The sequence below is a fragment of the Cupriavidus sp. GW821-FHT07C08 genome, assembly GCF_059419025.1.
Map to the genome: position 1 here is coordinate 1 of NZ_JBWKQZ010000039.1, position 57,671 is coordinate 57,671.

The window sequence follows — 57,671 nt, forward strand, 5'->3', positions numbered from 1 at the left end:
AACCTCGATCAGCTCGCCATATCACGGCGCTGAAGTGTTCGGCGAGGCCTGCAGAACGAATTGTTCAGGGCCGACTACCCACCGTGCCAACAGCGTTCCTTGCGGTTCGCCTGCCGTCACCGGCAACATGATGGGCTTACCCTGTTCCGCATGAATCTCCGAGCGGGGCGGACCCTTCCTCTTCGCCGGCGGCTGGTTGTCCATGGTGGTCCAGTCTTCGAAGACCACTCCTCACCGCATACCGTTTTGGTTCAAGCCTGTCAGCGCGTTTGGCTTGTCAAAGATCACGACGTTTATCAGAAGTTCACATATGTTGGTCGTACCCGCTCATCCCTTGCTCCTCTCCGCCTTCGTGCTGGCAGATTCCGCTTCGCCTCGCGGCTGGGCGTACCGGTTATCCGGCGGCTACGTTGTCCCCAGAGCTTCACACCGAGCTGTTACCGGCTCCGCATGTCTGGGTAGGGAACGGTTGATGGAACAATCGGTTTCGTCAGGCCATACGTTCTCCTGTGAAACAGAAATTCAGGCGACTTGCAGGTCGCACGAAGACGTTCTTCGCGATATCCAAGCCAATGGTCAGGGCGGGCATTGTTACTCTTCCAAGAGTTGACCCTTCAGTGTGGCCCCGGAGGGGGCGGGAGTCCATACCATCAGCCCTTTTGTGCAGGCCGCTCAGCCTGCTGGCCCATATGGAATTCGCTGGCGAGGTCCTCATCTGATCATCGAGCGTTGCTGCTCACATTCCCTATCGGGTTTTCCTCGCCCCGGTCCAACCTGTTAGCCATCATGCGATCAATGCTTGCGCTCCTTGAGAAGAAGTCAGTTCAGGCGGATTGTCGGGGAAAGACGGTGCCGCCGTTTTCCGTGATCACCTTGGTGGCTTCTTGTTCGAGCGAGTGTCCGAAAGCATAGTCCGGCGTGAGGAAGAACCAGGATTTTCCGCCTTGGGCCATGACGGCAGAGCTGACGGTATTTGCCAGGGCCGTGGTGTTGTAGTGGTATTGAACGGTATAGGGCGTGCAGGCGTCGTTGGTGAACTGCGTCGCTCCCGGGCCCACGAGCAGGAACACGAATTTCTTCTCGGCCACCAGGCTGTTGATGGCCAGCATGGCGGCGGAGTTGGCGCCGCCGACGATCATGTCGATGCCTTGGCGGAAGCGATGTCGGCCTTGTTCTGGTGATCGGCGGACAGCACTTCAATGGGTTTGCCGTTGACTTTGCCACCGAAGTCCGCCACCGCCATGCGGATGGCTTCCAGTCCACCTGGGCCATCGTTGTCGGCCAAGGGTCCGGAAAGATCGGTGATGGAGCCGATGCGAACAACATCTCCTGAGATTTGGGCGGTGGCGGCACATGCGGTAATCAGTGCCGTGGCACCGAGAGCAAGTCGAAATGGCTGCAATGAAGAAGTCATGAGAATCTCCTGGTGGTCAATGGGATTCGAGTGAATCAAGCATCCGCGGGCAGCACCGTCCCGGTACAGGCACCAAAGCCGATGCGGTGGCCCGGGCCCTGAGCCCAGGCGGTCAGTTCCACCTCGTCGCCGTCTTCCAGATAGACGCGGGTGCCGCCTTGCTCGAGGTCGATGTGCTGTTGGCCGTTGCGCGTGGCTTCATACAGGCAGCCCTGCCCGCCGGGGCCGCTGGTGCTGACAGTCCCTGTGCCCAGCAGGTCTCCTGGCTGCAAGTTGCAGCCGGTACACGCATGGTGGGCGATCTGCTGGGCAAAGCTCCAGTACAGGTGCTTGAGATTGCTGCGGCAGACCACCGAGGCGGCATCGGCATCTTTCGGTTTGATGGATGCCTGCATGTGCACGTCAAAATTGCGCAGCCCCTGTTGATCCAGATAGGGAAGGGGTGGTGGCGATTGTTCAGGGCCCTCGATGCGGAATGGCTCCAGCGCGTCGAACGTTACGATCCAGGGCGAGATTGACGTGCGATGTCCCTTGGAGACGAAGACGCCAAGTGGCTGTGCTTCCCAGGCCTGGATGTCGCGCGTGCTCCAGTCGTTGAGCAGCACGACGCCGAAAGCATGTTTTTCGGTATTGTCGATCGCGATGGTGGTGCCGAGCGCGTTGCCAGCGCCGATAACAACGGCGGCCTCCAGCTCGAAGTCCAGCTTTTGGCTGGGCTGGTAGCGGGGCGCGCTCTCGCCCGGTGTCACCACTTGGCCCCAGGGGCGCTTGACGGGCGTTCCTCCCACCACAACCGAGCTGGCCCGGCCGTTGTAGGCCATGGGCAGATAGGTCCAGTTGGGCCAGAGCTTGCCGGCGCCGCTGCCGCCACCCAGGATGTCCACGCAGTTGAGCGAGTGCTCGCGCGAAAGCATGAAATCGCTGAACCCGCCCACGGCCACAGGCAGGTGCATGGTGGCCTCCGACATAGGAACAATGGCTTGCTGCCGCAGGGAGGTGTTGTCGCGCAAGACAGGATTGTTGTGTCGCAGCAGTTCGCTGACCTGCTGCCGAACCGCGGACGTTGTCGCCCGGCCCTGGCTGATGAAGGCATTCAAAGAGGACTGCTTGAACACGGCAGCATCTGCGGCGCAGATCAGGCCGGCCTCGGCCAGGATCTGCAGATCGACGATGCAGTCACCGATAGCCACGCCGGCGCGTGGTGCGCGGCTTTCCGTGCTGAAAATGCCGAAGGGGAGGTTCTGAATCGGGAAATGCGAGTCAGCGGCGACTGGCACGAACGAAGTCAATGCTGGGGCGTTGGGCGACGCCGGGCTATCGCCCGCGCGCGAGGGGAGGTGAGTGCTCATGGTGAAGCCAGGGGAGAGTTGGCGTGAAGGGGGTTGCGGTGCTCAGGCGGTTTTCACGTCGCCGGCACCACCGTAGGAGGTAAAGCCGCCGTCTACCGGAAGAATTGCGCCGGATACATACGAGGCAGCGTCGGACAGCAGGAACGCGGCGGCATTGGCGACCTCTTCGGGACGTCCCATGCGCGCCATGGGCGTGCGGCGTTCGATGCGATCCACATCGATCTTGTGGTCGTGCACGAGCTGGTCGATCATGGGCGTGGCGATATAGCCGGGCGCCAGCGCATTGACGCGCACGCCCTGGTGGCTCCACTCACAGGACAGATTTCGGGTCAGCATGGCCACACCGGCTTTCGCAGGACCGTAGGCATTGCGCCTCGGAATGCCATTGAGGCCATTGACCGATGCGATAGTCACGATGGAGCCGCTGCCGCGCTCCAGCATGGCGCCGCCTACCGTGCGGCACATGAGGAAAGAGCCGCGCAGGTTCACGTCGACGATGCGTTGCCAGATGTCGATGTCCATGTCGACTGCAGGCGTCACCTGGTCGCTGACACCAGCGCAGTGGAAGAGTCCGTCTAGCCCGCCCAGGCTCTGGCAGGCGCTGGCCACGGCTGTTTCGCAGGCCTGCTCGCTGGTGACATCGGCAACGGCAAAACCCTGGGCTCCCATGGCCCGGGCCTCGGCTGCAAGCGCATTTGCGTTCAGGTCGATCAAAAAGACCGACGCGCCCATTTCGATGAAGCGACGAGCGGACGCCAGGCCAATGCCGCTGGAGCCTCCAGTGACCAGAATGCGTTTACCAGCCAAGTCAATGCTGCGATTGTTGGTGATCTGAGTTTGAGGTGAGTGATTCATATATAGGGGCTGGGCTTACTTTTCTGCTTTGATATTCGCGTCGCGAATGACTTTTTCCAGACGGGTGCTTTCGGTGGCGACGAACTTGGCAAATCCAGCGCTGCCATTCAGTGACAACGGTGACAGGCCTTGTGCAGCCAGGCGCTTGGCGAGTTCCGAGTCTTCCAGGGCAGCCTTGGTGAAGCGGGAAAATGCTGCCACGATGTTTGGAGGGGTCCCGGGTGGCGCAAACAGCCCGGCCCAGGAGTCGGCAACCACGTCGAAGCCTTGCTCTTTGAGAGTGGGAATGTCCTTGGCACCGTCTGGGCGCTGCGTGGACAGCGTACCCAGCAGCACCACGTTGCTTCCCTGAGCCAGCGCGGCGTTCATCGGCACTACGGCGATATCCACCTGACCAGCCATTACGGCCTGCAAAGCGGGACCTCCACCTTGGTAGGGGACGCCCAGCATCTTGTCGATACCGGCACTAGCTTTGATCATTTCCATGGCAATTTGCCCATTGCTGCCTATGCCGTAGTGGGCATAAGTCATCTCGTGGGTGCGTGCAAATTGCAAAGCATCGCGAGCAGTTTTCTGCGCAAGGTTTTTGCGGCCGATCAGCATGACTGGTACGCGGGCGACGGCGTTGACGGGAATCATGGTCGCCACCGCCTTGGCGACCTGCGGATATAGGTGCTGATTGACAGCATGGGTGTCCGATGTTCCCAGCATCAGCGTGAGCCCGTCCGGCGAGGCGCCATGGACTGCGCGGGTTGCCAGGATTCCGTTGGCGCCGGGGCGGTTGTCCACGACGACCGCGAGTCCGGTTTGCTTGGTCACCGTATCCGCCAGCACGCGTGCTGCCGTGTCCGTGCCGCCACCGGGCGGGTAGGGCACGACGATCTTGATGGGGTGGCTTGGTTTCCAACCGTCTTGCGCCATCGCGGTGACAGGCAGACCGCAACTCAGTGCGCAGCCTGTGGCGGCGAGCAGCCATTGCAAACTCTTGCGCCGGGGTGCGGAAAAAGATGGCGTGACTTTCCGAATACCGCTTTGGGGAAGTGCAGAGTTCATTTGGCCAGCAGGTTTCTTCAGATAATTGATTGGTTGGACGACTAACCAAGTTTTGGCGAACTTTGCAGCAAGTATCAGTCAATGACTATTCACGTTAACGTGATAAGTATTAACCCTGATGTAATTGGTGGGCAGCTATTGGGTGCTGGCTTAAGTGCCGGCGATGGCTGCTGAGCCTAAAGGGCGGCGGCCTTGTTGATGATCGTGAAATCCTGCTGGAAAGACGCAGGCGGGGTGTCAACGGTCGCCAGGACGCCTGCCACCATGAAAGGCAGCAGATGGCTGCACGCATCGTCGCGATGGTCGGAGGAGCAGAGTCCACCAGACAACACCTCGATCCGGTTGTTTTCACTGAAAGTGTTGCACATGACACCGACCATGAAGTCGAAAGCCCATTGGATGCGTTTTTCCTCGCGACCGGGGAAGGTACGGCGTAACTCTTGCAGAAAAGCCTCCGCCAAGGGATTGAACAGCGTGCCTAGCAATCCCATCCAACGCTCGGTGGACATGATGCGAGCGGCCAGCTTGGCGTAGTTTTGCCATCCGGAGCCGCCGTGCATGCTCCAGTACAAGTAGGGCGAGAGATAGCAGCGCGCAATTTCCTCAACCGATAGTGGCTCATTGCCATGCAGGTGGCGGTAGTGGGCTAACAACTGCTGCCGGCTCTCGTTGACCACATTGGCCCTACGCGCAAGAACCTCGTGAAAGATGTGCTCCTTGGATTCGAAGTGGTAATGCGCCAGGGCCAGGCGGACCCCCGCCAGGTCGGTAATTTGCCGGATCGATGTTCCTTCGAAGCCTTGATCGGCAAAGAGTTGCTCTGCCGCGTCAAGGATTCGGACGGAGGTTTCGCGAGGGGGAAGAGTTTTCTCGGTTGAGGGCGTTTGCATTTATCCGCAGTGTGCTGAAGTTTGATAGGTTTGATTTGTGCTGAGAGCCTCTCAGGCTTCGCTGCAAGTATGCCATTCATGCAGCATGGGAGATCCGCTGTCTGCCTAGCTGGTAGCGGTGGGCGGTGCGCTATCGCGGTGGCGCCCTGGGGCACCCACTTGGCCGCGCGGCAAGCAACCTGCAGGTGCTATGGGCTCATGTCCTGAACCGTTTGCGGTAGCCTCCGGGGCTGGGGCCAAGCCGATTGCGGAAATGGCCGCGCAGTATGGCCGTGTCGCCAAACCCCACCTGCACCGCAATATCATCCACGTCGAGCAGGGTCTTGGCAGCAGCCAAGCGTTGCATCACCAGCCACTCGCCTGGCGGCATGCCCATCACATTGGTGACGTGCCGCTGAAAAGTGCGGGCGCTGGCGGAAACCTGCATGGCCATCCGGGCGATGGGCCAGTCTCCGCGCAGCTCGGCGCGCACGGCATCCAGGATGCGGAGCCAGCGAAGTGCTGGCGCGGCGGGAGACGGGCTCCTCGATGTACTGCGCCTGGCCGCCTTTGCGGTGAGGGGCATGACCAGGCGCCGGGCCACCTGATTGGCCACCCGCGAGCCGAGGTCTCGGCAGCGGGCCAAGCTGTTCAGGGTCGAACAAGGAAACCCAGCCCACGCCGAATCCTTCCGCGCGCGCAGCAAGCCAGAGGTTCTGGATGGCGCAGGCCACCGAAGCGAGATCCATGTCCGGCATGGTGCGCCGACCGAAGACATGCCGCTCACGTCCATCCATCAGCGCCGCCACCAGTACTTCCCCGTAGTCCAGGATGCCCTCCACCTTGAGTCGCATGAACTCGTCCTGGCGTTCGCCCCGGGCGACCGCAGTGCGCTGGCGTTCGGCACCAACCAGCGCGTGGACCTGCGTTCTCAAGCTACTGTCAGTGATGCGGAAGAAGCGCCAGGGTTGCATGAAGCCGACACTGGGGGCGAGATGCGCAGCGTGCAACAGGCGTTCCAGCAACGCAGGATCGAGCGGGTCCGGCCGAAAGTGGCGCATGTCGCGACGTTCCCGGATGACGTGATAGACGGCGGCAATTTCCCTGTCGGCGTAGCGAGATGGGTTCATGGTTTGAATAGCGGGGCGGTGGCGCTTGGGCGGGAGGGAAGGTCACAATGCAGGTAGCTTGCCACGATGGTGCCGTGACGATCGATGACTTTGCCCTGTGCGGTGTTGCGATGCGGGCTCATCCTAGGTCTTGCTGGTCCAACCGATGCGGTGCCGCTCTCGGGTGGCCTCATGCCGCGCATCCTCTTCGCTGTGCAGGTAGCCACTGGTGGTAGCGATCGAGGCATGGCCGAAGTTGTCGCGCACAAAACGCAGGTCGACTTGCTGGTCGGTCATGTGTGAGCCCGCGGTATGGCGCAGCCAGTGCGCCGAGGCGCTGGCCAGGACATCGGCCTGACCCTCCCACTCGGGCCCGCGCCCGCGCAGGCGCTCGGCCGCCATGGCGAACACTTCCTTCAGAATCAGATGCAGCGCGCCGCGCGACAGGGCCTTGTCGCGACCCGTCTCGCGGCCGATGACCGGCAGCACCAGCGGGCGCGTTTCCCCGGGCTGCGGGCTAGGCGGCAGTCCGTGGGCGCGGCGGTAGCGCGCCAGTTCGGCGATCAGCTCGTCCGAGGCCGGCACCAGCCGGGTCTTGTTGCCCTTGCCGGTCACCTCGAGCCACCAGCGCTCAGTGCCCTGGGCATCGCGCCGGCAGAAGAACGCCCCCATGGGAGTGCCTGTCACCTCGGCGGCCCGCAGCCCGCCCAGATACAACACCGTCAGCACCCAGCGGCAGCGCGCGGCGTGCAGGCGTTCTCGCGCGGTCTCGGTCGGCATGGCCGCGACGGTGTCCTTGACCGTCTCCCACAGGTCGTGGCTCAGGTAACGGGTGATGCGCGCTTGGGTGGGCGCGCGCCGGCGGCGGGCGAGGGCGAGCGGATTGCCGGCCAGGTAGCCCGCCTCGGTCAGCCAGGCGAACAGCGCGTTCAGGATAACCAGCGCCTGGCGCGCGCTGCGGGGCGACAGCGGCCCGGCAAACGGGCGCCAGGCGGGGTGGCCGCGCGCGAGTTTCTTCCTGCTGCCGGCCAGCACCCAGCGCGCGGCCGGTTGCGGGTCGGCGAGGAAACGCTCGTACGTGAGCAGATCCTCGTGCGTCAGCGAGGACAGTGGCTTGCCCAGCTGCAGCACGGCCCACAACAGCAGCCGCTCGGCTTCGCGCCGGTAGGTGGACAGCGTCGCTGCGCTGTCGGCATAGCGCGCCAGCCAGGCGGTGACGGCGGCCAGGTCGTCGGCCGCGGCGATGCGGGTGGCGTTGGCGGGGGCGCGGTTGCTGCCAGCCGCGCCGGACAGCGCCGGGGTCAGGCGCAAGTGCTCGAGCGGGGTGAGGGGTGGGGCGGGCGGGCCGTCCGAAGATTGGATCGGGAGCAGTTCCATGATGTATCGGCCGAATCACATGCTATTTGCGTCACTATACCACATTGCTAAACATAAGCGCAGTTATGTCTAAAGTTCTGCCAAGAAAATTGGATATATGTCGTATTACGTAGTAATATTTGTCATCACTTTTCCGTCTTTTTTCCCCATGGCCGCTGCCGACCTGGATCTGACCGACGCCACGCTGCAGGCCGCGATGGCCAACGACATTGCCGAACTGCGCAGCCGCTTCCCCGAAACCCGTGCGCTGTACCGCGAGGTCTGCGGCCTGCTGTTCTTCCGCTATGGCGTCACCCCCACCGCCAACAAGCTCTACAGCCTGGTGCGCAAGGGCAGCATGGGCACGCCGTCTGAGGTGCTGCAGGCGTTCTGGCAGGAACTGCGCGGGCGCACGCGCGTGACCATCGACCATCCCGACTTGCCGGAGGCGTTGAAGGACATCGCGGCCGGGGCGGTCCAGACCATCTGGCAGGCGGCCAACGAGGCCGCGTCCGCCGAGCTGGCCACGTTGCGCGCGGAGGCGCGTCACGCCGCGAGCGAAGCGGAAGCCGAGCGCGATGCGGCGCGCGCGGAGACGGCTGCCGCGCGCGAGGACGCCGCGGCGATCGCCGCCCAGCTGGCCGAGGCCCGGCAGGCGCACGACACGGTGCAGGCAGACCTGGCCACGGAGCGACAGGCGCACGCCGCCACACAGGCCCGGCTCGAGGCGGGGCGGACGGAACTCGAAGCGGGACGGCGCCAGCTGGACGCCTTGCGAACCCAATTCTCGGCGGAGCTGGAACGGGCGCGCGAGGCGGTGACGCTGGCGCAGGAACGCGCCGAAGCCAGCGAGCGGCGCAGCTTGCGCGAACTGGACCAGGAGCGCACCGCGCGCCAGAAGAGCGAGCGCACGGCCGAAGACCTGCGCGCCGAACTGGCGGCGGCACGCAGCGAAGCGCGCGATGCTGCCGTGGCGCAGGCGGAGGGCCGCGCCAAGCTCGAAGCGCAGGCCGCGGCGCTGGCCGATCGGCTCGCGGTAGCCGAGCAGGCGCAACGCAAGGCGGCGGGCGACCTGGAGGCCGTGCAGGCGGAACTCGCCGCGGCACTGCGCCGGGCCGAGCGCGGCGAAGCGGAAGCGGCGCTCGCGCGCCAGCTGCTGGCCACCTTGCGCGTCGCGCCGCGCGAACGCTACGGCGGTGGCGGTGGTGGAAGGCGGCGCAAGGGCGGCAGTTCGGCGGCGACCGCGCCGGAAGAGCAGGGCGACGGTCAGGGGGAAGCTCAGCAGGATGAGCTGGGCGAAGAACAGGGCGACGAGCCGGGGGCGGCGCTACCCAACAATCAGGACGAAGGCAACGACAGTAGTGACGGCAGCGATGACAGCAAAGACTGAGCGGGCGGACGCGATCCGCTGGATCCAGGCGCAGAGGGGCGACGACGGGCAATCCCCCAAGCTTGCATCACATAAACGCCGATGGGTAAGTTCGAACGACACGCAGGAGACAAGGTCTCACCGTCCATGGGATTAGGAAGCGTCTGCACGTGCAGTGACTTCAATGAAGGAGAACGAATTGGCCCCGAAGCAAGTGGTTGAACCCGTTGTCGCGAGCAATGCGACGGACGGGCTTGGTCAGATGGAGCTTCCCATCGCTGAGGCGATGCGCGACGCGGATCCCGTCATTGGTGAAGCCAGTGATGCATGCGTCGGTAGTGGCAGCGTTGACACTCAGGTCCGACGCTTGGACTTCTGGTCGACAAGCCGGGGTAGCGGCCCGACGGCGACCGTGTCATATCGGCGCCGGCGGCCTTACGCAGCCCCGGACGCTTCAACGGAAGACGTGGCACCGGAAGAATCGATGGAAGCCGCCGCCTCGGAAGCGTTGACTGAATCTGACGCGCCGGAAGCGCCCATTGAAGCCATGCCCTCGGAAGCGACCACGGAAGCCGTGGCCGAAGCTCCGGTTGAAGTCCTGGCCACGGACGAACCGACGGAAGCTGCCGCCCAGGACGAACTGACCGAAACGGCCGCCCCGGTAGCACCGCTTTACGCCCCAGCTCCGGAAGCTGCGCCTGAAGAGATGCAGGCCCCGAAGCGCGGTCGGAAGCCGAAAGCGCTCACCGAAACTGCCGCTGCGGAAGCTGCGCCGGAAGAGACGCGGGCCCCGAAGCGCGGTCGGAAGCCGAAAGCGCTCACCGAAACCGCCGCTCCGGAAGCTGCGCCGGAAGAGAGGCGGACCCCGAAGCGCGGTCGGAAGCCGAAAATCCTAGCTGAAGTTGCGGCTCCGGACGTCACGACTCAAGAGACCCCAACCCGGAAGCGCGGGCCGAAGCAGATAGCACTGCCTGGAGTGGAGGCTGCCCCGGAAGCGCCGACTCAGAAGACGCAAACCCGGAAGCCGCGACAGGAGCAAAAAGCGCCTACCGCAACCCAAAGCCCGTCCCAATCCTCACTGCTCGCTCAACTGGCATCTGTCAATGCGCAACTTGAGCAGTTGCGAGCCACGGAAGTGCCAAAGGTCGTGGAGGAGATTCGGCGGTGGATGCAGGAGTACGACCTCAGCATTGAGGACATTGCGGGCAAGCCCAGTGTTGAGCCCGCTGCCCGCGCTGTTCCGACCAAGACGAAGGCCGCGCCGCCTCCGAGGTACCGCAATCCCAAGACGGGCCAGACCTGGTCGGGGCGCGGTAGGGCTCCCGCGTGGATTGGCAAGAAGCCCGAGCGTTTCCTCATCGATCTCTTGCCTTCGTCCTGATTGCCAGGCAGCGCCGCCGCCCCCTGCTCGTTGCACAGCTCTTCCCCTTGGTCTTCCTACGCAGTGGCCGCCGAACTTCCGGCCTGCCGAGTTTGCTAGTCCGAAGGGGGGCGGACCGGCCGCGCCCGAGTGACGGCAGTGACGGCAGCGATGACAGCAACAACTGAGCGGGCGGACGCGATCCGCTGGATCCAGGCGCAGATGGACGACTTCGGGCTCACCTTGGAAGACCTCGACGCGGCGGGGTGCTTCGCGCCGCCGCCGCCTCCACCTCCACCGCCCGCACCACCTGCGCCGGTGGTCTACTACCGCAATGCGGAAGGGCTGACCTGGGACGGGCAGGGCGAGATGCCGTCGTGGCTCAAGCGGGCCGTCAATGCGGGGCAGATCGTCGAGTTTTTCCGGGTGGGATAGGCCCGCCGATGCATTCGGCCCTCAGACCAACGGCGATCTGACGAGGGCTCACTGACACAACCCACGACGCCCCATTTATGAAAGTACGCGTTTTTACCCTGTTGTGGCTCGCCGCCATGGCGAGCGGCGGCATGCTGCCACCCGCGCCGGCACACGCCGGCGTGTTCGACGATGAGCAGGCGCGCAAAACGGTCATCAGCCTGCGCGACCAGTTCAACAGCTTCCAGGCGACGGCGACCCAGCGCATTGAGCAGAATAGCCGCACCACACTCGACCTGCAGAACCAGCTCGAAGGCCTGGGCCAGGAAGTCGCGCGACTACGCGGCCAGAACGAAGTGCTGCAGAACACGGTGGCGACGCTGCAGAAGCAGCAGAAGGACTATTACGCCGACCTGGATGCGCGCCTGAAGAAATTCGAGCCGCAGCACGCTTCGGTCGAAGACCGCCAAGGCACGTCGCAGCCGGGCGAGAAGCCCGAATACGATGCCGCGCTCAAGCATTTCCAGACGGGCGATTTCAAGAGCGCCGGGAATGCGTTCTCGTCGTTTATCAAGAAGTATCCGCAGAGCCCCTACCTGCCGCTGGCGCAGTACTGGCTCGGCAACTCGCTCTACGCGCAGCGCGACTACAAGGGCTCCACCTGGGTGCTGCAGAAAATGATCCATGCCAACCCGACGCATCCCAAGGTGCTGGACGCCATGATCGCGGTGGCCAATAATCAGCTCGAATCCGACCAGAAGGCGGCCGCGCGCAAAACACTGGAACAGGTGGTGGCCAAGTATCCCGGTACCGAAGGCGCGCGTGCGGCGCACAACCGCTTGAAGACGCTGAAGTGAGTGGAGCGGCTTCCAGCCAGCCGCACCACACGCCGAAGTCCCGCCGGGGTCATCGTACTTTGTGTGCGAAATCTGGCGGTGGCCGCTCCGGATTCGGCTCGCGGTAAGGCTTTTACGCTGCAGCGCATAATTGCGAATCCGGGTCGGCCCTCTCTTCGCCTAGTCCGTGTTGCCCCCTCCAACGGAGGGGGCAGCCTCAGACGGCTCCCGTTAAAATCCCAGCTACAACAACAAACGGGGGTCAAAAGTGAAGTCGGTGTTTGTCGTGCTGTTTCTGTTTGTCGTCTACGCTGCCATCCTGTCGGCACTGAAGGCCAAAGGTGCCAACGGAACATCAGCAAAGGCTTTCAATTTCGCCCGCCGCGCCCCCTTCATGCGACAGGACGAAATACAGCTCTATGATCGCCTGACGGTCGCCCTGAAGGACTCGCATGTTTTTCCTCAGGTCGCCATGTCCGCATTCGTGCAGCACAAGGGCAAATCACAAACCGCACGCAACTTGTTCGCCCAGAAGTACGTCGACTATCTCGTGTGCGAGCGCGAGACGATGCGCCCGCTCTACGTGATCGAGCTCGATGGCGCCTCGCACGGCAGCGCCAGGGCGCAGAAACGCGATGGTCAGAAGAATGACGTGCTTGCGTCGGCCGGCATCCCCATCAAACGCTACACCTCGAAGGACGTGGAACTCGCCACGATCCTGAGTGATTACGCAAGTGTTGTCCCGCCTGCTCTACCTGGCGGCAGTGCTCGCGTCATATAACTCCGATGTTGACATGTCCCAACTCGGAATCCAGGACGCATTTGCCAGATACGGCGCCAAACTGCGGAACGTCCAATGGTCTGTTTCAGCGTGGGCGCCAGACGGCTCGCTTGTGGTTAGCCTGTGGGCTCTTCACTATCGGAAGGGACCGAACGGTACGGCCGAGTATGCAGATTCCTTTGATCGCTGGAGCGGTCCCGGTAATGCCGAGTTTCGCAACAATGTGGCGCGTGCCTACACGGAAGGGAGTGAGGTCAGGCTGGTCGTAGTGAACACAAGCGAAACCCAATACGTCCGGGATGGTCGAGACGGCAGCAAAATCCAAAAGGCCTTCAGTCCCCGGCAAGATCTGGTTGGCGTGGTCGCGGAAATCGATGGAGACCATTCTGTCTTTCGCTTCTCCCGGACCACAGCTGCTTGAGGTCAATGCGCCCATGCTGAAAATTCTCATGCTGGCGGTGCTAACCGTCACCACAAGCGCGGTTGGTCAGACTATCTACCAATGTCGCAACTCTACCGGCCACGTCACATTGCAGGACAGGCCTTGCCCGGATACTGCAACGACCGAACTGGCCAGGAAGTCCATTGGCCAACAGAATGCCGAGTACCGGTCAGAGCCAATATCGCTCATGGACCCAAAGTCGCAGCAACGGCTGACCTCAGGGATCGTCTGTCCATCATTGCGCCACGCCTACCAAACTGCCCTTGCCAACTCCCAGCGTGCAATGCTGAGCAACAACCCAACGCAGATCCAGCAAGCATCGGAAGCGGTCCAACACGCTGGCGCCCAAATCTCAAAATACCGGTGCGAATAGCCCCACACAGAACCGGACCGCCGAGATACGAGGTCTTCGCCGTCAACGACTGCGCCAGCTGCTGGCAGAGCTGCGGGTAGCGCCGAGCCTGAGCGAGACGGTGGTGCGCGGCGCCGCAAGGCCGGGAGCGGGGCGTTAGACGAAAAGCCGAGCGACAAGCCGGGCGAACAACTGGACGAAAGTCAGGGGGCGCCAACGGCCTCCCTCACCCCGGAAGATGGCAGTGTTAGCCGCGACGAGAACGACGACAGCCAACCATGCGCGGGCGGCGACGATCCGCTGGATCCAGACGAGCCGCCCCCACCACCGCCGCCAGCAGTCTGCTACCGCAACGCGGAAGGGCTGACCTGGGACGGGCAGGGCGAGATGCCGTCGTGGCTCAAGCGGGCGGTCAATGCGGGGCAGTCGGCGGAGTTTTTCCGGATCGGATAGCGCCGCCCCTGATCTCAGCTTCCGCGGCGGATAGCTCCGTGGCCGACTTCCCCTTGTGATAGCGGATTCCCCTTATCTTGGCATGCCGCCAGTTCCTTGCCGTGCTGCAAGGACTCACTATGCAGCAGGCGCACCTCCAGCATGTTCCGCACCCGCATCAGTACCTCGCCGAGATCGAATGGCTTGCTGACAAAGTCCTTCGCGCCAGCCTGCAGTGCGCGCAGTTTGTGACTGGGCTGGGCGGTGACAACGATCAACCGGCTGGACGACCTTGAGGTTCTCCATGACCTCGAACCCGTCCTCATAAGGGTTTCGGACCAATGGGTGTGGCGCAAGCACACTGGAGGCGGTGCTCAATGAGGTGATATATGTGTGAAGCTTTCTGCGCTTCGAGGGGCCGACGTGCGATACCTTTAAAATGATGTATTAAGCACTTATCCTGCTTGACTGTAGTAGGAATACCGACTTCGGTGACGCGGCAGCAACACAAAAGAGGCATTTGAAGCCTTGCTTCTGTATTTGTTCAGGAGTTTTTTGGGCTAATATCCTCCCCATTCAAGACTGGCGTTCACCTTCGTGGGTACTTTATGAAGATTAGTTTCGGTACAAAAAAAGTACAGAAAATGGGAAGAATCGCCCTGCCCGAAGCGTTGCTACGCAATGCCGGCATCCAAGAGGGTGATTCGGTGGATCTGTACTTCGACGCCACTACCAAGGCCATCATTGTCGAGCGCACGTCGTCAGCCGAAGGCGCTGAGGCCTCCCCCAGCGTTAAGCACGCTAAGAACAAGACCAAACCATGACTGTCGCTGATCGTTTTTCCGGACATGAGTCCTTTGTCTGCCGATACGGATGGCTTCCCAAAGCCTATCAGGCGGTCTCGAGCGATCCTGGTTTGTTGAAGGATGAAGAGCGAGCGATGCATACATTGGGCATCGGCCGCAACATGGTGAAGTCGCTGCAATTCTGGTGCGAGGCTACTGGAGTCCTTATGCCTGTGGCCAGTCAAGGGCACCAGCCCGGACCTATAGGGCGCAAATTACTGGATCCTGAATTCGGGTGGGACCAGCATCTGGAGTCCCTTGAGTCGCTGTGGTTGCTGCATTGGCGCTTAAGCACTGGTGCTGCATTGGCGGCTTGGTCAGAGGTATTTGGGGAGGGCCGGCTTGTGCGCTTCGATCGTCAGCGGCTTGTCGGGGCACTAACTCAACGCGCCGAAGGGGTGGCAAGGCCACTCGCTGCGAGCACGCTGGACCAGCACGCCTCAATCTTTCTCCAGAGCTACTACCAAGCTGAGCGCAGTGGTGACGACACGTCCTGGTGCCCGCTGCAGGACCTCGCGTTGCTGCGCGCCGCCAAAGAAGAGGACGGTCGCATTGTTTTCAACACCGATCTGCGTGCGCCAATCGGCCTGAGTCTGCGGGTGTTTGCTATCGCATTGGTGGAATTCGTGACCTCGGTTGATCAAGTCTCCTCATCTGTGGATTTCCTTCGTCTTCTCAAGGGCACGAAGAGCCCCGGCGTTGTCTTCAGGCTGGATGAACACCAGTTGCGCGCTTGCGTGGAGAACGTGGCACAGGGCCCCTTGTGCGAAGCCATGCGCTTCGTGGACACGTCGGACACGCAAAGCGTGGTGCTTTTCCGCGACCGAATCGATCCGTACTACCTGCTGGAGGCATTTGAGGAGGCTCCCATCCATGCTTAAACGAATCATTGATGGCTTGGAGCTGAATGCACGCCATACCCGCTCAATCTCGCTGAGCCGTGACCTCAAGGATGAAACGGTCATCTCCAGTTACCTGCCCACCCCGAATGCGATTCAAGCGCTCAAGCAGGTCGGTACGGCGCTAGCAGAGGGGCAGCCCCAGCGCGCGTGGAAAGTGATTGGTCCGTACGGAAGCGGGAAATCCGCACTGGGGATCGTGCTTGCCCAATTGGTCGCCGGTCGTGATGCGTATCCTGCGACCTGGAGAATGTTGCATAAGGCCTCTACTTCTGTCGCTGACCTATTCGCAGACCCCAGGCGTTTCGCGATCGCTATAGTGGGAGCACGGCTTTCGATCGGGTTGGCACTGGGAGCGGAGATCATTCGCGCCCTGGAGGGGTGGCCTCAAGGCAAGGGGGTGGCTGCACTAAAGCGTCATCTAAGCGAACCGGGCCTCTATAAGGGACGCCCCATCAATGCGGTTGTCGGGGAGCTAATGCGAGATTTCGCATCTGTCGCGCGCGCCCAGGGGTTCGCCGGTACGCTGCTTTTGGTCGATGAAGTGGGCAAGTTCATCGAACATGCTGCCATGCATCCGGAGGCGGGTGACCTGATTGCACTTCAGCAACTGGCTGAGGACGCGTGCCGGCATGTCGATGATTCGCTCGCGATGGTGGTGCTTCAGCACCAGCACTTCGCAAGCTACGCGGCGGGCATTGGCCGCTCTTTGGGTGACGAGTGGCACAAGGTTGCATCACGTTTCGAGGAGATTCCGTTCGATGAGCCTGTCGAGCGCTACGTACATTTCGCGGCCAATGCACTTGGCACTAAACCGGCGTTGTACCGAAATCCCAAGCTCGTAGATGCCGCGCGGATGCTCTTTGGCTCAGCACTCGAGCAATCCATCCTACGCGCGCCAACCTCTGCAGACCGTGGTCTGTTCCAGCACGCCGAGAAGCTCTATCCCCTCCATCCGCTGACGCTCGCTTCGCTTGCCGTCATTTCTAAACGTTACGGCCAGAGCGAACGTTCCTTTCATGCCTTCCTCAATAGTAGCGAGCCGGCGGGGCTTCGGGACTTCGCGGAAGTCACGCCCGTAGACGAATACCCCTGGTATCGGTTGCCTCAGGTGTTCGACTATCTGGCCTCGGGTCATGGGCTACGTTTTCGAGAACTAGCTGCCGAGCGCCGTTGGGCCTTCGCACTCACCAGCATTGAGCGACAAGCGAAGGACGTGGACGTTTTGTCGGTGCTCAAGACTATCGCTGTGCTGGAGCTGGTGCAGGTCCCGCTTGCCCTACGTATTACTCCGGCTTTGGTGGCATTTGCGCTTGGTGAAGCTGAAGTATCCAAGACGCGAGCGCTGCTTGACCGCCTAGTCGATCAAGGGCTGTTGATCTGTCGGCATAGCCGCTCAGAATACGCTTTCGCCGTGTCGGAAGCCGTCAATATCGAGGCGCTCTACGACCATGCGGCACAAGCTGGTGATGACGAACTCGCCGTGCGCGGCGCTTCGCACGCACTGGGGAAACGGGTGGTTGTGGCCAACAAGCACTATGACCAGCGAGGAACGATCCGCACCCTGGCCATTGACGTTGGAACTGTCGCAGCGTGGCCCCAAACTAACACTAGCAGAAGCGCTGCTGACAGGCATGTTGACGGCTGGCTTCGCCTGATCTTGGTCACGGAAGGCTCGCCCGAGGAACGACAGGCACAGGATCGCGTGGGCAGTGGTGATGACCCCCTCAGCTTGCACTGTTGCCTGTCGTTGTCCGCCCAGGGTCGAGCAGCTCTCTCGGAACTAGCTATTTGGCTGGCAGTGCAGCGAGAAGTGGCTGCGAAGCGGCTGGACCCGTGGACTAGTCAGTACGTCGACGGCCGTCTCCATCAGGCCAAAGAGGATGTCGATGCGCTCGTATTCTCGGCATTGGCGCCTACTCCGGGCTGCCGAGGGCCGGTGTATTGGCATCAGGGCGCGGCCGTACCAGGCAGCGAGTCGATGAATGTAGGCCAGGTAGCGTCTTGGATGTTCGAGAGGGTTTTCCATAGCGCCCCACGCATCATCAACGAACTCATCAACAAGGATCGCCCCGCGTCGGCGATTGTCCTTGCGCGCCAGCGGTTGCTTGATGCTCTCCTTGCTGGCAGTGGTTCGGCGCCTCTTTTTGGCGACAACGAGTATCCTCCGGAGCGGTTGATTCACGCCACGCTGCTGCGCGATACGGGTATATGGGAGGCCGACGGCAAAAATTGGAAACTCGTCGACCCGAAGCCGGGAATGAGCGTTGACATCTGTGCGCTCTGGATGGAGATTTCCCGCATTTTGGCAAATGAGGAGGCTCCCACTTTCGAGCACGTCGTCCAGGCACTTGCGGCTCCGCCGTTGGGTGTACGCAATGGCCCTGCGAGCATCTGGATCACGCTCTATCTGATGATCCATCGAAGTCGCTGCGCGGTTTTCGAACGGGGCACACTGGTGCTGGAATTCACAAGCGAGCATCTGCAGCGCATGCATCGGAATCCGCAAACGTTCACGCTGCGCGAACTCTCGGTGACCCAGGGCGGCCGAAACTTGTTGCGTGACTACAGTGCCGTGCTTGCCACGCTCGGAATTGCACCAAGTGGGGACATGAGCTACCTCGAAGTCGCCCGCACGTTCTATCGTTGGTTCGGGAGGCTTTCAGATTTCACGCAGCAGACAGGCCGTGTCAGCAAGGATGCCGCGCTGGTACGCTCCATATTGCGCAAAGCGCAGGACCCAATCCTATTGCTGACTTCGACACTGCCGAAGGCGCATGCGCAAAGCAAGGAGAAGTTGCCCTTCCTAGAATGGTTATCGGCGACGCTGACCGATCTGGCCATGAGTCAACGCAATCTTCAGGATGCCGTGGTCATAGAGCTTGGGCAGGCGTTCGAGATAGCCGGCACGCTTTCCAAGGTTCGCAGCCAATTACAGGCTGAGTGCTCAGGTGCGGCCACGGGGTTGGCAGACGCCCGGCTCAAGAGCTTCATTCTGCGCTGCACGGATTTAACGCTGACAGATGAAAAGTGGCTCGATTCCGTGGCGAGCTTACTTGTCCAGCGCCCTGTGGATGCGTGGACAGACGAGACCATCGCCAGTTTTGCGCAAGCTGTGACAGACATTTCCGGTCATTATCGGCGCTGGCTCCGCCTGGTAATGCAGCGCAAGGGTGCGCCACGCGCTGCAGAGCGCTTCCTGAGCCTTACGCTCACTGACGTGAGCGGGCAGGAATCTGCGCTGCTGGTTGCTGCGACGGAGCGGTCGACGCGGCTTGCGCGCAGCCTGCTGGAAATGCTAAAGCAGTCGGAAGGTGGTGACACTCAGACCGCCGCTGCAGCCTTAGCGCAAGCGCTGCAGGAGCTGCAAGTAATGCATGTATCGACGAATCCCATCAAGGAAAAGGACCATGGCAAGCGCGAAGCGGGTTAGGCACATTCTTAGCTTGTCCGGCGGGAAGGACAGTGCGGCGTTGGCTATCTATATGCGCGACCGCATTCCGGAGATGGAGTACATCTTCAGCGATACACGCAAGGAGCTACCCGAAACCTACGAGTTTCTGCAGCGAATCTCGAACTATCTCGGGAAGGAAGTGACGCACCTCAATGCGGACGTAGGGTTCGACCACTGGTACGAGATGTATGGTGGCATGATTCCGTCCAATCACCGGCGTTGGTGCACGCGGGCGCTGAAGCTCAAACCTTTCGAGCAATACTGCGGTAACGATGAAGTCGTGAACTACGTAGGTCTGCGGGCCGATGAGGATCGTAGCGGTTATATCAGCCACAAGCCCAATATCAAGCCAGTCTATCCCTTCCGCGAAGACGGTTTGGTTTTGCGCGACATAGAAGAGATCCTGAGGACGTCGGGAGTGGGTATGCCGCCATATACGCGGTGGGGCCGTACGCGCTCGGGATGCTACTTCTGTTTCTATCAGCAGAAGATCGAATGGGTCCGCCTCAAGGAGACCCATCCCGATCTGTACGAGAAGGCAAAGGCTTATGAAAAGCCCTACGAAAAAACCGGCAACTTCTTTACATGGAGCCAAGGGGAAAGCCTAGCCGAACTCGAGCAGCCTGCCCGCATGGAGCAAATACGCCGGGAGCATGTAATCCGTATTGAGCGCCAGAAGACCCGTAGGGAACACGCCACGCTCGCCGAGGTGTTCGCCGAAGCCGATATGGGCGAAACGCTTGATGAGGATGATGATCAAGGATGTCTTGTTTGTCAGCTATAAACCATGGCGTTATAGCAGATCTGGCTCTGTTTCGTTTGGAATAATCACCCTTCTAGTTCTCTGTCAGGATAACCGATGTCATTTAAGTTCAAGGCCCGCGTACTGCTCGAGCTTGGAGCGGAATTAATCAGTTCCGATGCCGTTGCATTGTACGAACTGGTCAAGAATGGGATTGATGCGGGCTCGAAGGAAGTTAAGATCCGGATTCGAATAGCATTACAGCATTCCGCCTACAAGCAACTGCGGGCGCTGCTTCAGCACGAGGTCAGTGCACAGCAGAAAAGGGGGAGTGCGTTTAATGTCACGAAATTTAACCAGAATGTTCTCCAAAGCCTTGACGACCAAGCTAGTGATGCAACACGTGAGCGGTTTATTAAATCATACGGAACTCCAAAAACTGCGGCTGAGGCTTTGACGTGTCTCGATCAGGCCTACACACGCGGTAGTTATATAGCGGTTATTGACGAAGGCTGCGGTATGACATATCGCAACCTGGAAGATGGTTACCTAACAGTCGGTACGCCGGCCCGTCTTTTAGAGAAGAATGCGGTAATTGAGCAGGCTACCGCCCTCGTCTCTCGCCTGCAGAATCCGCAGTCGGAGCTTACGCTTCCCTTGGGCGAAAAGGGCATAGGTCGACTTTCCGCAATGCGATTGGGTCATTACGTGAGCGTCAAGACCAAAACCGAAGGTCTTCCGCACTGGAATGCACTCCGGCTGGACTGGCGTCCGGCCTTTGCTGATCCAACTCTGGATGCATCGGCGCTATCGTTTCCTATTGAAGAATCATTATGTACTCCAGACGAAGTCGTGAAGGGTGGAACAACGATCTACATCAGGGATCTGCAAAGCGATTGGTCTGAAGCCAAGGTCAAGCGAATTGCTAAGGCTGATCTAGCCAAAATTTCGGATCCATTCGCAAAGCTCCGCGCCAATAAATTCATGGGCATCAGCTTTCAGGACGTCGACATTAGCATTCCTGTGCTTGACCGTGAGCCACTGCGCTATGCTGATGCTCTATGCACAGCAAAGTTTAGTTATGACGAGTCTGGTGAACCGCAACTGGCATTACGAGTTGATTATAAAACTCACTCCCGTGAGCGCACTGATCATCTTAAGGGCGAGCACTTAAGAGCCTGCGTACGAGAAGAGCCAGGTAGGAAGAAGAAAAAGCTACCACTGATCGATGCCGAGGTTGTGGCAGAAGCACTTAAGCATTTGGGTCCATGGGAGCTGGAGTTTCACTGGTTTAACCGGGGGCGGATCATGCGCGATACGCCGGAGCTTTGGAATGATTCCATTCGGGACTTTTTGGTGCAGTGGTCAGGGGGCTTCCTCGTTTACCGGGATGGCTATCGAGTCTATCCCTATGGCGAACGATCGGATGATTGGCTTGATCTGGATCGCAAGGCGCTAGCCGCGAGTGCTTACAAGCTCAACCGCGCTCAAATGGTCGGACGCCTTCGAATCAGCTCTATTGGCAATCCATCCCTGCTAGACCAAACCAACCGGGAAGGGTTTCGCGATTCATATGACAGAGAAGCGCTAATTCGCCTGCTCCGCTACGTGATATTGGGCTTTTGTCGTCCGTTCCTCGAGCAGGTGGAGCGCGACGTGGAGCCACCGATAGAAGAGGTCGCCGAAGAGGTACAGCAGCGCCTGACCACGTCTCGTGATATTGCGGTGGCAAGCCTGAAAGGCATGCAGCTTCGTTTGCCGGACGAACAAGAGAATATTAATAAGGTAATGCATCACCTTGAAGAGGTCAGTGAAGCTTGGGAGAGAGCTAAGCTTCGTATTGCCAGCTTCGAGGAAACCATTGACAGTTTCGTGCATTTGGCTGGTGTAGGCCTGATGTTGGAATTTGTATCACACGAACTTTCAAGGGTTACGCAGGACTCGTTAAAGGCGGTTTCTTCTGGGAAATTTTCTCTACAGGTTGTGGAGGCCCAGCTAAAAACGCTTGATAAACGGGTTCGTATTTTGGATGAACTCAGTATCCCTGGTCGCCAGATTAGAAAAGAGGCGGATTTACGTGAATTGGTCGATATGCTCTGCGAATTTCACGGGGCTAAGAGTGTCCGACACGGTGTTGGAATCGAGGTTACCTCGACCTCCGGCGGAAGATTCGTTGAAACCCTTGAGCGAGGCCAATTTCTTCAGATTTTGGATAATCTCTTCAGCAATTCATTCTACTGGTTAGCCAATCGCTTCGATCCATCTATTCCGGGGATAATTTCGGTAGAGCTGAATCCGCGTGCACGTACCCTGCGATTCACTGACAATGGTCCTGGGATTCCTGCTGAACGCCGGGAAAGCGTATTTGACCAATTCGTAACGACCAAGCCTCCTCGCGAAGGACGTGGCTTAGGTCTTTATATCGCTAGACGCCTGTCCACTGAAAACGGTGCTCGTCTGTACTTGGATGCGCCGGATGCCGATGGCATGCATAGAACGTTTATCCTAAATTTTAATAAACAGCAATGACAGCCGGGTCGATGTGGGGAATCACGAGTGCAATGGTGGTGGATGACGCCTTTGGGCCGCCCACGCAAGGTGCAATCCAATCTGAAGACAAAGATAAATGGATTGACTACGTTAGTGGAAGCGCAGATGTTCAACAGCACCTTTTTGACGCCTTTCGTGAGCTTGGTTTAGAGAGTCTTGACGACTTGTTGTTGGAGTTGACGAGTAATCACGATCACATTTCTGTGCTTTGGGAGCACCACAATAATAAAACATTAGCCAATGCTGGTTTGGAAGTGTTGTTCGGGACATTTTCACTTTTGTGGACCGGTAAGGCGGAAAAGCCCTTGCTAGTCTGCAATGCCCTTGAAAATTTCGTCGGACCTAGCAAGGTGAAGAAGTTCTGGCGAATGGAGGATGCGGTAAGCGCGATGGCCGAGGTGGATGTGGCCTTCGTCGACTTTTTTTTAGACGATAATGAGAAAGTTGATGCTGCGCTCCAACGTATTCGGAATCATAAGGAGCATTTAAGCAGGGCTAAGCTGCTGTTTTTCATGTCTTCCAGAGCATCTCTCGAAACGCAGCAACAAGTTCGGGAGATTGTAGGGACACGCGCAGCTTTCTTTGAAGTGATGTCTAAGGCGCAGATAGACGTGGCTTGGGTCGTGGCAAAATTGAACTCGAAGCGTTCGTCGTACCTGGGAAATAAGTCTCTAGAGCATGTCGTGCATGCGCTTGTGGATGCCGCGCAGCAGGCCGCTCAAGAGTTTGATGGCCAATTCGAGCAAGTCGAAATTCACGATTTGCGGTTACTTGATCTTGCGCGGCTCGCCGCTGAAGGCGAGTCGGTCGCCGCTTATTTGACTTGGTTGGCCTCTGAATCAATTGCAGCGAAGATTCGGCGGATTAGTGGAACAAAAATCAAGGACGCAATTATTGATCCGGCTGGGATTGGATTCTCCGGGCAGGTAAAACAAGGAAAGGTCTTATTTGACCTGTTCTCGGAAGTTGTGTTTGGGCCGGCACACCCCGCTGCAGAGGTAATCCATTTCGGTGAGGTGCTCGCCCCAAAAGCGCCACGGCGCCGGATTTCGAGAGCTGCCCACCTAACGGATCGAGCTTCGTTCCGCTCGTCTAGTCGAACTTCCCCTATATCAGACAAGCGACGTACATCCCGGCGCCCGTGGGCAGAGGGTAGTGGCAGTACAGTAACGGCAGTACCTACGCGGGTGTTTGCACCGAACACGTTTCTGTTAGTACTTACACCAGCATGCGATCTGGTGAGATGCTCGCCAACGAAGAATGTTTTATGCGTGTTAGGTACAGCGCGAGATTTCAGCGATGTTCGCTCGCAGGCGAAGGAGAAGCTGTACGGTAAGCATCCCGAAGGTCTTCGGCATCTGCTCCGTGTGGATGGGCCGCACTCGCCAGTATTGATCACTTGGCATAAGGATCAAACTCTCATGCTGCCAGTTCGTGAGTTACGCAGTGGCAGCTTCAAGCGAGTGGCCCAAATGAACGAGTTATATGCACAGGAGGTCAAGGAAGAGGTCTTGCGGGAGCTAGGACGCGTCGGAACTCAAATTGACCCTCCTCCGATGTTCGCTCTGCATGCAACGCTGAGATGGAAGATCGGAAATAATCTGCATTGGAACGAAGCTAGCGTCGAGGAGGACAGTTTCCATTCCGCGTTGCTTAGCTATTCCGAGCAACCTAAAGAGAGTGCGACAGTTATTCTTTCAGATGAGTTCAAGAAATGGGCCGAGACGCAGATCGCCCAGAGCTTAAATGGGCAGGCTGCTCCGTCGAAACTAAAGAACTGTTTGGACGCGCTTCTGCAATCACAGCAGTTTGTTCTCCGTGGAGATCTCGCTGTCAAAAAGAATGAGTTGATGGTGAGGGTTGCAAGTGAGACGAATGGCGCAAATTTGAACGGGGTGATACTTGATGTGGCGCTGAGACCGGAGACTCTCTAGCAGAGGTTTGCCAGTTGTCGACATTGGGCTCTGGCGGCAGGTGCGCTGCTCCATGCTTTGAGTTTCAATCGACGTGGCGCCCCAAACGGTCATCACGATGACCGGCGAACTGATGCTGTTGGTATGGCAAGGTCGGAGTTTTTGTATGTTATTGGTTTTATTGAATTAAATGAATTTTGTGGATGCTGCAGCCGGAACCACGCGCCGACCACCAGCCGAACACCGGCGTTCTTCGCCTCGGTGTGGGCGCGAACGATACCGGCGAGCGAGCACTCGTCGGTGATGGCGAGAGCGTGGTAGCCCAACTGGGCGGCGCGCTCGGCGAGTTCTTCCGGTCGGGATGCTCCAGTGAGAAAGGATAAGTTGGAGCGGCAGTGCAGTTCCGCGTAGGCGGGCAGTCCTGCCGTGGCGTTGGCGTCCATTGCGCGTCGCTCTCGATCTGCTACTGGTTGGTACGTTGCTGTCTGGGCTAACCGCGCTGGTGATCGATCCCGTGATGCTTTTAGTCCGGCTTCGAAGATGGAGGGCTGATGCCAGAGATGCTGCGATCCGCGAGCTTGCGAATGATCAGCGTCATATTGCAAACTTGGTCGTACACGAGGAAGAATCTTTGCAGTTTGTCAAGCACTGGCTCACAACAAGGATTGGACGAATAGATACTAGGGTCGCCCAGTTCTTTGGCAAAGAAACTGCACTGCTTTCTCAGCTCGGCCTCGCTTACGCAATTCTCAAGGAGGGGGGGTGGTCCTTCCTGGTTTGGCAGCACTTTCGCACGAGGACTGGTCGAGGGAAACTATGTCAGCACACTGATCCTCTGGGGCTTCGCACTCGTCCTCGGACTGTCTTTGGGCGCCATTTGGCTTCGCGCGATCGAGAGAAAAATAGATATCAGCTCGAATTGATTGATCTCGCACTGAAACAAAAAATGGCCTTCACGGGACGTAAAGAATAGCTTACCGTCCCAGTCGACACTGTGGGTAACCTTCATTTGAAGGGTGACTCAACAGAACGGGAAGAATTGCTGTAACGGCCACTGTTGTCATGACCAGCCCTTGAAAGAATCCGTCTAATTTGACATAACACCCGTAGAGCGAAATTTGCTTTGGGTTGTTGGGACGTCATGTTGAAGGGGTGGAGGGTGGACGTCTAACGACGCGGCGACCCTCTCAGTCGGCTGTCGACGTGCAGGCGCTCGGAACGGGGGCAAAGTCGAAGTGGGCAGCGGCATACACGGCGTTGCAGGCCCATACCTCTTCACCGTCCTTATAGAACGTGACCCATTTGCCGTCGCTGACGCAGTGCGCGCCGGGGAACACTTCGTCATGGCCGTTCGAACCGTCCAGTGGGAACGGCGCATGCGGCGTGGCCCAGTAGTGGCCGCTCGGTAGGGGCGAGATCGATTTTTGAGGCATTCTCATCAGCCCCGCAATGCGGGGTCACACAACGCGCGGAGCTGCTTCGTGACGGCAAAACAGAGGCTCTGTCAATCCTCCAACGGCGTAGCATCGTCTCGCAGCATCCTCGTGTAGTCTCGCGACCAAACCACTCCTGCTAGCCGTGCGATTTCCATGGAACGATACCTTCAATTTGTGGCCAAGGCCTTCATCGCTGGTGCCATCATTGTGATCGTCGCCATGGTCTTGCGGCAAGTATATCTGCGCAACGCCGCTGAAGCCGGCATCGCTGGCGCGGATGAGGACCCAGCGGTTATGATGCTGATCAGCTGCGAGACAATGCACAACCGCCTTCAGCAACGGCATGGTCCAATAAATGTAGCAGATACTCATGAGCCGCCACGCGCTCGTTGTCGGGAGTCCTGAGTTCGGACAACGCATGCCTACGGTTTGGCAGTTCACGCTGCTTGCGTGGCGCTGCGAGCTGTTCAAATATTGCCACCTGGGAACACGCAGTCGCGTGCCACAGCATTCCGCCAAGGGTTCTGCCAAAATCAAGTTACGGCGAGATTGCTGGCAGCACAGATGATGACCAACGGACGACGCGGCGCCGGTGCAAAGCTCTTCGGAACTGGACGGATCGTTTTGTGGCGCGGCGGCAGTGTCTGGATCGGCCACGCGGAGGAGAAGTCCGGTTTCCATGCGCATCACGCCATCCAGGTGACGCTCGCGCTATGGTGCGTTTCCAGACTCCCGGAAAAGATTGGGTAGCGTATACGGCGGCGATCATCTCCGCCCACCTACCGCACGCTTTCGAGGCACGCGGCGAGCTCGTTGCGCTCATTTTCACGGAACCCGAATCGCGCGAAGGACGGATACTGAGGGAACGCTTCTGCACAGGGATCGCGCCGCTAGCTCCTGATACCTTCGCCGACGAGGCTGCGGCATTGGCCTCGGCCTATGACGCAGACGCCACTGATGAAGAACTCACTGCCCGTGCCCGCGCAATCATTGCAAGTCTCACCTTGGCCCGAGCTGGGCAGACTAGGCCGCTCGATAAGCGGATAGAGCGTGCCATTGAGGTGCTGCGCGAACGGATAGGCGAGACGGTCCCGATGGCCGAGATCGCTGATGCCGTCCATCTCTCGCCCGAGCGTTTCCGTCATCTATTCCTGGAGCAAACCGGCATCCGGTTCCGGCCATATGTACTTTGGCTGCGCCTTGAGCTTGCCATCGCGTCGTATGCTGCCGGCAAGAACCTGACCGAAGCTTCCTATGCCGGTGGCTTCGCGGATTCCGCCCATTTTTCCCGCACCTTTAAGCGTATGTTCGGCGTGCTGGCCGGCGGGATCAGCGTCCAGCGCGTCCAGCGCGTCTAGGCGAACCTTAGCCGTTTCGTTCAAGCCGCCGGTCATCGATGGCCGGCACACTGGCGTCTCGTTTCCAACAGAAAGGAGCATCGCCATGAACACCACTACTCAATCCCAATGCGATTGCGCGGGTTGCCCCGGCCCCGGCTGCCTCTGCGGTTGCCAGACAACTGCCGAGAAGCAGAATGCATGCGCCTGCGGATCTGGCTGCACCTGCGGACCGCAATGCCGGTGCGGCACTGGATGTGCCTGCGGCGGCGCAAAGCCCGAATAGCGCTGGGAAGGGCCTCCGTAATAACCGTATTGATGTAGCGACGCTGCGAGGCAGGCCTCGCGGCGTGTTGCATCCAGCGGATCTTCAACTGCCCGATTGGGCGAAGGAAGCTCTCATATCACCGATCGACTCTCATCCTCTTGTACCGCTCGAAAGGGACTGGGTCACCACGTTGCGCTCCCTTCCCTCGTCCCGATACTGGGCGCGGGTTTTTAGGGGCAGCGTTGCCGGCGCGCGGGGATTGATCGAGCCTAGAACAAGCTTACCGATGCTTCGGACGGCCTCGAGCATCGAATGTCCTTGGCTTGTAAGGCGGCGATAACTGTTGCAGGCGCCTGCCGGGAATTGCTGCATTGAGAAGTCCGGACTTTCCGAGAACGGCAGAGCGCTTCACAGTGGCCTCTAAATCTAGGCTTCAGGCTTGGCAGGCGACAGTTCGAAGCAGTGCCCAATCAATAATTTCATAATGAAATTATTGGGCTGTGACGAGGCCCCCCCCGCGGTCGGTCATGTTCGTCGTCTCTAGCCGACCCGTTACGGTCCTTCATCTCAGCACAACGTCAACGGCCGCTCTCTACCCTTTTGCGGCCAATCCAAAATGTTGGCTCAAGGGTTCGGAGCCTACCCATTAGCAACCCTCAATAGTCTGCTACGCCTGCTGTTCACGCGACTTCTCAAATTTCTCCACAAGGAAGTCGATGAAGGCGCGTGCTCGAGTTGTCTGATTGCGGCGTTGTGAGTAGTAGACAAAGAGGTCAGCCGACGGCAGCTTGTACTGCGGCAAGACAACGCGTAAGCGGCCACTCTCCAGGTACTTCGCCAGATCCCACTCCGAACGAATCAGGATCCCGTGCCCATCAAGGGCCCAGCCGAGAACAATATCTCCGTCGTTGCTGGACAGTGCACCTCCGACCTTCACGCTTTCGTGATGACCATCATGTTCGAAGCGCCAAATGGTATGGGCATCGTCGTTCTGCCGATGAATAATGCAACGATGGCTGGAGAGGTCGGACAGTGATTTGGGTGATCCGAATTTGTCCAGGTAGACCGGGGAAGCACAGAGGAAGCGACGGTTCGACATGATCCGCCTTGCGCTCAGGCGCTTGTCGGGCAGTGTTCCGAACCTGATCGCCAGGTCGACGCCACCGTCCACGAGATCGACGGGGCGATCCGTGACCTCAAGTTGCACCTCCACTTGCGTGTAGCGCTTTGCAAACTCCGAAACCAGAGGCGCAATGGTGGTTCGCCCGAAGCCGAGTGTCGCATTGACGCGCAGCAGCCCACGTGGTTCGGCTCCGCTGCTCGCGACGACACTTTCCATTTCCCGCAAGTCCGCCAGGATCCTTTGGGCATAGGCCAGGTAGGTCTCACCTTCGTTCGTCAGGCTGATGCTCCGGGTAGTCCGGTTGACCAGCCGCACGCCAAGCCGGCCTTCCATCATGGCCAGCCGCTTGGTCGCTGCCGGTGGCGTCAGGTCAAGTTCGCGCGCCGCGGCAGCAAGGCTGCCATGCCGGGCAATCAGGACGAAGAACTCCAGTTCGGATGCAATCTCATTCTTCACTGACGGTGAATAATGAAATGAATTTGGTTCAATTCTAGTACATCGTTCCGCGCCTAATCTACGGATTCCCACGCACCCCATACGTTCGTTCTGTGTGAATCAGGAGACACATTGTGAGAATCGTAGAAATCCGCGAAAAGACCTTCCCGATCAGCTCGCCCATCCGCAACGCCTACATCGACTTCAGCAAGATGACCTTGAGCCTGGTCGCCGTGATCACCGACGTGATCCGGGACGGCAAGCCCGTGGTCGGTTATGGCTTCAACTCGAACGGTCGTTACGGCCAGGGCACGCTGATGCGAGAGCGCTTTATCCCGCGCATTCTGGAAGCCGACCCGGAGTCGCTGGTCGATGCCACCGGCAACAACCTGGATCCCGACAAGATCTGGGACACCATGTTCAAGAATGAGAAGCCCGGCGGCCACGGCGAGCGTTCAGTCGCCATCGGCACGATCGACATGGCCATCTGGGATGCTGTGGCGAAGATCGAGGGCAAGCCGCTGTTTCAGTTGCTGGCCGACCGTTATGGCAACGGGCAGCCTGACCGCAAGGTGTTCGTCTACGCCGCCGGTGGCTACTACTATCCCGGCCAGGACCACGGAAAGCTCAAGGACGAGATGCGAAGCTATATCGACCGCGGCTACACGGTGGTCAAGAAGAAGATCGGCGGCGCGTCGCTGGACGAAGACCTGCGCCGCATCGATTCGATCCTGAGCGTGCTGCAGGACGGCCAGAAGCTCGCGGTTGATGCGAACGGCCGGTTCGATCTCGACACCGCCATCCAGTACGCCAAAGCGCTGTCCCAGTACGACCTGTTCTGGTACGAGGAGCCCGGCGATCCGCTGGACTTCGAGCTCCAGGCCACGCTGCGCAACTACTACGACAAGCCGATGGCAACCGGCGAAGACCTGTTCTCGATGCAGGACGCCCGCAATCTGATCCGCTACGGCGGCATGCGCCCCGATCGCGACTATCTGCAGTTCGACTGCGCACTGAGCTACGGCCTGGTGGAATACCTGCGCACGCTGGACATGCTCAGGCAGCACGGATGGTCGGCAAGCCGCTGCATCCCGCATGGCGGTCACCAGATGTCCCTGAACATCGCAGCCGGCCTAGGTCTCGGCGGCAACGAGAGCTACCCCGACCTGTTCCAGCCGTTCGGCGGCTTCCCGGACAACCTGAAGGTGGAAAAGGGCTACCTGACGATGCCTGACCTGCCCGGCATCGGCTTTGAAGGAAAGTCTGACCTCTACAGCGTGATGCAACAGCTTTCGGCCTGAGCCGAACAGCTCCCGAAAGAGAGCAGCCCTCAAAAAAGCTATATATACGGAGACAACCATGTGGATAAAGCAAGCGGCATCTCGCGCCGCCACTCTTTGCATTGTCGGCGGCATCTTCGGCGCCTCAGGCTACGCGTACGCGGAATACCCGGAGAAGCCCGTCACCCTGGTTGTCCCGTTTGTGGCCGGAGGGCCAAGCGACAAGATCGCCCGGGACGTTGCCGAATCCCTGCGAAAGTCGTTGGGAACCACGGTGGTGGTGGAAAACACCGCAGGCGCGGGCGGCACCATTGGCACCGCACGCGTCGCGCGAGCAAATCCTGATGGCTATACGCTGTTGATTCACCACATCGGACTGGCCACCGCGCCAGCCCTGTACAAGAAGCTCGGCTATAAGACCTCTGATCTCGAGTTTCTGGGGCTGATCAACGAGGCGCCTTCGACGCTGATTGGCAAGCCCGATCTGCCGCCCAATGGCTTGCCAGAGCTGCGCAAGTTCATCACCGAAAACGGGGGCAAGCTGAATCTTGCGAACGCAGGGGTTGGATCCGCCTCGCATCTCTGCGGGCTGCTGCTCCAGAGCGCCCTGAAAAGCAACATGACGTTCGTGCCCTACAAGGGCACAGCCCCTGCAATGTCCGACATCATGGGCGGCCAGGTGGACCTGATGTGCGAACAAGCCACCAACAGCACCCCGCAGATCGAAGCCAGGAAGGTCAAGGCGTACGGGGTAACAGGAGCGCAGCGGTCAATGGTCCCCGCTTTGGCGAGCATTCCCACCCTGAGTGAGGGAGGACTTTCCGGTTTTAACTTCACCGTCTGGCATGGTCTCTATGCGCCGCATGCCACGCCGGCGGCCGTACTCGAGAAAATCAACAAGGCCTTGCGGGTAGCACTGAAAGACCCTGCACTGGTGAAGCGGGAAGAGGCACTCGGTATTACGGTGGTTGCCGACGACCGGCTTTCGCCGGCAGGTCATAAGAAGTTCTTCAACGACGAAGTCACCAGGTGGTCGAAGGTGATCAAGGACGCTGGGATTCATCCAGAGTGACCGCATAGCTTGTCCGACATGGACCGGCAGCAGGCGATTGGTACCGGTCCATATTTCCAAAGGTTCCGACGCTTAAGCTGAACTTCGAGCAAAAGCGGGGTCGGCATCAGGCGAAACACTGAGAAACTTGCTGCGGCACCGGGGCTTAGAGATAGGTCAATATAATTCGAAGTGCTTGAGACCTCGAATACCGCCATCGCAAGGCTGAAGAGTATGGCAAGCGTAGTCCGGCACACCCAGTGGATTTTCCGTCGAGAACGCATTGTGCCTGGAGTCTCTGATGGCCCCGGTGGCTACTACGGAGCGAATCCCATGCAGCAAACTGTGGGCGCAGCAAGTCGAGATGTTACAAGAGGCGAATTCTGGCGTCTTCACCAAGGGTAGCATCGTCCCGACGTTACAGGCGCGCGTGACGCAATCGTCAGGTTGCAGCGTCATTTCATGGCGCCCGGCAGGTCTCCTACCACTGTGCGTGACGGAAGGGAGTATCAATTCACGCCGGCACCGGCCCTGTTACTTCTAAGAGAAGGCTAGCGTTTGCGGCTGACAAAGGCAGCCATATGCTGTTGCGGTTCTCCAGTATCAAAGGCCTTGCCAAATTCCGCTACGCTGTTTTCGATCGACACGTGCAGCGGCGCCTCTTCCCACTCGCGCAGCAGGCGCTTCTGCTGGCGCACGACTTGTGGACCGAAGCTGGCCAACAGGGTGGCGACGCGCGCAACCTCGCCGTCGAGTTCGGAAATTGGCACCACCCGGCTCACGAGACCGGCGACCAGCGCCTGATCTGCGTTGACGATTTCGCCCGTCAGCAACAACCAAGCTGTGCGAGCGTTGCCGATCAGACGCGGCATCAGCGCAGCGTGGATCACGGAAGGGATGCCGACCTTGACCTCGGGCATGCCCAACTGGGCATCCTGGGCGGCGATACGCAGATCGCAAGCCAGCGCGAGCTCCAACCCGCCGCCGAGGCACCAGCCCGGCATGCGTGCGATCACGGGCACGGGGAAGTGTCGGAGCGCATTGCACAGGTCCCGGAGGCCACCGATGAATGCCTCGGCGCGCTCGCGCGTCAGGGCGGCCATCTCGTGGATATCGGCACCGCCGATAAAGCCTTTGTTTCCTGTGCCGCGTACCACCAGCACACGCACATCGCGGCGTGCAGACAGGGCTTGCACAGCCTCAGTCAGGTCCGCAATTACGGGCGTGCCAAGGATGTTCAGCGACTTGGCTTCGCGGATCGTTAGCGTGGCAACGCCTTCACCGTCGACTTCAACGGACGCGTGGCGATTGGAAATGGATGCGCTCATCGGATTAGCTCCGTACTGCAACTTAGTGAAATGGATGTCCTCGACGACCTTTTTCGGTTCTGCGTCCGCACCGGGTCGGCAAACGCCTTTCGGGTGGTACAGGCTGGAATGGCGCCTTGCTTTTCGATTGCTGCGATGACTTCGGGCTCGGCCAGAGCCTGTTTCACAGCCGCGTTGATTCTGTCGAGGATCGCTGGCGACGTACCTGCTGGCGCACCGAGACCGAACCACGACGGGTTGTTCATCGCCGGAAGGCCTGCCTCCGCGTACGTCGGCACGTTCGGCAGCATCTTCAGGCGGTGACGTGCCGCCATGGCCAAGGGCTTCAGGCGTCCGCCCTGTATCAGCACGGCGCCGAGACGGGTGCCGATCACCCGCGATTGATGTCCGTGATGCCACCGGCTGCGTAGGGGACGATCAGTTTGATCGGCCGATCGGGCCAGTTGCCTGCGTGTGCGACGCCGGTCAGGCCGATGGTTGTCAACATGGCGAATGCGAAGGGTGACCGTTTCATCTGTTGTCTCCGTTGCTTGATTTTCGATATACGTGTTCAGGGCGAGCGCGAGAAGCCTTGGCGCTTCGGTGTGTGCTCACCAAGGAGCGGCGGTGGCGCCAGGCCAGCGGCGGACGGCGCCAGCATGGGATTGCGCACCATTGGCACTTCACCCATCACCGGGTGCAAGGCCGCCTGCCGCAACTGCCGGTGTCGTACCTGCGGATGCGCGAAGACTTCCTCCATGGTGTGGATCGGTCCCCATGGCACGCCGGCCGCATCGAAAGCACCAGTCCAGGCATCGCGAGTGCGTGTGGGCAACAAGTCAGTGAGGACAGACCTGAGGGCCACCAGATTCTCGATACGGGCCGAGTTGGTCGCGTACCGCGGGTCCTGAGCCAGGTCCGTCCTGTCCGCCACGTCGCAAAACCGCGCGAATTGGGCATCGTTGCCAATGGCGAGGATCAGGTAGCCGTCGGCGCAGCGGAAGACTTCGTACGGCGCGCAGTTGGGATGCGCGTTGCCGCTGCGTTGGGGATTGGCGCCCGAAATGAGATAGTTGGAGCCTTGGTTGGCGTTCAGCGTCACGGCTACATCAAGCAGGGCAATGTCCAGGTGTGCTCCCACGCCGCTGGAAGCGCGCTGGAACAAGGCCGCCAGACCGCGGACGTGGCATACATCCCCGTAGTCAGGTCCACCACCGCTACGCCCGTTCGCAACGGACCGGCGCCGGCTTGCCCATCGGGCAGGCCGGTGTAGCTCATTAAGCCGCCCATGCCCTGGAACACGTAGTCGTATCCCGGCTTGTCGGCCATCGGCCCATCCTGGCCGAACCCCGTTATCGAGACATAGATTAACCGCGAATTCAGTGCCTTGAGGGAGTGGTAGTCGAGGCCATACCGTTTCAGTGTGCCGACCTTATAGTTTTCGACCAGGACATCGGCCTCCAGGGCCAGCGAGCGTATCGTCGCGGCGCCCTCCGGTGTGGAATAGTCGACGGCGACTGAACGTTTCCCGCGATTGCAACAGATGAAGTAGGCAGACATCCGTTCCGCCGTGCCGGGCGCTTCCAGATAGGGGGGGCCAGCCACGCGTATCGTCGCCCCGCTGCGGGTGTTCGATCTTTGTGACCTCGGCGCCGAGATCCGCCAGATTTTGTGTGCACCACGGGCCTGCCAGTATCCGGGAAAGGTCCAGTACCTTGATCCCCTGCAACGCCTTGTCAAGCATTCGTGTCTCCTGCTGATAGGCGACCGAGTATAGGGAGAGGGCGGAGGGCGGACCAGTCGAGAGATTTGAAAGCAGCGTTGCGGTATTTTCAAGGGTCCGGGCGGTCTGGCCGTCGGGATTGTGAAGTGTGACGCCAGGGTGATACGCTGGCCTTCATCGAAGAGTGAAAGGTAGGGGGACGTCGTGCGTTATGAGTTGACAGACTTGCGGCTATTTCAGGCCATTGCCGATGCGCAGGGGCTTTCGGCCGGCGCAGCCGCCGTGCACATCACACCGTCCGCGGCGAGCTATCGTATCAAGAACCTCGAGCAAGCGATGGGAACGACGCTGTTCGTGCGAACCGCCCGCGGGATGGAACTCACGCCTGCCGGAGAGACCCTGCTCAGCCATGTGAGGGAACTGCTGCTGGGTGTGGAGCGGATGCACGGAGAAGTCGGCCGATTTTCCTCGGGGCTCAAGGGACATATACGTCTGCTGGCCAATAGCAGTTCACTCAACGGATTCGTTATCCCTAGTGTCAGCCGCTTCCTGAACGAACATCCGGACGTCAATATCGATTTGGAAGAGCGTGCCAGCCCGGCCATCGTGGCGGCCATCGCCGCGCAGGAGGCAGATATCGGCATCCTGGCTGGAGACTCTGCTGCAGCGGACGTTCGGAGCACGCCCTACGCGGTAGATGAACTCGTCATCATCACCCCGCTGACGCATCAGCTTGCCGGCAAACCGGAGATCCAGTTTGTTGCGGCGCTCGAATTCGATTTCGTCAGCATGAACCGCACCAGCAGCAATTTCCTGTTCTTGCGCGAGATGTCTCAGCGCGCAGGTAAAAGTCCAAATGTGCGGTTACACGTCCCCAGCTTTGAAGGGATCTTGACGTTGGTGGAAGCTGGCGTCGGCATTGCCATGGTGCCGCGCACCGTGGCAACGCCCGCCATACGGGAGGGTCGCGTGGCCAGCGTCAGGCTGGCGGAGCCGTGGGCATTGCGGCAACTCCACCTCATCGTGCGGTCAGAGGGAAGGCTGCCGTCGTTCACGACGGCGTTCGCCGAATATCTTGTTAATGACCCCGCTGTTGCCGCGACGCGCCGTACTGTTGCGGCACCTCTCCCGGGCTGAAAGACGGGCTGTGAGACGGGCGCGTCGCCAACAATGACTGGGAAGGCTTTGAATTTCCACGAAGCATCGCTTCAAATCATTCGCATGGCCTTTGCCGGGACGCAAAAATATACTGGTCTTGCTTCCCGGGACCGATGTTCAGGTCCAACGGGAACGGTCAGACAACAATGATGCTTCCGGAGACAACCTGTGCATTCCTTTCACGCAGGCGTACGCGCCCTTGCCGTCGCGGGCGGCCTATTCTCGTCACTTGTCCATAGCGGCGCTGCCATGGCTCAGCCCGATATTTGGCCAAGCAAGCCAGTCACTATCGTCGTCGCATTCGCACCGGGCGGCATGACCGACATCGTCGGCCGCTTGCTGGCATCGGAATTGTCGCAGTCCTACAAGCAGAGCTTCGTCGTCGAAAACAAGCCCGGTGCGGCAGGACAGATCGCGACGGAATACGTGGCACGCAAGCCGAACGACGGTTACACGTTGCTGTTGAGTGCGACGGGCCATGTCATCGGTCCGGCCATTCAGAAGAATGTCCGGTACCGCCCCGTGAAGGACTTCGAACCGATTGCTCTGGTAGCGAAGGCGCCGAATCTGCTGGTGGTGAACCCTTCGGTTCCCGCCAAGACGCTTCCGGAATTCGTGAAGTGGGCCAAGGCGCAAGGCAGTGTGCCCTATGGATCTGCCGGCGTCGGCGGTTCCACGCACCTTGCCGGCGAACTGTTTCGCCATATGGCCGGCGTGCCGCTGGTTCACGTGCCTTATAAGGGCGCGTCACCTTCGACGAACGACGTTGTCGCTGGCCAGATTCCGGTTGTCTTCCAGGACTCGATGAGCGTCTCGGCGTTCATCGCGGCCGGCAAACTGCGGCCTATCGCTGTAACTAGCGCGGAGCGCAGCAAACTGTTTCCCGATGTGCCGACGATTGCAGAGGGTGGTTACAAGAACTTTGATGTCTATACATGGCTGGGTCTGTACGCCCCCGCGGGCACGTCGCCCGACGTCGTGGCCCGTCTCAACGAGGATGTCAACCGGATCATGTCCTCTCCAGACATGGTCGCCAAGCTGGCCAGGCAGAATGCCGAGGCCGCCGGTAACCTCAGCCCCGTCGAGTTCCGCAAGTACGTAGAGGCGGAGGTCGAAAAATGGCAACGAACGGTCAAGGTGACCGGCGTCCAGATCGAACAGTGAGGTCAACGATGTCCACAGTGAAACATTCGGTAGCCGACGTGGTGGTGTCGGCCGCCGAGGCACACTACTTCGGCCGGTTGGCCGACGGTTTTTTCGAGATTCCGCGATGCCTGGATTGCGACCGCCACCACTTTTACCCGCGTGTCATCTGTCCCCATTGCGGATCTGACCGACTTCAATGGGAGTCGCCCGCAGGCACTGGTACTGTGTATTCGACCACCGTGGTACGACATAAGGACGGCGACTACAACGTTTGTCTGATCGAGTTGGACGAGGGCCCGAGAATGATGAGCCGGGTGTCGGGCGTTGACCCAGCGGGGGTACGGATCGGTATGCGAGTGCGGGCTGCCCTCGAGCAAGCCGAGCGGGCCCCGTTGGTCGTATTTCACGCTTTGGAGCCCCGACAATGAAGCCCACGGAACGCGGCGGGATCGCCATCCTCGGAACAGGACTGGCCGGCCTTGGGCACGCTGGCGGCAGATCCGAGCAGGAAATCATCGCGCAGGCCGCGCACCGCGCCGTTGCGGACAGCGGACTTCGGATGAAGGATATAGACGGCATCCTGACGTCGAGCCTGACCTCGCCATGGTGGGTCATGCGAATGGCAGAGTATCTGGGCATCCGGCCTCGATTCTCCGACAGTCCGATGTTTGGCGGTTCCTCCTTCATTGCTGACCTGCAGATCGCGGCGATGGCCATCGAGGCCGGGCGCTGTGACAACGTACTGATCTGTTATGGAAGCAACCCGCGCAGCATACCCAGCAGTTCGAGGATCAACCAGATGCGCGCGGAGCTCGATCCACAGCCGTACGAGCATCCCTACAAACCGTTCAATCCAGTCACGAGTTATGCACTCGCTGCTGCGCGGCACATGCAGCAGTACGGCACCACGCGGACCCAGTTGGCCGAAGTGGCGGTCGCGGCCCGGCAGTGGGCCCAACTGAACCCGGACGCGTTCTCTCGCGATCCGCTAAGCATTGATGATGTCCTCAATGCGAAGATGATCTCGGATCCGCTGACCGTGCGCGACTGTTGCCTCGTGACCGACGGCGCCGGTGCATTCGTCGTGACGCGCGAGGACCGGGCGCGAGCCATGCATGCCAAGCCGGTTTATGTGCTGGGCACGGGCCATGCACACTGGCACCGTCAGATCTCGTGCATGGACGATCTGACGGTTACGCCGGCGGTGGACTCGGGCAGGCATGCGTTCTCGCAGGCAGGACTGACGCCCGTGGACATCGACATCGTCGAACTTTACGACGCCTTCACCATCAACCCGATCCTGTTCCTCGAGGATCTCGGGTTCTGCAAGAAGGGGGAGGGCGGCACCTTCGTTTCGGATGGCAGGATCTCGCCTGGCGGCGCATTTCCCATGAATACCAACGGCGGCGGCCTGTCATGCGTGCATCCGGGGATGTACAGCATCTTCCTCGTCATCGAAGCCGTTACGCAGTTGCGCAACGAGGCCGGTGCTCGACAAGTCGCTGGCGCGGAGGTGGCACTCGTGCACGGCAACGGCGGCGTCCTTTCCAGCCAGGCCACCGCAATCCTTGGCACGAGCCAGTAATAAGGCCCATCTAATGATCGACAAATTCATGGCCACGGCCAGCGACGCGGTGGCGGATATTCATGACGGCGCGACCATCCTTGTCAGCGGCTTTGGCATTTCGGGGCAACCGTTGGAGTTGCTCGACGCCCTTGCCGAGCAGGGCGCGAGGGAACTCACTGTGGTCTGCAACAACGGCGGGAGCGGCGACTCAGGACTTGCGCGGCTGATCCGGTTGGGGCGGGTCCGAAAACTTGTGGCCTCCTATCCCCGCGGCGCCGAGGCGACCGCATTCGAGGATGCTTTTGCCAGTGGCAGGCTCGAGTTCGAGTGCGTGCCACAAGGCACGCTGGCGGAGCGCTTGCGCGCGGCGGGTGCCGGCCTCGGCGGATTTCTTACGCCCACGGCGTATGGAACCGAGTTGGCCGAAGGCAAGGAGACGAGGGTCATCAACGGCGTTGGCTATGTCTTCGAGTCGCCGCTCCATGGTGACTTCGCACTGGTCAAGGCAGACCGTGCAGACCGATGGGGCAACCTGGTCTATCGGAAGGCCGGCCGGAATTTTGGGCCGCCGATGAGCATGGCGGCAAGGACCACCATCGTTCAGGTACGGGAGCGCGTGGGCCTTGGCGACCTGGATCCCGAGTCTGTGGTGACGCCAGGAATCTTTGTGCAACGTGTTGTGCGCATTGCAGATGTCGAGAGGAGCGAGCCATGACGATAGAAAGGCTCAGTCGCGACGCGATGGCCCGCAAGGTAGCCCGGGACATTCCCGCCGGATCGTACGTCAATCTCGGCATTGGCCTGCCGGTCAAGGTGCTGGAACACTGCCGCGCGGAGGACGAGGTCATCGTCCATAGCGAGAATGGCATTCTCGGCATGCGGGCGCTTGGGGAGGGTGAATCGCCTGACCCGGACATTACCAATGCCGCCAAGCTGCCGGTAGGGCTCGTCAATGGTGGCTGCTACTTTCATCACGCAGATTCCTTTTCCATGATGCGCGGTGGCCATCTTGACTATTGCGTATTGGGCGCCTATCAGGTGGCTGCCAATGGCGATCTGGCGAACTGGTCGCTGGGAATGCCCAATGTTGCTGCCGCCGTCGGGGGTGCAATGGACCTGGCCGTTGGTGCGCGCAACGTGTTCGTGCTCATGGAGCACGTGACCAAGGATGGCGTGCCGCGGATCGTGGATCAATGCACACTGCCCATCACCGGCGCACGGTGTGTCAAGCGAATCTACACGGATTTGGCGACCATTTCCGTAACCCCGCGGGGCCTGCAGGTCATCGATATGGTACCTGGCATGTCGCGATCCACACTTCAGTCCTTGACCGGCGTGCCCTTGCATTTTGAAGCTGCCGATTCGCGCGGCACCGGCTCCGGCGCATAAGACATCCACCATACGATTGCCATGTCACAAGCATTTGATTTCACCATGTTGTCTCCGACGGTGCGCTACCACGTGCAGGATCGCGTGGCCATCATCACCATCGATAATCCGCCGGTAAACGGCTTGAACGACGCTTGCCGCCGTGGCATCCACGCAGGCGTACAGCGCTTCATGGAAGACGCGGACGTTGACGCCGCCGTACTCATGGGCGCGGGAAAAGGGTTCTCTGGCGGGGCAGATATCCGTCAGTTCAACACCGCCGCAGCGCAAACCAGGCCGATGACCCGGGACATCATTGCCTTGATCGAGCAATGCCCAAAGCCTGTGATCGCAGCTATCCACGGTATAGCGTTGGGCGGGGGCCTCGAATTGGCCCTTGGCTGCCACTATCGTGTCGCCACTCGCGATGCGCGCCTTGGCCTGCCGGAAGTCAATCTTGGCCTGATTCCCGGCGGTGGCGGCACGCAACGTCTGCCGCGTCTGATTGGCGTGGCGGCCGCGCTAGACCTGATTCAAAGCGGCAAGACGGTCTCGGGCGCCGAGGCACTGTCGCTGGGACTCGTGGACGGATGCGTTGACAATGATCTTCTTGCGTCGTCCGTTGACTTCGCCAGGCGCCAACTGTCGGCTCTCGCTGAGCATCCGGTGCTGGGTCGGAAACCGATGGAAAACACTCCGGCGGTGGAGTTTTCCGCCAGACTGGCCGCTGTCAGCCCGAAGGCCCGTAACGCAATGGCTCAGCGTGTCAGTATCCAGTGTGTGGAGGCCGCGGTCACTTTGCCGTTCGAGGACGGACTGACGTTCGAAAGAGCGCGGTTCGATGAGCTCGTCGCGGGACCGGAGTCCACGGCGTTGCGTCATCTCTTCTTCGCCGAGCGCGAGGCCCCCAAACTGCCCGGCGTGGAGGTGAATGGACACGCCCGCCCTGTTTCCTCCGTGGCCATCCTGGGAGCTGGCACAATGGGCGTCGGGATCGCGATGGCCTTTGCGAATGCTGGCATTCCCGTTCGGCTGGTGGAGCGCGAGCCGGCGGCGCTCGACCGGGGATTGGCGCTGATTCGGAACAACTATGAAGTCACCGCTGGAAAGGGAAAGCTGTCCCGGTCCGATATGGAGGCAAGAATTGGCCGCATCACGCCAACACTGAACTTCGACGATATTGCTAACGCAGACCTCGTCATCGAAGCGGTATTCGAAGACATGACCGTCAAGAAGGATCTGTTCGCGCGACTTGACAAGATTTGCAAGCCGAACGCGATCCTAGCGACCAATACGTCCCGTCTTAGCATCGATGAGATGGCGGCTGCGACAACACGCCCGCAGGACGTCGTTGGCCTTCACTTCTTCAGTCCCGCCAACGTCATGCGTTTGCTGGAGGTCGTGCAAGGTGACCGGACCGGCTTGGACGTTATCGCCGCTTGCATGCAGATGGCGCAGCAAATCGGCAAGATTCCTGTGCTGGTAAAGGTATGCGAGGGCTTCGTCGGGAACCGGATGCTGACGCCGTACTGGCGGGAAGCCGGGTTCTTGCTCGAGGAGGGCGCTTCTCCAGTGGAGATCGACAGCGCCTTGACCCGGTTCGGTATGGCGATGGGACCGCTGACGATGGCGGATCTGGCAGGTCTGGATATCAACTGGGCGACGCGCAAGCGGCTCGCGCCGACGCGGCCGGGACACCTGCGCTATTCAAAGGTTGCCGACCGGATTTGCGAGATGGGCCGGTTCGGTCAGAAAACCGGTGCGGGCTATTACCGGTATGCGCCTGGAAGCCGCACGCCCGTTCCCGATCCAGAGATCGATGGGCTAATCGTGCAGTGCGCGGCGGAAGCTGGTATGGCGCGTAGGGAAGTCACGGAGGAGGAGATCGTCGATCGCTGCATGCTGGCCCTTGTCAACGAAGGGGCGCATATCCTGGAAGAGGGCATTGCGCAGCGCGCGTCGGATATCGATGTGGTCTATGTGCATGGCTATGGTTTTCCGGCTTGGCGTGGCGGTCCAATGTATTACGCGCAGATGCTTGGCCTCCCGGAGGCGCTTCGACGTATCCGCGCGCTTCGCGACAGGCACGGCGAACACTGGACACCGGCACCGCTGCTGGAGAAACTGGTAGCTTCCGGCGCGGTATCGTTTCCCTAACAAAATTCCCGGTTCCGGCGAGCGCCTTGGACCGGGACCATTTATTTGGAGAGAAAGTGACATGAGCACCGAAACGGCGGCTGACATTCTGGAGATCGCACAGCGCAGGCTAATGACGCAGCCCTTCAGCGCGTTGCTTTCAGCGGAGATTGTCGAGGTTGGCGCCGGTCGCTGCGCGCTGCGCGTTCCGATTCGCGATGTTCTGAAACAGCAGCACGGCTTTGTCCACGGCGGCGTGATCAGCTATGCGGCAGATAACGCGCTGACCATCGCCGGCTTCCTAGCGATGGACCGTGCGGTAGTGACCAGCGAATTCAAGGTCAACTACGTGCGTCCGGCCATTGGGGAAGCCATCATTGCCCGGGCGGAGTGCGTCCATGCGGGCAAGTCTCAGGCGGTGTGCCGCTGTGAAGTCTATGTGGTGACTGGCGGGGCGGAGAAGCTTTGCGCGGTTGCGCAAGGCACGATTGCCTTGCTGTCGGGCCCGGAAGTCCCCGTGAACTGATGCACGATGCACCGCACTGCGGTCCGCGACCGAGGGTGCTTGTGAACGCATGCCAAACGCCAAGCGAGGCGGTTGGCTTGAGTGTCTCTTTCCGAGCGGAAGGCGGAAGTTCGGATATCGGTGGCCTACCGGCGCTTTCTGGCCGGTCTCGGTCCGATGCCCGTTGCGAAACTGCAGCCGTCTCTGACCGACCCTTCACCACCGTTCGATCTACGCCATCCCGAACGGGCAGCAGCCAACCCGAAAGCAGTCACTTGCGCCGATGCCGATGGTAAGCCCAAGCCATACAGGGAATGGTTCTCGATAGTGCACCGATATCGCCTGAGCCTGCCGCCTCTTGACATGGGTCAATCCCATGTGATCTAATCAATCCTGCATTCAGAATTGGGGCGACGCCCATGCCAACCTGCCTCCCGGGCAAGGTGGATCGCGAAAGCGAATGTGGCTCTGTAAAGAGCAACCAATCGGGTAACGCGTCGACCCTCCTTCAAGGAGGGTTTTATGTTTTCTGCACCAGGAATTCCGCTCGATACGATCGAGGCTTATCGGGAAACCCATTATCACGTCGGTGAAGGCCCATTGGCGACGCTGAAGGTGGGAGAGTTCTGCTCAGCGCTTCTTGTCTTGCACCGGGCCGCCGAGGTGGATTGCAGCGGGTTCATCACCGCGTGCAATCCATTCAGTGAGCAACTGGACGACTCAGCGAACACGCAGCGCCACGCCGCCCTCGAACAAACCTTGCGGCAGCGCGGATTCACCATTCTGTCAGGGGTTGGCCAACATCCCTCCAATGCCTGGCCAGGTGAAGCAAGCTTCCTTGTTCTTGGCCTGTCATCGAGCGAAGCACGGCAACTGGGCGTTGAATATGGTCAGAATGCCATCGTTTGGGCAGGTGCCGATGCTGTGCCCGAGCTGGTTCTTCTTCGCTAGATCAACACACGTTCGACAACGGCGTCTTGCTTGTCCCATCGCGACTGTCCTCGCAGACGAGGAATGCCGATGGTGGAAGCGCTCCGACCGACTGGAGAGTAGCGGCCGTAGTATGCGTATAGGCGTCATATCACTGCATCAACTTTGACACCCATTTTCATAAGAGACACGCCCATGGCACTAATTTGGTGTGAAGACGAAGTTTCCATTGAGAAACTTTCGCAGCATCTGAGCGATAGCGGTTTCTCGATGCAGGCGCCGGACCCGGATCGGATCGAATTGCGCACCGAAGGCGGGCTTGCCTATTGCTTGGAAGCTCTGCAGGACCAGAAGTTTTTGCTTCTGCGTGCGTATCTGCCACTGCGGGCTGATGCAAGTCGAGACGAAAAGGTAGCTTACGCGCACGGTCTGAACGGCCATATTTTTTTGCCGTCGTTCCGTCTCGATGACGATGACGACTTGGGTGTGTCGTATGTGCTGCCTTACCAACACGGATTGATTGCCGGCCAGTTTGCAGGCATCGTGCGTCGATTCGGGGCCATGCTCGACTTCTTGGTAAGAAAGCAGAACGACGATGAACTCATCGATTTTGACAAGTACAGAAGGGAAGCGGCATCGGCCTTGCTCAATTGATGCAAAGCCGAGAGTGTTGTCCCCCGCCCCATACCCGGCTTGCTTGCACACAGGAGGATAGGCATGTCCATCCGAAATGGTCTGTTTTCCTCGGAATCCGTTTCCGAGGGTCATCCCGATAAACTTGCCGACCGCATTTCCGACCGCATTCTCGATGCCTTCCTGGCGCGCGATCGTCACGCTCGGGTTGCCTGCGAGACGCTTCTCGCAGATCAGTGCGTGATCGTTGCTGGTGAGTTTCGGACCAAAGATTCGGCTGACTATAGCGCCGTGCGCGAGTCCGCCGAGGGCCTCGTGCGTGAGGTATTGTACGAGACAGGGTACACGAATGCCGAGACGGGCATTGACCCGCAGCGCTGCGAGATCCAGATTCGCTTCAACGGGCAATCGCAGGACATCAATCAAGGTGTCGATCGTGCGGATGGCGTGCTCGGCGCGGGAGACCAGGGCCTGATGTTCGGATATGCGACGGACGAGACGCCGGAGTTCATGCCCGCACCAATCGTGTATGCACACCGTCTCGTTCGACGGCAGGCAGAAGTGAGGAAGGTCGGCACGTTGCCTTGGCTGCAGCCTGATGCGAAGTCGCAGGTCAGCTTCCGCTATGTCGACGGTCAACCGACGCGAATCGAGGCCGTCGTGCTCTCGACCCAGCACGACGAAAACATCGCGCTAGAGGAGTTGCGCGCCGAGGTGTGGAAGAACATCATTGCGCCGGTTATCCCTGAACACCTGCGCGATGGAAACCTGCGCTGCCTGATCAATCCGACGGGACGCTTCGTGACGGGAGGCCCAAAAGGGGACGCCGGGTTGACCGGCCGCAAGATCATCGTGGACACATACGGCGGCGCAGCGCCGCATGGCGGGGGCGCTTTCTCCGGCAAGGATCCTTCCAAGGTAGATCGCTCGGCGGCATACATGGCCCGCTTCCTGGCAAAGCAGGTCGTGTCCCGTGGTTGGGCGCGGCGAGCCCTTGTGCAGGTCGGTTACGCCATCGGCGTGGCTGAACCGATCAGCTTCTCCGTTGAGACATACGACACCGAAGCCTCCGGCCGGCGCGACATCGCCGCTGTATTGGCGCAGGAATTCGACCTGCGGCCGCAAGGGATCATCGAAACCTTGAACCTGCTCCGCCCCATTTACTATCCAACGGCGTCGTACGGCCACTTTGGCCGTGAAGATCTTGACCTGCCCTGGGAAGCCGTGATCTAGCGCCCCAATCCGCATCGCTCGAGTGCCTTATGGGACATAGCCGACCGGCAGGCGCCGGTCGGCTCAATCTAGGATCTTATGACGACTGCCATCAAGAACGAAGCGCCAAACCAAGCCGCGAACGCGGCCGACCTAAGTACGACCAGCCGCTATCGCGGTTGCCTGCTGGGCGGCGCTGTGGGGGACGCCCTGGGGGCGCCGGTCGAATTCATGTCGCGTCAGGAAATCCTTGGCGCGTTCGGGCCTGATGGAATTACCGAATTCGCACCGGCCTACGGTGGCATTGGCACCATCACCGACGACACACAGATGACGCTCTTCACGGCGTCGGGACTGATAGGTGGCTGGGTGCGGGGCGTCACGCGCGGCATGGGTCGACTCGAAGGCCCGGTCGCCGGCGCGTACTTGCGGTGGCTGCAAACGCAAGAGGTTGAGCCCACCTGCGATATGACCCCCGGCCCCGGTGGTCCTGGCTGGCTATTCGCGCAGAAGGCACTGCACAGTCGGCGCGCGCCCGGCAATACTTGTCTATCGGCATTGCGCGACATGGAGCGCCGGGGCATCCCCGCGAGCAACAATAGCAAGGGCTGCGGCGGCGTGATGCGCGTCGCGCCCGTCGGCCTGTTCACACTTCGGTGGCCTTCGATGCGATCGCCCAGGCATGCGTTTCGCTTGGGCACCGCACTCGCTGCACTGACACATGGGCACCCGACCGGATCGTTGACGGGAGGCGTGCTGGCCGTACTCATCTACGAGTTGGCGAATGGGGCCACGCTACGCGCCGCGCTGGCGGTCGCCAAATCCAACCTGATGCAGCATGCTGGCCACGAGGAGACCTTGCAGGCAATCGAGCACGCTGAGACATTGGCGGCTTCCAAAGTGTCGCCGGCTAACGGCGTCGACAGTCTTGGCGAAGGATGGGTTGCGGAGGAGGCCTTGGCCATTTCCATATACTGCGCGTTGATTGCCCAGGACTTTCGTCAAGGGGTAATACTGGCTGTGAATCACGATGGCGACTCGGATTCCACGGGTGCCATTACCGGCAATCTGCTAGGGGCCCAACTCGGCGTGGAGGCGATTCCGCCCGAGTGGCTCGAGCAGCTTGAACTACGTGATGTTATAGCGGAACTCGCCGATGATCTGACTCAATTCCCTTCCTGGGACTTTGGCAATTACGCTGTCGACGACGCGTTTGCCGAGCGCATCTGCAGGAAGTATCCGCCGCACTGAAGACGGCTATGGGGTTCTGATAATCCGACATCACCACTGCCTGCACGAACTGGAACTGGTGCCTCTTTCTTCGTCTGGCACTGTTATCGTGGTTGTCCAGCAATGTCTGTTCGTTAACAGGAAACGATCAGTCGTCACGCGTCTTACCGCTTCGTTACGCGCACCCCTTAAAATAGACAAAAGTCCCAACGGCTCAAGGACATGACAACAAACGAAGCGTTTTCCCGGGTGCTGATCGACGCCCTGCTGGCGGATCAGGGTTGGAAGACCACCGACCCGACGCAGGTGCGGTACGAGGTGGTGATGCCGGACGGCACGCGTGCCGACTACGTTCTATGCGACCGGCATGGGCGTTCGCTGGCTGTCGTCGAAGCCAAGCGCTTCACGACGAACCCAGCAGACGCGGCGGCGCAGGCGAAGCGCTACGCGGAGCACATGAAAGTCCCGTACATCTTTCTGACGAACGGCGCCGAAGTCCTCTTTTGGGAATGGCAGCAGCAAGCCTATCCCCATCCGGTGAAGACGTTCTTTAAGCAAGACGACCTCGAACGTCGCGTTGCGAGCCTTACCGTCCGCAAGGACCTGCTGTCCGTGCCCATCGACCTGAAGATCGTGGAGCGGGATTACCAGACTAAGGGCATCGACACGCTCTGCGGGGAAATGCAGCAGGGCCGGCGCAAGTTGCTGGTCGAAATGGCCACCGGAACCGGCAAGACGCGGACGGCAGCCGCCCTGATAAAACGGCTCTTCGAGGCCAACGCGGTGACGCGCGTGCTGTTCCTGGTGGACCGCATCCCACTGGCAAAGCAGACGGAAGACGCGTTCGCGGAACACCTGCCGGACTACCCGGCCTACGTCCTGCGCGCGGGGCGCCGGTTCCAGGACGAGAAGCGGATCACCGTGACGACGTTGCAGAGCATGATCAACGTTTACACCGAGTATTCGTCCGGCTACTTCGATCTGATCATCTCGGACGAGTGCCACCGCAGCATCTACGGGCAGTGGTCCGGCGTTCTCAAATATTTCGATGGCGTGCAGATCGGCCTGACGGCCACGCCCTGCGTCGCCAACCTCGACGACGCGCAGGCCGACGAGGAAGACAGACAGTTCGTGCGGGACACGCTGCGGTTCTTCGAGGTCGATAAGCCGACCTTCTCGTACAAACTGAAAGACGCTATTCAGGACGGCTGGCTCGTGCCATATCAGGTCTACGCGGCGAAAACCGTGAAAACGGCTGCGGAAGGCGGGTTTGAAGTGCATCGCAAGGATCTCGACTGGTCCGCGATGGACGACGAGACCTCCGCCGAGTTTGAGCAACTGTTTGCGAGCCGCGACCCGATCGTGATCGACCCGGCCGCGCTTGAGCGCCGTTTCACGATCCCCGAACGCAACCGCGCGATCGTCCGCGAGTTCCGCGACGTGTTGCAGAACGGCTTTACGGACCACAAGGGCGTGCTGCGGATGCCGCTGATCGGCAAGACCATTGTCTTCGCCGTCAACAAGAAGCACGCCGAGACGTTGGCGAACCTCTTCGACGCCGAGTTCGCGGACAAAAAGCCGTCGCCGGACGTGCGCATCGCCGATTACGTGGTGTCGGGCGCAGGGCCGGACGATACGGTCGACGCGATGGCGAAGATCAAGCGATTCAAGAAAGAGCAGTTCCCGCGGATCCTTGTGTCGGTCAATATGCTCGACACGGGTTTCGACTGCCCGGACGTCGTGAATCTGGTGTTCGCACGTTTCACGCGTTCCGCGATCCTGTATCAGCAAATGCGCGGTCGCGGCACCCGCAAGGCGAAGAACAAGCCGGTCTTCACGATCTTCGACTTCGTGGGCGTGGTGGCGTACCACGGCGACGAGGATGCGGTCGGCGAGGGCGGCATCGTGGTATCGAAGACGCCGCAAACGAAAAAATACGAGCCGACACGCCTGCTGTCGCTGGACGTGGACGATCACATCGACCCGACCACGCGCGAGTGGATCACCATGGACGAAGACGGTAACATGCAGTTCCCGGAGGCCTCGCAGCAGCGCGCCGAAGAACTGGGCGCCCGCTTCGAAGCGTGGCGGTTGCAGCAAACCGTGACGGCAGAACAGGACCGCTGGCTGCGCATCCTCGGCGCGCAGATCCGCGCCAATGCCGACGGCCTCGACGAGGTGTTCCCCGAACACTTTGCGCTTTTTCACACGTTCTCGCAGATGGGGGGGGTGCGCGAGGCAGAGCGGGTCTTCGGATCGAGCGAGGCAATACAAAACCTCATCACCTCACTCAACGCCGCGCTTTTTCCCATCGACGATTCGAGCGCTCCTGACGCGCCAGGCGACCAACCGGTCGCGCACTAACATCAACTATACGCAAGGTACAACCTATGCCATTAACGCCGAACATGCGGCGGTCGATTGACCAGATTCGAGATTACCTATTCGGTGGCGGTTATCCGGATCCGGTGTCAAACGCGGAACAACTGTCGTTCCTGTTTTTCTTCTACCTGATTGAAAGCATCGACACCGAGAACGCGCAGAAAGCGCGCGTTCTGAAACGCCAATACCAAAGCCTGTTCGCCGGCGAGTGGGCCGTCAAGAACCCGCTCAATGCCGACGAAGACAAGGACACCATTCCGCGCGACCGCTTCAAATGGTCGGTGTGGGCGAAGGCAATGTCCGGCGAAACGCTCGTACGCTTCCTGCGCGACGAGGTGTTCCCGTTCTTCGCAGAAATGGGCGAGAGCGCAGCGCACAACTTCATGGACGGCGCACGACTGAACATCACGGATCCGACCGTCCTGACGCAGGTGATCAACCTTGTGGACGGTTTACGGCTTGACGCGGCCGACGCCGACACGAAGGGCGACCTCTTCGAGCATGTTCTGCGGCAGATCAAGCAGGCCGGCGAACTGGGTCAGTTTCGCACGCCCCGGCACGTGATCCGGCTCATCACCGAAATGGTGGATCCGAGAATCGGGGAAACCGTCTACGATCCGGCGGCAGGGACAGCCGGCTTCCTTGTTGCCGCCTACAACCACATCCGTGTGGCGAACTCGTCGCCCAATGCGATCGAGACGGTTGAGATGGACGGCAAGCAGCAACGGCGAGGGGCGGGCGACCGTCTGTCGATCGCGCAAAACACCGCTCTGCAGAACGCCACCTTCTACGGGAACGACGTCGATCCGAAGATGGTCCACCTCGCGACGATGAACCTGATCTTGCGCGGTCTGCCCAACGTGCGGGTACGGCTTCGGAACGTGCTGACAACGACCATCGAGCGCGAGCAGAAGGAAGCGCTGGGTCTGCCGGAGGACGGCTATCACGTGATCCTCGCCAACCCACCCTTCGCCGGTCGGGTGGACAAGGACCGGGTCGTCGAAGACGTGAAGGTCGGTAGCAGCACGGCGACCGAACTGCTCTTCTTGAAATACATGATCGACAGCCTCCGCCCCAGTGGCCGATGCGGTGTCATCGTCCCGGAAGGCGTGTTGTTCGGTTCGACCGGCGCGCACAGGGAACTGCGGCGCCAACTGGTCGAGAACAACTGCGTCGATGCGGTCCTGTCATTGCCGGGCGGTGTCTTCCAGCCATATTCCGGCGTGAAGACGTCTGTGCTCTTCTTCCGAAAGGGTGGCCGAACGGAGAACGTCCTGTTCATGCACGCGGACAACGACGGCTACAAAATGGACGCGAATCACGACGTTCCCATTGAGGCCGACGACCTGCCCAACCTGGCGAACGTGTTCCGCGATCGGGATGCGAAGCTCACCGAGTGGCAGAACCGTGGCGAGGGGAATGAGTGGGGGGCGAAGTGGTGGTTCGCGGACGAAGCGACACTCCGCGCCAATGAGTTCAAACTGTCGGCGGGGCAATACCGCCCGCAGAGCCACACGGCCGTTGCGCATCGCGATCCAAAGGAACTGCTCGACGAACTGGCGGCGCTAGAAAACGAGATCGTCGAGGAAGTTCAGGCACTAAGCACGGCGTGGGCGGAGTTCGTTCGATGACCACCCAGCCGTTGCGAGACCTATGCGCCATCCGGCACGGCGGCACCCCAAGCAAGGCAAACGCCGCCTTCTGGCTGGGCGACATTCCTTGGGTGTCGCCAAAGGACATGAAGAGCAGCCTGATTCAGGATGCCGCGGACCACATATCGACGGAAGCGATCGAGAACTCAGCTACGAGCCTCGTTCCTGCGAAGACGATTCTCGTGGTCGTGCGTTCCGGAATCCTCGCGCACACGTTGCCCGTGGCTCAGGCGGCACGCCCCCTCGCGTTCAACCAGGATATCAAGGCGCTGACGCCTGACGCTAGCAAGATCGATCCGGACTACGTGTACTGGTTCCTGCGCGCACGCGCTGCATTCACCATCCAGCAAGGCGTCAAGAAAGGCGCGACCGTTCATAGTTTGCGGTCGGGCTTCCTGGAAAGCCTTCCGGTCCCGATGTGTTCGGAAGCAAAGCAGCGCGAGATAGTCGATTTGCTTTCGCGGGCGGACGGCATTGTGCGACTGCGAAGAGACGCGCAGCGCGTTGTGGCGGACCTTGTGCCTGCGACCTTTGCGGGGATCTTTGGTGATCCGGCGACCAATCCGAAGGATTGGCCGATGTCCACGCTCGGCGACGTCATCACGGCGGCGGACTACGGTAGCAGCGCGAAGGCGTCCAGCGAGCAGGTCGGCTTGCCGATGATCCGGATGGGCAACGTGACCTACGCAGGGGATCTCGACCTCAGCGATCTGAAATATGTGTCTCTTCCGCCTGAGGAAATCGACCGGTTCAAACTGCTCGAAGGCGACATCCTGTTCAACCGTACCAACAGCAAGGAGCTTGTCGGCAAGACAGGGCTGTGGGACGGTTCGACCGATGCCATCCTCGCCTCGTACTTCATCAGGCTTCGTGTGGACCGGACGATCGTGTCACCGACATACGTGTGGGCGTTCATGAACTCCGCACACATGAAACAAGTGCTTTTCGCGACGGCGCGCGGTGCGATCGGCCAATCGAACATCAATAGCAAAGAGTTGAAGGCGTTTCTCGTTCCCGTGCCGCCTGAGCACTTGCAAAAGACGTTCGAAGAGCAATGCCAGGCGCTCGCCGATCTGGCGGCGCAGCAGCGCAGGTCGCTCGAGAAAGCCGAGGCGGCGTTCCACGCTCTGATGGCACAGTGTTTCCCGGCCTAGGAAGGGTTCAACCCATGACACCGTGGGCGGCACAAACACCGGACGACCATCAAGTATGAACACCGCCTTCTACGCCGGGCTCACCAGCCTGAACCTGCCGCCCGACCAGGACGAGGTCGACCTTGGCCAGGGTCTCGTCCTGCGTCGCATGTATGCGCACCTGATGAGTTCGTACACGATGGCGTTCAACCCGCCCGAGGCGCCTGGCAAGCACCACCCGGCACCTTGGAAGGCGACGACCCGCCACGACGGGTTCGACGTTCACGCGGAACTGGTCATCCCGAGCGGTTACAAACCGCCCGGAGACCTGACGTCGTACGACGTCGCGCGCACGATCACGAGCTTGCTGCGGCTTTGCGTTGATCCGACCATCCGGTTCCTCGTGCAATCGACGCATTCCCTCTCCAAGGTCGCGTCGATCCCGGATCAGGAGATCCGGATCACGCCCGTCGAATCCACGAAGCAATACGTCGAACTGGCGCTGGTGAACCCCGGAAAGGACGCGGCGCACCTCGACTGGGTGCGCAAACACTGGGTGAACGCGGTCTCCCTGATGGCGTCGCATGCGGACTTCCGCCTGGCGATGGAAGCGTTCGAACTGTCCACGTTCGTCCCGCACCACGCGCTGACGCTCGTGTCGCTGTGGGGCGCGCTCGAAGCGCTGTTCTCGCCCTCGACCTCGGAACTGCGGTTCCGCGTGTCGGTGCTCATCGCGTCGTACGTGTACCCGCCCGGTGAAGCGCGGCTTGCCCTGCAACGCGATATTTTCGACCTGTATGATAAACGGTCCGCCGCGGCGCACGGAAAACCGAAGCACAACACGACGCACCTCGTTCAGACGTTCAACATCCTGCAACGGGTGCTTATGCGGATGATCGAAGAGAACGAGGTCCCCAGCAAGACGGCGCTCAACAACATGCTGCTGGGCGCACCGTAATCGGATCGGCGCCACGCGCCGCGGCTTTCCCAGCCCTGACGCACAGGTCCTCCCGCCCCTTAGCATCGTCCGTGAGCGCCGACCGGCGACGGCCGGCCCGTCTTGAGAACGCCATCCGGCGCGTCAGAGAGCACAACCCGTCATCGAAGCAGGAAAGCCGTGAAATCGCAGCGGACCTGTTTGCCCCGGGGATTCAATTGCGTTGCAGTCAGTGCCCGGACGCGATATAGCGGCACGAGCCATAAAGCCGCAATCCTCTCGTAACGTCTGCCTGACTGTTTGTAAGCTGGGGACGACGCCCCAAGCGAAAGTCCCGGGGGTGAGCAACCTAGGCCGGTCGAAGACCGAGTTTGGTCGACGTCTTTTACCGACCCGTTACTGCCGCTCATCTCAGGGCGGCCGCACCGTCGTGTTTTAAGACTCAGCGGCCATTCGCCGCGAATGTTGCGGGCCGGTCCACTCTGTGTTCGCCGACATCCATGTTCATCAGCGGCTGGCTCAGGTGCGGCGCGCAGCCGTGGATCGGTGGTGTTAGCGACACTAAATCAGACTGGCGGTATCGATATTCTTTATTTGATTTTTGAAATCCAATTCAAAGGAGCGCCTGACTTTATCCAAGAACTTATTCCTCCTCGATACCAGTAGACGTTCTGATAACCCAGACGGATGGCTCGGAGCGCGCTGTTATAACTCATCCAGCATTGGCTGTGATGGCAATAGAAGACTAATTCAGTACGTTTGTTACCATTGGTCAGATGGTTCAAATCTTTTTCTAACCGCTGTTGAATAGCGTCAGTGTACCCGCCGCCATCAGATGAATAACTCAGATCCACTGCGCCAGGTATGCCGGTGCTTCCGCCCATCGACGAGATAATGATCGGTGGATGCAAGGTATTCATCTTGGCCGTAAGTTCAAGCGTGCCGACCACGTTTCCACCTGGGATGTTCATCGGTGTTTCACCGCCAAAATTGGGACCTGCATGCAGGGATGAAGTCGGCGCGATGCGGGTGGCTGGGAAATCATCTTTAATTAATGAGGCGCTATCGGTTTGGTAGGTATGTTGATAGTATTTATTGAAACCCTTGCCACTTTCCACAAGATTCATGAACTGCCGGGAAACGCCGTCAACACGACTGTTTTCATTGACATGGAACAAGTCGCCACCCACAACAATTGCATTCAGTTTACGGATGACCATTGTGTCATCACGTTTGGCGAGTTCCTCGAGATTTATCTTTTCACCATGCTTCAATGTCCAGTTGTTTTTTTGAAGTATGGGTCTGTCGCAGTCATTGATGCAGGCGATTCGAGCCTCGTCGGTACTTCCGACGAATTCATAGGTTTCGTCGAAGCCCCGCATCCAGAAGCCTAGTTTATCGGGATTGTCTGAAAATGGGCTCGCGTCGGGAGTTCTTCCTGCGGCTCTTCGAGCAGTTTCGAGCATTTTGAGGCTTAGGTAGACGTTGTCAGTGTAGAGACTTTCGACTTGCTCTTGAAAAGCCCGCATGACGGTGGAAGCACCAGGGGTCGATTGGTATTCCTCTCTGATTCTTTCGAAATATGCATTCTGGCTCAAAAGACTCTCATTGCTTTTTAATAGAGGAGACTCTATTTCTCGGTACTTTTCATACATCAATTTCTGAAATCTTTGGCTCCCTAATAATTGTTTTTCTGATTTATTTTGAAAGCCTCCCCAAATATTGACTGCCACGCCCAGTAACTCAAAGCGCGAGCTTGCCTGATTCCATACCAGCAGCGGCCCTCCTGAGTCTCCATACCAGGTATGACAGTCATGGGAAAAAGCGATATTTCTGGTTGTTTTCGAGTATACGTGTCGATCGATGTCCAGTACACAGGTCTTGATTGATGGCGCAAGGAAACCCAGACGATTCGTGGAGAGTCTGAGCAAATCACCGGGATAGCCAATCAATGCAATCTTGAGTTGGCTGGTATTCGATAGGCTCATGCCATCCGCGAATTCCAAAGGGGTGACTTGGCTTTGTGGCTTGTGTTCCAGCTTTAATACGGCCCAGTCTTCATTGTTGTTTTTGACGTAGGAAAGCCATTTGGCAGATATCGCTTCTCTTTGCGAGGAAGAGCGCTCGATTATCACTTCAACCGGCTCTGTTTCCCGGCTCGCGCAGTGGCCGGCAGTAACGACAAGTGAGGAGCTCAGGACAAAAGCGCCACTGCAGGAACCCTTGACTCCCTTGACTCGGACTATGGCGTCATATGGATGCCTGCTGAAGTCTGTGATGAACTTGCGATCTTCCTTTATGCCAATTTTCTCCCACAAAGAGGGAACGGGCATCAAACCGTGATCTGGAATTGGGAAGGGCGAGATTTTATCAAGACTGGCCATGTTAGATTTTTGAACATAACCAACCAATCCATAAACATATTGACGATTTGGCCGATATCCTCGTTTCTGATTGAGGAAATTCTCTACCGATTCATCATCGATGTTTTTGTAGTAACTAAAAATGTCTGGATAGTGCTCACGACTTGCGGCAATAACAGCGAGCCAACCATCCCTTCTCGAATCACGAGCATAGATGAGTCTAAGACTACCGATGTCGTGTATGATTGGCGAGCTTTCGTCAGGATTTAAATGCACATGCAAAGGTTTCAGATTCAAATATCTGGTACCTGGTGCATGGCGAAATCCCCAGGGGATGTCTTCTAAAGCATAGTCTAGATTATCAAAAAAGGCTTCCCCTCCGTACTGATTCTGACGGGGTGAACCGTCAGGTTCCATAATCGCTGCGGCGATTTCTGCCCAGCGTTTTTTTTCCGCAATACCTTCGGCATGATCCATGAGACGCCAGGCGCGCTTTATATTTCCTGCTGCCACTGCCTTTCTATACCAAGGAAATGCCTCCTCCCGGTATTTTTCCTTCAAGCAAGAGTCGTAGTAGGTGTCGCCGATTTTTACCATCGCTTCGGCATCGCCTGCGGCGGCCATCGGCTTGAGTCTGGGAACGTCACGGGAACTCTCTACCCACTTTCTGGCCTTCGCAGTGTCAGTAGCAACGCCAAGCTGACCAAGATAGAGACAACCGTATGCTTCAGCAGCTTGGCTGGATATTTTTCCGGCTCGTGCGGCTCTGGACAACCACTGCTCTGCCGTGCGGTTTCTGAACGGTAATACGGGAGTATCTTTGAGTCCGACTCCGTCAACTGGTGCGAAGTGGAGGTAGGCTAAGCCTAATCTTTCCGCAGCCTGGGCGTCACCTTTCTCAGCCTCCATTTTAGTTTCACGCAGGTCATTCTCAACTTCCCACCAATAAACGACTTTTTCATTGTCTTTTGCAATGTTGCCAACACCGATTGCATAGACTTCTCTCAGTTGCTTGGCGGCCAATCTTCGAACGTCAACATCTTCGGAAGCCTTAGACAGTAGTTCAACGCCACGCTTGGCGTTGAGTGGGATTTCCTTGGCAACTTGTTCCTGTTGCAGGCGATGAAGGTAAGCCAGACCCAAGATATACGCTGACTGGCTGCTTCCTTGCTCTTCGGCTTTGCCCAGCCACTGCATTCCTTCCCTAACGTTGACCTTCACCCCTTTACCTAAAAGCAAAATTTGGCCGGACTTGGCTTGCGCCTCGGCATTTCCTCCCCTCGCCAGCGGGAGATACTCTTCCAGTGCAACCTTGAAGTTGCCTTCGGCATAAGCGTGGGCGGCTTCCTTTATTCCCGCGGTCGCGGGTAAGGCAAGGCTGTATATGGCCACTAAGAGCAGGCTCGAGAGTCGGCGTGGATTAATCAATTTTCGATCTCAATGAGAAACTTTATGTAAGGTTACCCAAGGCGCATCATATGTAGTCAAGGTCCCCCTTTTTCATTCTCTTCCCATTGGCGATCCACGCGTTGACGTTGTTTTAGGTGGTTTGTTGCTTAACCGCAAACAATTTATAAGCTTTCCTATGTGAGTTATCGCACCGATATTTCGCTCGTGACTCCCCGTCATCCGACCGTGACGAACTCGCACCAATCCGTTGCCGCGTCCCAAGACGGCGGCTATAAGCTGGGAGCACGACCGGCGTTATCCGGGTCAATGGCCGCTTCCGTGTCGGACTTGGACTTTTGAATGTCCGGACTGACGGATCGCGGCCCGACCGCTTTTGTTAAGGATTGTTTGATGTCTGCCCTCGTCTGCAGGACTGTGAGAGGCCGTGGCGCCCAGTGGGCAGGCGTCGAACAATCCTCGAGGGAGGAAACCGCGGGGTGCAGCGATGCGGCGTGCTTGGCTATGGTGTGGTGGTCTAATTTCCTCGGACAGGTCGATAGGAGGACAATCCGGAATCGACGAGGGAAAAAGGTAGATGACAAGAAGGCGACGACAATTTGACGCCAGCTTCAAGCTGGAAGTGGTACGAATGGTGCGGGACCAGGGATTATCGGTCAGTGAGGTTTGCCGGTCGATGGAGCTTGGAGAGACAGCCGTTCGGCGCTGGATGGCGCAGTACGAAGCGGAGTGCGCAGGCGGCCCCGGCGTGGGCAAGCCGCTGACAGCGGAGCAGCAGCGCATCCGGCAACTCGAGGCGGAAAATCGGCAACTGCGCGAGGACAACGCTTTGCTAAAAAAAGCGTCGGCCTTCTTTGCACGAGAACTGAAGTGAGTTATCGCGTGGTAACTCACTTGCAACAGGAGGCCGTATCGGTCAGTAATGCCTGCCGGGTTTTGCAGGTGAGCCGCTCTGGCTACTATGCGCACCGGCGTGCCAAGCCGAGCGCAAAGAGCCTGCAGGAACAGACCCACGTCAAGGCAGCGTTTGCTGCCAGTGGTGCGAACTACGGCAGCCGGCGCGTGATGCATGCGCTGAGGGCACAAGGAATACGTATTGGCCGCTATCGGGTCCGCACGCTGATGCGCGAAACGGGATTGCGCGCGAGATGGAAGCGCAAGTTCGTCTCGACGACCGACAGCAGGCATACGCTACCTGTGGCCGCGAACGTGCTGGACCGGCAGTTTGACGTGGCAGAGCCAAACCGTGCCTGGGTTTCAGACATAACGTATAGTACGCCCAGCCAGCGTAGCCCGCCCGTTTGGGGGTGAAACTGCTTGAGCATGTTTGGAATGCAGGACCCGGTGGAATTGACGTTGTAGTACCGGGGCATGCCCTTCCTCTGCTGCGAGGGGAAGTGAGCCGAAGCGGCGGTGACCTGCTGACACTGGCAGGGTGACGTAGTCCGTGGGAAACGGGGCTTGCGGCGAAGCGGTTACGCCAAGATGAGTCTCTAGGCTGAGCATGGGACGGTTGAGGAACACGAACCTGTTGAAACGCATCTGAGGGTTGAAATGT

At 59.5% G+C, this 57,671-nt stretch carries 48 protein-coding genes, 6 pseudogenes and 1 riboswitch; of the genes and pseudogenes, 36 read left to right on the forward strand and 18 right to left on the reverse strand.

The genetic code is table 11. The features are described 5' to 3' along the window. Positions 1–845 precede the first annotated feature (845 nt). The 8 genes and pseudogenes from AC07UK_RS34140 to AC07UK_RS34175 form a co-directional block, all read right to left on the reverse strand. Positions 846–1,414: pseudogene (locus AC07UK_RS34140) on the reverse strand (ABC transporter substrate-binding protein); the annotation flags it as partial. Between the two features lie 35 nt (positions 1,415–1,449). Further along, positions 1,450–2,763 carry a fumarylacetoacetase gene (gene fahA / locus AC07UK_RS34145; RefSeq protein ID WP_492316770.1) on the reverse strand — a complete coding sequence of 438 codons (1,314 nt, stop codon included), beginning with the start codon at positions 2,761–2,763 and terminating at the stop codon, positions 1,450–1,452. 42 nt (positions 2,764–2,805) lie between these two features. Further along, positions 2,806–3,618, reverse strand: coding sequence for an SDR family NAD(P)-dependent oxidoreductase (locus tag AC07UK_RS34150; RefSeq protein ID WP_492316769.1), 813 nt, complete (start codon positions 3,616–3,618; stop codon positions 2,806–2,808). A 15-nt stretch (positions 3,619–3,633) separates the two neighbouring features. Next, on the reverse strand, positions 3,634–4,671 hold the full coding sequence (locus AC07UK_RS34155) for a Bug family tripartite tricarboxylate transporter substrate binding protein (protein ID WP_494687849.1): 1,038 nt from the start codon (positions 4,669–4,671) through the stop codon (positions 3,634–3,636). Between the two features lie 176 nt (positions 4,672–4,847). Next, on the reverse strand, positions 4,848–5,561 hold the full coding sequence (locus AC07UK_RS34160) for a TetR/AcrR family transcriptional regulator (RefSeq protein ID WP_492316767.1): 714 nt from the start codon (positions 5,559–5,561) through the stop codon (positions 4,848–4,850). Positions 5,562–5,757: 196 nt separating this feature from the next. Beyond that, positions 5,758–6,126, reverse strand: coding sequence for a helix-turn-helix domain-containing protein (locus tag AC07UK_RS34165; protein ID WP_492316766.1), 369 nt, complete (start codon positions 6,124–6,126; stop codon positions 5,758–5,760). 43 nt (positions 6,127–6,169) lie between these two features. Further along, positions 6,170–6,670: pseudogene (bluB, locus tag AC07UK_RS34170) on the reverse strand (5,6-dimethylbenzimidazole synthase); the annotation flags it as partial. Between the two features lie 123 nt (positions 6,671–6,793). After that, the gene (locus tag AC07UK_RS34175) at positions 6,794–8,026 is read right to left on the reverse strand and encodes a tyrosine-type recombinase/integrase (protein WP_494687850.1); all 1,233 of its coding nucleotides are present in this window, start codon (positions 8,024–8,026) and stop codon (positions 6,794–6,796) included. Positions 8,027–8,174: 148 nt separating this feature from the next. On the opposite strand from AC07UK_RS34175, the gene AC07UK_RS34180 reads away from it, so the two are divergent. From AC07UK_RS34180 to AC07UK_RS34210, 7 genes are all read left to right on the forward strand, one after another. Then, on the forward strand, positions 8,175–9,395 hold the full coding sequence (locus tag AC07UK_RS34180) for a DNA-binding protein (RefSeq protein ID WP_494687851.1): 1,221 nt from the start codon (positions 8,175–8,177) through the stop codon (positions 9,393–9,395). Between the two features lie 163 nt (positions 9,396–9,558). Then, on the forward strand, positions 9,559–10,755 hold the full coding sequence (locus tag AC07UK_RS34185) for an H-NS histone family protein (RefSeq protein WP_494687852.1): 1,197 nt from the start codon (positions 9,559–9,561) through the stop codon (positions 10,753–10,755). A 150-nt stretch (positions 10,756–10,905) separates the two neighbouring features. Next, positions 10,906–11,169, forward strand: a complete 264-nt coding sequence (locus tag AC07UK_RS34190) for an H-NS family nucleoid-associated regulatory protein (protein ID WP_494687853.1) — start codon at positions 10,906–10,908, stop codon at positions 11,167–11,169. A gap of 77 nt (positions 11,170–11,246) precedes the next feature. Next, positions 11,247–12,005 (forward strand): tol-pal system protein YbgF, encoded by a 759-nt coding sequence (gene ybgF / locus AC07UK_RS34195; protein ID WP_494687854.1) that lies wholly within the window; start codon positions 11,247–11,249, stop codon positions 12,003–12,005. Positions 12,006–12,261: 256 nt separating this feature from the next. Then, complete coding sequence (locus AC07UK_RS34200) at positions 12,262–12,765, forward strand: DUF2726 domain-containing protein (protein WP_494687855.1); 504 nt, start codon at positions 12,262–12,264, stop codon at positions 12,763–12,765. 374 nt (positions 12,766–13,139) lie between these two features. Next, on the forward strand, positions 13,140–13,580 hold the full coding sequence (locus tag AC07UK_RS34205; protein WP_494687856.1) for a DUF4124 domain-containing protein: 441 nt from the start codon (positions 13,140–13,142) through the stop codon (positions 13,578–13,580). A 171-nt stretch (positions 13,581–13,751) separates the two neighbouring features. Beyond that, positions 13,752–14,012: an H-NS family nucleoid-associated regulatory protein gene (locus AC07UK_RS34210; protein ID WP_494687892.1), complete on the forward strand. Its 261-nt coding sequence runs from the start codon at positions 13,752–13,754 to the stop codon at positions 14,010–14,012. Between the two features lie 89 nt (positions 14,013–14,101). Here AC07UK_RS34210 and AC07UK_RS34215 read toward each other — a convergent pair. After that, a pseudogene (locus AC07UK_RS34215) lies at positions 14,102–14,321 on the reverse strand (response regulator); the annotation flags it as partial. A gap of 278 nt (positions 14,322–14,599) precedes the next feature. On the opposite strand from AC07UK_RS34215, the gene AC07UK_RS34220 reads away from it, so the two are divergent. The 6 genes from AC07UK_RS34220 (at position 14,600) to AC07UK_RS34245 (ending at position 24,415) form a co-directional block, all read left to right on the forward strand. Further along, positions 14,600–14,815 (forward strand): hypothetical protein, encoded by a 216-nt coding sequence (locus AC07UK_RS34220; protein ID WP_494687857.1) that lies wholly within the window; start codon positions 14,600–14,602, stop codon positions 14,813–14,815. Continuing rightward, positions 14,812–15,717 (forward strand): DUF4007 family protein, encoded by a 906-nt coding sequence (locus AC07UK_RS34225; RefSeq protein WP_494687858.1) that lies wholly within the window; start codon positions 14,812–14,814, stop codon positions 15,715–15,717. The genes AC07UK_RS34220 and AC07UK_RS34225 overlap by 4 nt, the downstream gene beginning before the upstream one ends. After that, the gene (locus AC07UK_RS34230) at positions 15,710–19,168 is read left to right on the forward strand and encodes a hypothetical protein (RefSeq protein ID WP_494687859.1); all 3,459 of its coding nucleotides are present in this window, start codon (positions 15,710–15,712) and stop codon (positions 19,166–19,168) included. Before AC07UK_RS34225 ends, AC07UK_RS34230 begins: the two co-directional genes overlap by 8 nt. Further along, positions 19,146–19,973: a phosphoadenosine phosphosulfate reductase domain-containing protein gene (locus tag AC07UK_RS34235; RefSeq protein WP_494687860.1), complete on the forward strand. Its 828-nt coding sequence runs from the start codon at positions 19,146–19,148 to the stop codon at positions 19,971–19,973. Before AC07UK_RS34230 ends, AC07UK_RS34235 begins: the two co-directional genes overlap by 23 nt. Before the next feature lie 75 nt (positions 19,974–20,048). Further along, positions 20,049–22,460, forward strand: coding sequence for a sensor histidine kinase (locus AC07UK_RS34240; protein WP_494687861.1), 2,412 nt, complete (start codon positions 20,049–20,051; stop codon positions 22,458–22,460). Positions 22,461–22,492: 32 nt separating this feature from the next. Then, entirely contained in the window at positions 22,493–24,415 is a 1,923-nt protein-coding gene (locus tag AC07UK_RS34245; RefSeq protein ID WP_494687862.1) for a hypothetical protein, read from the forward strand. 170 nt (positions 24,416–24,585) lie between these two features. Here AC07UK_RS34245 and AC07UK_RS34250 read toward each other — a convergent pair. Further along, positions 24,586–24,837, reverse strand: a pseudogene (locus tag AC07UK_RS34250) (PHP domain-containing protein); the annotation flags it as partial. Here AC07UK_RS34250 and AC07UK_RS34255 point away from each other — a divergent pair. Next, positions 24,837–25,367 carry a YuaM family protein gene (locus tag AC07UK_RS34255; protein ID WP_494687863.1) on the forward strand — a complete coding sequence of 177 codons (531 nt, stop codon included), beginning with the start codon at positions 24,837–24,839 and terminating at the stop codon, positions 25,365–25,367. The pseudogene AC07UK_RS34250 and the gene AC07UK_RS34255 overlap by 1 nt on opposite strands. 214 nt (positions 25,368–25,581) lie before the next feature. Here AC07UK_RS34255 and AC07UK_RS34260 read toward each other — a convergent pair whose 3' ends face one another. Then, positions 25,582–25,833 carry a hypothetical protein gene (locus AC07UK_RS34260; RefSeq protein ID WP_494687864.1) on the reverse strand — a complete coding sequence of 84 codons (252 nt, stop codon included), beginning with the start codon at positions 25,831–25,833 and terminating at the stop codon, positions 25,582–25,584. Between the two features lie 150 nt (positions 25,834–25,983). Here AC07UK_RS34260 and AC07UK_RS34265 point away from each other — a divergent pair, with 150 nt between their 5' ends. Together AC07UK_RS34265 and AC07UK_RS34270 are read left to right on the forward strand one after the other, a co-directional pair. Beyond that, positions 25,984–26,235 carry a hypothetical protein gene (locus AC07UK_RS34265; protein WP_494687865.1) on the forward strand — a complete coding sequence of 84 codons (252 nt, stop codon included), beginning with the start codon at positions 25,984–25,986 and terminating at the stop codon, positions 26,233–26,235. A 308-nt stretch (positions 26,236–26,543) separates the two neighbouring features. Then, the gene (locus tag AC07UK_RS34270) at positions 26,544–27,188 is read left to right on the forward strand and encodes a helix-turn-helix transcriptional regulator (protein ID WP_494687866.1); all 645 of its coding nucleotides are present in this window, start codon (positions 26,544–26,546) and stop codon (positions 27,186–27,188) included. 914 nt (positions 27,189–28,102) lie between these two features. Here AC07UK_RS34270 and AC07UK_RS34275 read toward each other — a convergent pair. Then, a complete protein-coding gene (locus AC07UK_RS34275) occupies positions 28,103–29,014 on the reverse strand; it encodes a LysR family transcriptional regulator (protein ID WP_494687867.1) in 912 nt (303 codons plus the stop codon). Between the two features lie 113 nt (positions 29,015–29,127). On the opposite strand from AC07UK_RS34275, the gene AC07UK_RS34280 reads away from it, so the two are divergent. Both AC07UK_RS34280 and AC07UK_RS34285 read left to right on the forward strand, forming a co-directional pair. Next, positions 29,128–30,294, forward strand: a complete 1,167-nt coding sequence (locus AC07UK_RS34280; protein WP_494687868.1) for a mandelate racemase/muconate lactonizing enzyme family protein — start codon at positions 29,128–29,130, stop codon at positions 30,292–30,294. Positions 30,295–30,352: 58 nt separating this feature from the next. Next, on the forward strand, positions 30,353–31,345 hold the full coding sequence (locus AC07UK_RS34285) for a tripartite tricarboxylate transporter substrate-binding protein (RefSeq protein WP_494687869.1): 993 nt from the start codon (positions 30,353–30,355) through the stop codon (positions 31,343–31,345). A 530-nt stretch (positions 31,346–31,875) separates the two neighbouring features. On the opposite strand, the gene AC07UK_RS34290 is transcribed toward AC07UK_RS34285, so the two are convergent. From AC07UK_RS34290 to AC07UK_RS34310, 5 genes and pseudogenes are all read right to left on the reverse strand, one after another. Further along, the gene (locus tag AC07UK_RS34290; RefSeq protein ID WP_494687893.1) at positions 31,876–32,652 is read right to left on the reverse strand and encodes an enoyl-CoA hydratase; all 777 of its coding nucleotides are present in this window, start codon (positions 32,650–32,652) and stop codon (positions 31,876–31,878) included. Positions 32,653–32,667: 15 nt separating this feature from the next. Then, positions 32,668–32,999, reverse strand: a pseudogene (locus AC07UK_RS34295) (tripartite tricarboxylate transporter substrate-binding protein); the annotation flags it as partial. Positions 33,000–33,022: 23 nt separating this feature from the next. Beyond that, positions 33,023–33,166 (reverse strand): hypothetical protein, encoded by a 144-nt coding sequence (locus tag AC07UK_RS34300; RefSeq protein ID WP_494687870.1) that lies wholly within the window; start codon positions 33,164–33,166, stop codon positions 33,023–33,025. A gap of 36 nt (positions 33,167–33,202) precedes the next feature. Then, positions 33,203–34,176, reverse strand: a pseudogene (locus tag AC07UK_RS34305) (CaiB/BaiF CoA transferase family protein). After that, positions 34,064–34,375, reverse strand: coding sequence for a CoA transferase (locus AC07UK_RS34310; protein WP_494687871.1), 312 nt, complete (start codon positions 34,373–34,375; stop codon positions 34,064–34,066). The pseudogene AC07UK_RS34305 and the gene AC07UK_RS34310 overlap by 113 nt, the downstream one beginning before the upstream one ends. A 183-nt stretch (positions 34,376–34,558) precedes the next feature. Here AC07UK_RS34310 and AC07UK_RS34315 point away from each other — a divergent pair, with 183 nt between their 5' ends. The 16 genes from AC07UK_RS34315 to AC07UK_RS34390 all read left to right on the forward strand — a co-directional run bounded on the left by AC07UK_RS34315 (position 34,559) and on the right by AC07UK_RS34390 (position 52,364). Then, the gene (locus tag AC07UK_RS34315) at positions 34,559–35,491 is read left to right on the forward strand and encodes a LysR family transcriptional regulator (protein WP_494687872.1); all 933 of its coding nucleotides are present in this window, start codon (positions 34,559–34,561) and stop codon (positions 35,489–35,491) included. A 270-nt stretch (positions 35,492–35,761) separates the two neighbouring features. Continuing rightward, positions 35,762–36,676, forward strand: coding sequence for a tripartite tricarboxylate transporter substrate binding protein (locus tag AC07UK_RS34320; RefSeq protein WP_494687873.1), 915 nt, complete (start codon positions 35,762–35,764; stop codon positions 36,674–36,676). Positions 36,677–36,684: 8 nt separating this feature from the next. Next, positions 36,685–37,086 carry a Zn-ribbon domain-containing OB-fold protein gene (locus tag AC07UK_RS34325; RefSeq protein ID WP_494687874.1) on the forward strand — a complete coding sequence of 134 codons (402 nt, stop codon included), beginning with the start codon at positions 36,685–36,687 and terminating at the stop codon, positions 37,084–37,086. Next, positions 37,083–38,243, forward strand: coding sequence for a thiolase family protein (locus AC07UK_RS34330; RefSeq protein WP_494687875.1), 1,161 nt, complete (start codon positions 37,083–37,085; stop codon positions 38,241–38,243). The genes AC07UK_RS34325 and AC07UK_RS34330 overlap by 4 nt, the downstream gene beginning before the upstream one ends. Before the next feature lie 13 nt (positions 38,244–38,256). Continuing rightward, complete coding sequence (locus AC07UK_RS34335; protein WP_494687876.1) at positions 38,257–38,940, forward strand: 3-oxoacid CoA-transferase subunit A; 684 nt, start codon at positions 38,257–38,259, stop codon at positions 38,938–38,940. Then, on the forward strand, positions 38,937–39,614 hold the full coding sequence (locus AC07UK_RS34340) for a 3-oxoacid CoA-transferase subunit B (protein ID WP_494687877.1): 678 nt from the start codon (positions 38,937–38,939) through the stop codon (positions 39,612–39,614). Before AC07UK_RS34335 ends, AC07UK_RS34340 begins: the two co-directional genes overlap by 4 nt. Positions 39,615–39,635: 21 nt before the next feature. Then, positions 39,636–41,750: a 3-hydroxyacyl-CoA dehydrogenase NAD-binding domain-containing protein gene (locus AC07UK_RS34345; protein WP_494687878.1), complete on the forward strand. Its 2,115-nt coding sequence runs from the start codon at positions 39,636–39,638 to the stop codon at positions 41,748–41,750. Positions 41,751–41,811: 61 nt separating this feature from the next. Continuing rightward, positions 41,812–42,255, forward strand: coding sequence for a PaaI family thioesterase (locus AC07UK_RS34350; RefSeq protein ID WP_494687879.1), 444 nt, complete (start codon positions 41,812–41,814; stop codon positions 42,253–42,255). A 369-nt stretch (positions 42,256–42,624) separates the two neighbouring features. After that, a riboswitch (SAM-I-IV-variant riboswitch) is annotated at positions 42,625–42,729 on the forward strand. A 27-nt stretch (positions 42,730–42,756) separates the two neighbouring features. Beyond that, positions 42,757–43,185 (forward strand): DUF3293 domain-containing protein, encoded by a 429-nt coding sequence (locus AC07UK_RS34355; RefSeq protein WP_494687880.1) that lies wholly within the window; start codon positions 42,757–42,759, stop codon positions 43,183–43,185. Positions 43,186–43,359: 174 nt separating this feature from the next. After that, positions 43,360–43,818 (forward strand): YbjN domain-containing protein, encoded by a 459-nt coding sequence (locus AC07UK_RS34360; protein WP_494687881.1) that lies wholly within the window; start codon positions 43,360–43,362, stop codon positions 43,816–43,818. A gap of 63 nt (positions 43,819–43,881) precedes the next feature. Beyond that, positions 43,882–45,030 (forward strand): methionine adenosyltransferase, encoded by a 1,149-nt coding sequence (metK, locus tag AC07UK_RS34365; protein WP_494687882.1) that lies wholly within the window; start codon positions 43,882–43,884, stop codon positions 45,028–45,030. A gap of 78 nt (positions 45,031–45,108) precedes the next feature. Further along, on the forward strand, positions 45,109–46,260 hold the full coding sequence (locus AC07UK_RS34370; RefSeq protein ID WP_494687883.1) for an ADP-ribosylglycohydrolase family protein: 1,152 nt from the start codon (positions 45,109–45,111) through the stop codon (positions 46,258–46,260). A 201-nt stretch (positions 46,261–46,461) separates the two neighbouring features. Continuing rightward, positions 46,462–48,603, forward strand: coding sequence for a DEAD/DEAH box helicase family protein (locus AC07UK_RS34375; protein WP_494687884.1), 2,142 nt, complete (start codon positions 46,462–46,464; stop codon positions 48,601–48,603). Positions 48,604–48,629: 26 nt separating this feature from the next. Continuing rightward, the gene (locus AC07UK_RS34380) at positions 48,630–50,252 is read left to right on the forward strand and encodes a class I SAM-dependent DNA methyltransferase (protein ID WP_494687885.1); all 1,623 of its coding nucleotides are present in this window, start codon (positions 48,630–48,632) and stop codon (positions 50,250–50,252) included. Further along, on the forward strand, positions 50,249–51,427 hold the full coding sequence (locus AC07UK_RS34385) for a restriction endonuclease subunit S (RefSeq protein WP_494687886.1): 1,179 nt from the start codon (positions 50,249–50,251) through the stop codon (positions 51,425–51,427). Before AC07UK_RS34380 ends, AC07UK_RS34385 begins: the two co-directional genes overlap by 4 nt. 55 nt (positions 51,428–51,482) lie before the next feature. Next, positions 51,483–52,364, forward strand: a complete 882-nt coding sequence (locus AC07UK_RS34390; protein ID WP_494687887.1) for a hypothetical protein — start codon at positions 51,483–51,485, stop codon at positions 52,362–52,364. A gap of 569 nt (positions 52,365–52,933) precedes the next feature. On the opposite strand, the gene AC07UK_RS34395 is transcribed toward AC07UK_RS34390, so the two are convergent. Then, positions 52,934–56,134 carry a trypsin-like serine protease gene (locus tag AC07UK_RS34395; protein WP_494687888.1) on the reverse strand — a complete coding sequence of 1,067 codons (3,201 nt, stop codon included), beginning with the start codon at positions 56,132–56,134 and terminating at the stop codon, positions 52,934–52,936. A 556-nt stretch (positions 56,135–56,690) separates the two neighbouring features. Here AC07UK_RS34395 and AC07UK_RS34400 point away from each other — a divergent pair. Both AC07UK_RS34400 and AC07UK_RS34405 read left to right on the forward strand, forming a co-directional pair. Further along, the gene (locus AC07UK_RS34400; protein ID WP_494687889.1) at positions 56,691–56,987 is read left to right on the forward strand and encodes a transposase; all 297 of its coding nucleotides are present in this window, start codon (positions 56,691–56,693) and stop codon (positions 56,985–56,987) included. Continuing rightward, a complete protein-coding gene (locus AC07UK_RS34405) occupies positions 56,984–57,424 on the forward strand; it encodes an IS3 family transposase (protein WP_494687890.1) in 441 nt (146 codons plus the stop codon). Before AC07UK_RS34400 ends, AC07UK_RS34405 begins: the two co-directional genes overlap by 4 nt. Positions 57,425–57,671: the final 247 nt, after the last annotated feature.

Coding starts and splice junctions, on each gene's coding strand:
- AC07UK_RS34165 (WP_492316766.1), bottom strand. CDS start 6,126: ATGCCCCTCACCGCAAAGGCGGCCAGGCGCAGTACATCGAGGAGCCCG.
- AC07UK_RS34285 (WP_494687869.1), top strand. CDS start 30,353: ATGTGGATAAAGCAAGCGGCATCTCGCGCCGCCACTCTTTGCATTGTC.
- AC07UK_RS34370 (WP_494687883.1), top strand. CDS start 45,109: ATGACGACTGCCATCAAGAACGAAGCGCCAAACCAAGCCGCGAACGCG.
- AC07UK_RS34205 (WP_494687856.1), top strand. CDS start 13,140: ATGGAGACCATTCTGTCTTTCGCTTCTCCCGGACCACAGCTGCTTGAG.
- AC07UK_RS34290 (WP_494687893.1), bottom strand. CDS start 32,652: ATGAGCGCATCCATTTCCAATCGCCACGCGTCCGTTGAAGTCGACGGT.
- AC07UK_RS34385 (WP_494687886.1), top strand. CDS start 50,249: ATGACCACCCAGCCGTTGCGAGACCTATGCGCCATCCGGCACGGCGGC.
- metK (WP_494687882.1), top strand. CDS start 43,882: ATGTCCATCCGAAATGGTCTGTTTTCCTCGGAATCCGTTTCCGAGGGT.
- AC07UK_RS34270 (WP_494687866.1), top strand. CDS start 26,544: ATGGTGCGTTTCCAGACTCCCGGAAAAGATTGGGTAGCGTATACGGCG.
- AC07UK_RS34335 (WP_494687876.1), top strand. CDS start 38,257: ATGATCGACAAATTCATGGCCACGGCCAGCGACGCGGTGGCGGATATT.
- AC07UK_RS34320 (WP_494687873.1), top strand. CDS start 35,762: ATGGCTCAGCCCGATATTTGGCCAAGCAAGCCAGTCACTATCGTCGTC.
- AC07UK_RS34340 (WP_494687877.1), top strand. CDS start 38,937: ATGACGATAGAAAGGCTCAGTCGCGACGCGATGGCCCGCAAGGTAGCC.
- AC07UK_RS34330 (WP_494687875.1), top strand. CDS start 37,083: ATGAAGCCCACGGAACGCGGCGGGATCGCCATCCTCGGAACAGGACTG.
- AC07UK_RS34190 (WP_494687853.1), top strand. CDS start 10,906: ATGACAGCAACAACTGAGCGGGCGGACGCGATCCGCTGGATCCAGGCG.
- AC07UK_RS34360 (WP_494687881.1), top strand. CDS start 43,360: ATGGCACTAATTTGGTGTGAAGACGAAGTTTCCATTGAGAAACTTTCG.
- AC07UK_RS34325 (WP_494687874.1), top strand. CDS start 36,685: ATGTCCACAGTGAAACATTCGGTAGCCGACGTGGTGGTGTCGGCCGCC.
- AC07UK_RS34345 (WP_494687878.1), top strand. CDS start 39,636: ATGTCACAAGCATTTGATTTCACCATGTTGTCTCCGACGGTGCGCTAC.
- AC07UK_RS34265 (WP_494687865.1), top strand. CDS start 25,984: ATGGAACGATACCTTCAATTTGTGGCCAAGGCCTTCATCGCTGGTGCC.
- AC07UK_RS34300 (WP_494687870.1), bottom strand. CDS start 33,166: ATGAAACGGTCACCCTTCGCATTCGCCATGTTGACAACCATCGGCCTG.
- AC07UK_RS34400 (WP_494687889.1), top strand. CDS start 56,691: ATGACAAGAAGGCGACGACAATTTGACGCCAGCTTCAAGCTGGAAGTG.
- AC07UK_RS34380 (WP_494687885.1), top strand. CDS start 48,630: ATGCCATTAACGCCGAACATGCGGCGGTCGATTGACCAGATTCGAGAT.
- AC07UK_RS34150 (WP_492316769.1), bottom strand. CDS start 3,618: ATGAATCACTCACCTCAAACTCAGATCACCAACAATCGCAGCATTGAC.
- AC07UK_RS34230 (WP_494687859.1), top strand. CDS start 15,710: ATGCTTAAACGAATCATTGATGGCTTGGAGCTGAATGCACGCCATACC.
- AC07UK_RS34375 (WP_494687884.1), top strand. CDS start 46,462: ATGACAACAAACGAAGCGTTTTCCCGGGTGCTGATCGACGCCCTGCTG.
- AC07UK_RS34355 (WP_494687880.1), top strand. CDS start 42,757: ATGTTTTCTGCACCAGGAATTCCGCTCGATACGATCGAGGCTTATCGG.
- AC07UK_RS34235 (WP_494687860.1), top strand. CDS start 19,146: ATGGCAAGCGCGAAGCGGGTTAGGCACATTCTTAGCTTGTCCGGCGGG.
- AC07UK_RS34155 (WP_494687849.1), bottom strand. CDS start 4,671: ATGAACTCTGCACTTCCCCAAAGCGGTATTCGGAAAGTCACGCCATCT.
- AC07UK_RS34175 (WP_494687850.1), bottom strand. CDS start 8,026: ATGGAACTGCTCCCGATCCAATCTTCGGACGGCCCGCCCGCCCCACCC.
- AC07UK_RS34310 (WP_494687871.1), bottom strand. CDS start 34,375: ATGCTTGACAAGGCGTTGCAGGGGATCAAGGTACTGGACCTTTCCCGG.
- AC07UK_RS34160 (WP_492316767.1), bottom strand. CDS start 5,561: ATGCAAACGCCCTCAACCGAGAAAACTCTTCCCCCTCGCGAAACCTCC.
- AC07UK_RS34260 (WP_494687864.1), bottom strand. CDS start 25,833: ATGAGAATGCCTCAAAAATCGATCTCGCCCCTACCGAGCGGCCACTAC.
- AC07UK_RS34225 (WP_494687858.1), top strand. CDS start 14,812: ATGACTGTCGCTGATCGTTTTTCCGGACATGAGTCCTTTGTCTGCCGA.
- AC07UK_RS34240 (WP_494687861.1), top strand. CDS start 20,049: ATGTCATTTAAGTTCAAGGCCCGCGTACTGCTCGAGCTTGGAGCGGAA.
- AC07UK_RS34180 (WP_494687851.1), top strand. CDS start 8,175: ATGGCCGCTGCCGACCTGGATCTGACCGACGCCACGCTGCAGGCCGCG.
- AC07UK_RS34220 (WP_494687857.1), top strand. CDS start 14,600: ATGAAGATTAGTTTCGGTACAAAAAAAGTACAGAAAATGGGAAGAATC.
- ybgF (WP_494687854.1), top strand. CDS start 11,247: ATGAAAGTACGCGTTTTTACCCTGTTGTGGCTCGCCGCCATGGCGAGC.
- AC07UK_RS34245 (WP_494687862.1), top strand. CDS start 22,493: ATGGTGGTGGATGACGCCTTTGGGCCGCCCACGCAAGGTGCAATCCAA.
- fahA (WP_492316770.1), bottom strand. CDS start 2,763: ATGAGCACTCACCTCCCCTCGCGCGCGGGCGATAGCCCGGCGTCGCCC.
- AC07UK_RS34390 (WP_494687887.1), top strand. CDS start 51,483: ATGAACACCGCCTTCTACGCCGGGCTCACCAGCCTGAACCTGCCGCCC.
- AC07UK_RS34350 (WP_494687879.1), top strand. CDS start 41,812: ATGAGCACCGAAACGGCGGCTGACATTCTGGAGATCGCACAGCGCAGG.
- AC07UK_RS34185 (WP_494687852.1), top strand. CDS start 9,559: ATGAAGGAGAACGAATTGGCCCCGAAGCAAGTGGTTGAACCCGTTGTC.